Here is a 57,671-nt window from a genome sequence, read left to right on the forward strand (position 1 = left end):
AAAGTGCTAATGGAGATTACCCAATAGAAGCAGTTGCTACTATGGCTAAGATTGCTGAAGAGACTGAAAAGCAATTAACTTACAAAGTTGCAGTTTCTCAAGCTAAATCACATGTACCAGCAATTTCAGGAGTTATTTCAAGAGCAGCTAGTAACGCGGCTAATGAATTAGGTGCAGCAGCTGTAATATCTTCAACTCAAACAGGAGCTACTGCAAAGAGAATATCTCAATGTAGACCAGAATGTCCAATTATAGCTATTACTTCTGATGTAATTGTTGCTAGACAATTAGCATTCTCATGGGGTGTATATCCAATAGTTGCAGATAAAATGGCGTCAACTGATGAAATGTTAGAAAAATCAGTTGAAATTGCAAAGGAATATAAATATGTTCAATCAGGAGATACAGTTATATTAGCAGCTGGAGTACCTGTAGACCAAGTTGGAGCAACTAACCTTTTAAAGGTAAGTGTTGTTAAATAGTATTTAAAACATTAAGTGAATCTTGATTCAGTTTAACTGGATCAATTGAACATATCTAGTGAATGATTTTTTATACATAGAGGCTTTAGTAATTTTTACTAAAGCCTCTTTTTATATATATTAATAGTTAAGTATGAAAGAATAATTTATAACTTTAAATATAATTAGCAGGGTTAGATAAAAAAGTTTACAAAAAATTAACATTTGGTCATATAGTATTTAATATATAATGTATATTATTGCTCATAAAGAGAAATAATAATTTATGATTATGGAATTAAATGGCAACTGATTCTGTATTAGCACCGAAAGGTGCTCTTTTTTTGTTAAAAATGGTTAATCATGATGCAAGTATCAGAACGAGCATATATCTTTAGATTTAATAGTGTATATATTAAAGTCCGATGTGTTATAATTTTGTTGGTATGAGATGATTTAATACAAATTATTAATATCATAAAGTTCATTTGTGTAAAGAGAATTGCAAGTTTATTTTTATAGAAAATAGAAGATTAGTTAGGGTGTGTTTAAGTGTTAGAAAAGAATAAAGAATATATTGTTAAGATTGATTCTCTCGGATATGAAGGAGAGGGGGTTGCCAAAATAGATAGATACCCAATTTTTATACCAGGAGCATTAAAGGATGAAACAGTAAAGATAGAAATAATAAAGAGTAAGAAAAATTATGCTTTCGGAAGGCTTCTAGAAATAATAGAAAAGTCTAATGAGAGAACATCTGCCGAGTGTACTAATTATGAAAAGTGCGGAGGCTGTACATTAATGCATTCAAATTATGATGGACAATTAGAGTTTAAATATAATAGAGTAAAAGACTGCATTGAAAGAATAGGAGGATTAAGTGGAGAAATAGTTAAATATCCTATAGGTATGAAGATTCCATTTAGATACAGAAATAAAGGAATATATTCCATTGGTTTAATAGATAATGAACTTTCAATAGGTTTTTTTAGTGAGAAGACTCATGAGATAATTAATATGAATAGTTGTTTAATTCAAGATGAAGATAGTGATAAGATTATAGAAATAATAAGGAAATGGATGAGAAAATACTCAATTATTCCAGCTAAAAAGGATGGTTCATTATATGAGCAGGGTCTAATTAGAAATGTAATGATTAGAAAAGGTTTTAAAACTAATGAGGTTATGATTGTATTAGTCACTTTAAATAAAGAAATTCCTTATAAAGAAGAATTGATAAATGACTTAAGAAATAACTTTGAAAATTTAAAGAGTATAGTTCAAAATATAAACCCTAAGGATACTAGCTTAGTACTTGGAGATAAAAGTATTACATTATGGGGGCAAGATTATATATCTGATTATATTGGACAATATAAATTTAATATTTCACCGCTATCTTTTTTTCAAGTAAATCCAATTCAAACAGAAATTCTTTATAGTAAAGCGCTAGAATATGCAAATTTAAGTGGCAATGAAATTGTTTTTGATGCTTATTGCGGTACAGGTACAATAACACTATTTTTATCTCAGAAAGCGAAAAAAGTATTTGGTGTGGAAATAGTAGAGCAAGCTATAGAAAATGCAGTGATTAATGCTAAGATCAATGAAATAACTAATTCAGAATTTTATGTAGGGAAATCTGAGGAGGTAATTCCTCAATTAATAAAAGAAGGAATAAAGCCGCAGGTAGTTGTTGTGGATCCACCACGAAAGGGCTGTGATACAAGGCTGTTAGATGCAATAGGAGAAGCAAAGCCAGAAAGAGTTGTATATGTATCTTGTGATCCAGGAACATTGGCGAGAGATTTGAAGTATTTAGAAGGTGTTGGATATAAAACGGTGGAAGTTCAGCCAGTAGATATGTTCCCAATGACAAAACATGTGGAGACAGTAGTATTGTTAGTTAAGCAATTGTAGCCACCCCATAAACCTTGCCGACTATGATAAACCTTGACGAAAACATGATAGGGATAAGGGATGAAAGGAATTGAAGGGAGTAATGATATAAGGGAAAAGTTAGTGATTTTTAAGAGAAAAACCTTAACCCTAACCTCGTGCAGAATGGCGGAATGAAAGGGATTTAAAAGGATTAAGGAATGATAATATTAATGTAAAACTTAATATCTATTGTTCCTTTTTTCTTTTAAATATAATCCTTAACCCTAATAAAGTCGTCAGACTTTCGTGTCTTTCCGATTAAATATTGACCATGAAAGAGGTATTAAATACGACCGTCCTTGACGCTATTATCTCGGCAAGGTTTAAGGAAATGAAAGAAGGAATGCTGGTTTGAAGGGGATTTTTATAATTATTTTATGTGATGTTTTCGGAAAAATTTATTTGAATTCTAATAAAGTATAATGAAAAAATGGAGTCAAATATAAATTGAAAACTAAGTATTGGAAGATAAAATTATGCATTCGTGTATATTAAGTACAAATAATTGTAAATTGTGTTAAAATTTTAATTAATTATTTCAGAGAAATAGACAGAGTTAAAATGAAGAATTTTAAAAAGAGGAGATATTGTGAGAAAAAGATATTTAGTTATATTAGTGATTGTTCTAATACTAAGTTTTGCCGGTTGTAGTAAGTCAAGCACAAATATTAAGACGTATCTTAATAGCGGGGCTAAGATTGATACGTATGCGAAAGACTGTATGCCTGCTATTGATGATTTACCTAAATATCGGGATATATCATACAAATACAATTATGTATCAACAATAATGTTTGAGACAGAAACAATTACTCTTAATATTAGCTATGATGAAGAAACATATGAGAATGAAAAGAAGAAATTAACAGAAAAATATAAATTTTTAAATCAAAAATTTGTTTCTAACTTTGATGAAAGTAAATATTATATTCCTGAATATGAATTTTCAATGAATAGTTATAATTTTAAAGTTGTAGATCAAAATGGAGATTATAAAGCGGAGTATCCAAAATCATTTTGTATTATTGGAACATCTGATGAGAAAAAGAGTGTAGCATATTTATATTTCTATGATTTTGATTTAGATTATATAGAGGAATATGGAGATAACCCTATGGCTAACTTTGTGCAGAAGTATTTTAAATATGATTTTTAGAAATATGGATATTAACGTGAGAGATAATTGGCTATCATATTTTATATGTGCAGTAGTAAGAAAAAGTGTAATGAATAGTTTTAGTAAAATATAAAGGAATTGAGGGTGACTATGAATTATTTTATATCTTTTTTGGTTTTAATAGTAGTTTGTAGGGTATTTATATGGTTAACTGAAAAAACTAATTTTGATCTATAATAGTGCATTTTTACTTGAATAATTTTACAGTTGAATAAAAAACAGATTCTTAGGCTATTTTTAATGACGCAAAAATTTCTTCTATCGGCCTACCGCTCGCGGTAGCTTTGTAAATATATATTACTTTGGATTTTTCTAAATCTTTCTTAGCAGCTTTATATCCAGTATTAAAGTGATGAGAATCATTGCAATATATTTTGCAATAAGTATAGTTTGCTAACATTATTATTAGATACCTACTGATACTTTTCTCACTTCTTACTTGATATCCATCTAATCCTAAGTAAGTTTTGCAATCTCTAAAAAATGGTTCAATTGCCCAGCGGTCGGTATATTTAGTTAGAAAATCTAACGGTGCTAATGATTTCTCTAAGGAAATAAAAGTTTTTAATGCTCCATCTTTTTGAAAAGCATCTTTAGGATAGCTTAAAACTATAGAAACATTCTTTCTATCTTTTAAGTTGCCAACATAATTGTAAATATAGTATTGCTTACTTTTGACGGTGACAAGGTCGAAGTCTTCAATATTTAATAATGTAGCAAACTTATGAAGTTTTATTCCTAGTCTTTCATGGCCTTGTGGAAAAATAACTCTATTAGTTTTTAAAGCACCAATATAACTATAGCCAGCTTTTTCAGAAGCATTAAAAATATCCTTACAGCTATACCAACTATCAGCTAACACATAACCTTTATTTTCAGGCTTTGGAAGTGTTGCAATTAATTTTTGAGTCAATTCTATTTTACTCATAGATTCTTTATCATAGATATCAATTGAGTATGGTATAACTAATCCGTCACACGATAGTAAAGAAACTTACTATTTGATGAACATATACATTCTTACTTTTTAAGTGAGAATTATGAAATGAACACTTTTCAATTGGATTTTAGCCTTTGACGAGGGCTTTGTCTTTTCAGAAATAGTGTCATCAATAATAAAGTATATTGGTTGTCTTGATTCTCTTGATTCTCTTGATTCAGCTCAGATCAGTTCTATAATACACGATTTTAATGCTCTTTCTAAAAGTTTTTCATCATTATAACAAGGATTTATCGTAAATGTTTTTTTATTTTATTCAGTTGTAAAATTATTCAAGCATTTTTGCACTATTATAGATAATAAGAATAATTTTGATAAATGTGCTATAATTGGATTTATGTGGATGAATTATATAAATGAAAGTGAGAGGTACGAAATGAAAAATGTAAAATTAAAAAAAGTAATCACAAGTTTATTACTAGTAGTTTCAGTATTAGCACTAAATCCAATACGATCAAGTGCTGAATGGAAGCAGGATTCTAATGGCTGGCAGAATACAGAAGGTAATTCAAAGTCAGTAGGATGGAAGAGCATTGATGGAAAGCGGTATTATTTTGATAACAATGGATACATGAAAACAGGATGGATACAGTACAATAGTAAGTGGTATTATCTAGATTTACATGGAATAATGCAAACTGGGTGGATACAAGTTGGAGGTGAGTGGTATTACTTTAATATAGATGGAGATATGAAGTCACGTGAGTGGCTTTACAGTAATGGAAACTGGTACTATTTAAATCATACAGGGGACATGAGACATGGATGGCTTTATGTAGAAAGGGATAATAAGTACTATTATTTTAATGAAGATGGGACAATGAGGACAACTTCTATAACACTTGATGGCGATACATATAATTTTAATGAGGATGGTTCAGCCAATTTGAAGTAAAGTATTAATACTATTATATGTAACGTATATATAAAATAATAATTTTAATCCCCCCATATTTAAGGGGATTTTTTATTGAATTGATTGACACCACAGTCCACTATTTTAGACACAAATTCTTCCCTAAATGAAAAAACACATTATTCTAAATGAATGATGTGTTTTTTTATGCCCCAAATTATTAGCTAAGCTTTAAGAAAGGAGTGGGGAGAATTTGGCACGACCAAGTAAAAGCGTTGCCGTTATGAGTAAGAATGTTATAAAAGTAATTTCTAAAAATTCATTTTAAAGTTTAAATTATACAGCCTAAAAAGGTTTTATAGAAACTAGAACTAAAAATATACCAACGCTAATCGATAATATAGCCGAATTTTTCTTATGTAATTTAAAATAATTGAAAGCCATCAATAAATTCTGAGCACCTAAGAAAATAAACATAATAGGACTATAAATCTTATAACTGTCAGTTGTAATGCTAACTATTACAGTTAAGAGAACAATAATTGTAATAATTTTGATTTTACTATTATAATACATAATTTCACTTTTGAAGTTAATTGGAGTTAAGTGAGTATTGTCTCAAGTTATGGTATTTTTTACTTAATAAATATTGAATAATAACATTCAAATTAATCAAAACTACTTTTGTGAATAATTCAATTTAATTAAAATGGAGGTAGTGAAATGTTTAAGCATGAAAAACCCTTACTTAGAGAAGTTAAGGTAGAAAAACCTAACGCTCAATATGCTATATTAATGCAGGAACAACTTGGTGGTGCAAATGGTGAACTTAAAGCTGCACTTCAATATCTTTCACAAAGTTTTAGAGTAAAAGATCCTGCAATCAAAGATTTGTTCCTTGACATTGCGGCTGAAGAATTAAGCCACATGGAAATGGTTGCTCATACAATCAATTTATTAAATGGACATAAGGTAGACTATACACAAGCTGAAGTTGGAGAAATAGAAACCCATGTATTAACAGGGCTTGCGCCAGGTCTCATAAATTCTTCAGGATATTCTTGGACAGCTGATTATGTTACAGTTACGGGTGATATTGCAGCAGATTTATTGTCTAACATAGCTTCAGAACAAAGAGCAAAAGTTGTATATGAATATTTATACCGTCAAATTAATGATAAGTATGTAAAAGAAACTATTGATTTTCTATTAAATAGAGAAGAAGCTCACAATGCACTTTTTAGAGAGGCATTAAACAAGGTGCAGGATAGAGCATCGAATAAAGATTTTGGAGTAACAAAGGATTCTAAACTTTACTTTGATTTATCAACTCCAGGAAGATATTTTGCTAATCCTGAGCCAACACCACCTAGCTTTGAGAATCCACGTCAAAAGAGTAAAGAGACCACAAAGATTTAATAATAAATATAATAATCCTATGCTAAATTAATTATATATTATTTTAGCATAGGATTATTTTTTATAGGCAGTATTTCAAAATGGAAAAAACTATATATTTTTATATTAAGATTAAGTAACTATATTTTAAAAGATAAGATATATCATATTACAACAAAAGTTATAAATTATATAGACAAGTATAATGATTTTATGATAGGCTATAGTTATAAATAGTTGTTAATAATAAGGGTTATAATTTGCAAAATATATTTTAACAAAAACATAATAGAAAGAATTATTGTTAGGAGGATAAGTTATGTATTTTAAAGATAAGCATGGTTTTCCAGATGATTTTTTATGGGGAAGTGCATCAGCTGCATATCAAGTAGAAGGCGCTGCAGAAGAGGAAGGAAAAGGGAGAAGTAACTGGGATGAATTTGTTAGAATTCCTGGAAAAACATTTAAAGGTACTAATGGTGATGTAGCAGTTGACCATTATCACCGCTATAAAGAAGATATTGCTTTAATGGCAGAAATGGGATTAAAGACATACAGATTCTCTATCTCTTGGCCAAGAATCTATCCAAAAGGAAAAGGCGAAGTTAATGAAAAAGGCCTACAATTCTATGATAATGTAATTGATGAATGTTTAAAATATGGAATTGAGCCGATGGTTACAATTTATCATTGGGATTTACCTATTGCGTTGCAAGAGGAATATAGCGGTTGGGAAAGTAGACAAATCATTGATGATTTTGAAAATTATGCTGTAACTTTATTTAAGCGTTATAAAGATAAAGTTAAGTATTGGATAACATTGAATGAACAAAACATATTTACAGCACATGGCTGGATGATGGCAACACATCCACCGGGCAAAAAGAACGATTCAAAAACATTCTATCAAGTAAACCATCATGCTAATTTAGCTCATGCTAAAGCTGTGCTTGCTTTTAGAGAAATAGTACCAAATGGTAAAATAGGAGCAAGTTTTGCATTCGGACCGAGTTATGCAATTGACTGCAATCCAATAAATAATATAGCAAAAGCAGATTATGATGATTTACAAACTTTCTGGTGGATGGATGTTTATGCATTTGGAAGATATCCAAAACCTGCATTTAAGTATTTACAATCTCAAGGAGTTGCACCTACTTTTGAAGAAGGTGATGAAGAACTTATGAAAGCAGCAGCACAAGTAGATTTTATGGGTGTAAATTATTATCAAACTGCAGTTGTTGAATATAATCCTATAGATGGTGTTGGAATGGCTGAAATGAATACAACAGGTAAAAAAGGAACAGCACAGGTTAGTGGTACACCAGGATTATATAAAAATCCGCCAAACCCATACTTAAAAACTACAGACTGGGATTGGACTATAGATCCTATTGGTATAAGAATAGCTTGTAGAACTATTACAAGTAGATATGACTTACCAATAGTTATATCTGAAAATGGTTTAGGAGCATTTGATAAGAAGACTGAAGATAATAAGATTCATGATGATTATCGTATAGCATATTTAAAAGCTCATGCGGAAGAATTAAAGGAAGCTATTAATGAAGGCTGTGAAGTACTTGCATATTGTACGTGGTCAATAACAGACTTATTAAGTTGGTTAAATGGATATCAAAAGCGTTATGGCTTCATTTACGTAGATCGTGAAGAAGAAGAAGGGGCTTCAATGAACCGTTATAAAAAGGATAGCTATTATTGGTATCAAAATGTAATAAAGACAAATGGTGAAGAATTATAAAATAAATTTAAAGGAGTCATTATTTTAATGACTCCTTTAAATTTGAGTTCCAATATCAGAAATGATCTCGATACTTACGCTAAGTACATAGTCAAAGAACGTTAACTTAAACTTATATTAAGAATTTAGAGTTACTTTTTGGAAAACTAAAAATTAGTTTTTGTGCATTATTAAGGTATATAATTATACGAGAGCGAGTTGAATTTCGACAAAATGCAAGAAAACGTTATCAAGGTATAGAGATTAATTTTAGTGATTCTAAGAAATGAGATAAATAAAAACAATTAAATCCATTATTAGTCAAAATGAATAGAATTTATGTTATATAATATGTCAAAATATAGTTTTAGATTTGTCCCGATTATGGTATTATATTTGTATATGCGAGAGATTTTAAAGGATTACGCAGAGGGATAAAAATAGTGTGATTGAAAGTTGAAGTATTAATTAAAAACTTGATTTTAAATTATATTATATGGCTAGATAAATAAAAGGGGGACAAATATGGATATATTTTTAGTTTTAGGTCTTATTGGAGGTTTAGTAATTGTAGTCGCGGCCATGCTAGAAAAAGGAGCAAGTCTTCAAGTACTTATGAGTCTTGAAGCATTAATGGTAATTATTGGTGGTACTGTAATAGCGTTACTGAATTCTTTTCCAAAAGGTGAGTTTGTTAAGCTTCCTAAGATTTTTGGTGTTCTTTTTAGTGGTAAGGGTCAACAAGATCCAGCAGAAATTATAGCACAACTTGTAGAAATGTCTCAAACCACTAGAAGAGATGGATTATTATCTCTTGAAAGCACCATACAAGGTCTAGAAAACAAATTTATGAAAAAAGGATTAGAGATGGTGGTTGATGGTTTAGAGCCAGACCTTATAAAAGAAGTATTGGAAATAGAAATTGAGAGTATGGAAGAGAGACATCGTCTTGGTGCCACAGCTTTTACGACAGCAGGTGGTACAGCTCCGACTCTTGGAGTTCTAGGTGCCGTTATTGGACTAATTGGTGCTCTTGGAAATCTTAATGATATTGAAAAACTTGGAGAAAGTATAAAGTCAGCCTTTGTTGCAACTGTTTATGGTATTTTTACTGGATATTTAATCTGGCATCCATTTGCAAATAGATTAAAAAGAAAATCCCAAGAAGAAATAAAGAACATGAATATTATGCTTGAAGGAATATTAGCTATTCAAGCAGGAAATAATCCTAAGAGTATTGAAAGAAAACTTGTAGGAATGTTAGAACCAAAGCAAAGAGTCAGATTTGAAGAAAATAATAATGATAAGTAATTTGAAGGAGAATAGTGATGAGTAGAAAAAAACAACATCATGAAGAGCATGTTGATGAAGCATGGCTTCTTCCATATTCAGACATGTTAACACTCCTATTAGCATTATTTATAGTTATGTTTGCGATGGGACAAACTGATAAAGCAAAGATGCAGGCTATGGCTAAAGAATTTAACATAATCTTCGCTGGTGGTTCTGGTATGATGGAGAAAGACGGTAATTCTATGATACCTATGGAAGACGCAGGAGAATCTGATTCAATCTCAACTAATGATAGTCAAATAGAAGAAGATAAAATGACTGAAATCAAGAAAAAGTTAGAGCAAGAAATTAAGCAAGAAGGTTATGCAGATAAAATAAAGGTTGATCTTAATGGTGAGGGACTTGATATTGCAATACAAGATGTCGTTCTTTTTAATTCAGGGGAAGCGGACGTATTAAAAGAAGTGTCACCAGTATTATTGAAAATTTCAAAAATGCTTAATGGATTAGATAACCAAATTAGAGTAGCTGGATATACTGATAATGTTCCGATAAGTAATGGAAAATTCCGTTCTAATTGGGATTTAAGTGCGATGCGTGCAATTAATGTGATGAACTTTATGGTTTCTTCGGGGGGAATCAAGCAAGATAATGTTTCAATTCAAGCATATGGTGAATATAAGCCTAAGACATCAAATAGCACAGAAGAAGGAAAAGCGCAAAATAGAAGAGTGGAAATTTATGTGGTTCGTAATTTCCCGGTAGATAAATCTAACCAATAACAAGAATTACAAGTTAATTTACTTAATATTTAAGAGTATGGAAATTTATATTAAAAATACATATTATGCAGTAAAACATTGAAGGTTTTATTAGAAATTATAATAAATGGTAGGTTGTGTACATTACTGTTACTCACAAAATAAATTAGAGTAGCGGTAATGTGTGCAGCCTGCCATTTAATCGTTTTATTCTATACATATGTTTGTGCAATTTGCATTTATATCTACAATAGTAGTGCAATCGGCACTTAAATCAATGCCTCGTGGTACTTAAAAGATATTGATAAAACTTTTAATATAGAGATATAGGGAGATTTATCTGAATGCTAAATTCTGAATGAAGAATTTCATTTGGAGCTTTAAAGGTAATGCATATGGGAGGTAATTGAAATGTCTGAAAATATCATAAATGAATCTATGCTAGATATGTATATTTTTGAAACAACTCAGCTTATAGAACAATTAGAACAGCTAGTAATTAATGGAGAGAAGGAAAATGGATTTACCGATTCCATAAACGAAATATTTAGAATAATGCATACAGTAAAAGGCTCATCAGCAATGATGCTTTTTAATAATATAGCAGAGATTTCACATTCTGTGGAAGATTTGTTCTACTATCTTAGAGAAAATAGGCCCACAGGGGTAGATAATAACATTTTAAGCGATATTGTATTAGATGCAATCGATTTTATTAAAAATGAAGTATCAAAAATTCAAGAGGGAAAGACATCAGATGGTGATGCTGCAAATAGAATTAATGAAATTAAAGAATTTTTAAATGAACTCAAAAAGGAAAATGAAATTTCCACAGTAGTAGAGATGAACAATGCAGAGCCGCAGAAGTTTTTCATAACCAGTGGTAAGGTTAGGGAAGAGAACCATAAAAATAAATATAAAGCAAATATATCGTTTGTTGATGGTTGTGGGATGGAGAATATAAGGTGCTTTGGGATTCTTCACAAGCTATCAGAAATAGCAGAAGTAATTAGTAACACACCTGAGAATATAATTGATGATGATGAAAAATCTAGCGAAGAAATAAGACAAAATGGATTTGAAGTGAAATTTTCCTCAAATTTAGATGTTGATATGATCAAATCAATAATAAATGAAACAGTGTTTCTAAGTAGATTAGATATTTCTGTATTAGATGAAGAAAATGATTGCATTGAAAATAAGAATATCATAGAGAAAGTAGAGATAAATGAAGTATTCAAATCGAATGAAAAAGAAAAAGATACAATAGTTAAAGAAAATAAAGGTGAAAGAACAGCTTCTCATCAGGGACAAGGGTTTATAAGCTTGAGCGTATCTAAAGCAGATAGGCTTATGGATCTTATTGGTGAGTTAGTTATTGCAGAATCAATGGTTACACAAAATCCAGACCTGGCTGGATTAGAATTAGACAATTTTCAAAAATCAGCAAGGCAGCTACGTAAAATAATAACAGAGATGCAAGATACAGTAATGTCTGTAAGAATGGTGCCGCTTTCAGCTACTTTTCAAAAGATGAACAGAATTGTCAGAGATATGAGCAAGAAAATGAATAAGGAAGTTAAATTGACGATTATAGGGGAAGAGACTGAAGTTGATAAAAATATAATTGAGCATATATCAGATCCATTAATGCACCTAGTTAGAAATTCTATTGATCATGGGATAGAGACTTCGCTAGAGAGAGTAGATAAGGGAAAGCAGCCAATAGGGAATCTGATTTTAGAGGCAAAAAATGCAGGAAGTGATGTACTTGTTGTAGTAAAAGATGATGGGAAAGGACTTGACGAGAGAAAAATTTTGGAAAGGGCTAGAGAAAATGGTTTGCTTAATAAGCATGAAAATGAGATGACCAAGAGAGAAATTTTTAATTTGATATTTTCACCAGGCTTTTCAACAAAAGATGCTGTATCAGAATATAGTGGAAGAGGCGTTGGTATGGATGTAGTCATGAAAAACATTGAAAAAATAGGAGGAGCAATTAGTATTGACAGTGTCGAAGATTTTGGATCTACTATGACAATTAAAATACCATTAACTCTAGCTATTATAGATGGAATGAATGTAAGAGTAGGTGACTCGAGATACACGCTTCCCACAAGTTCTATAAAAGAATTTTTTAGACCAAAAGAAAGTGATATCATAAGGGACCCAGATAATAATGAAATAATTATGGTTCGAGGCCATTGTTACCCAATACTTAGACTTAATGAACATTTTGGTGTTCGCACGAGTGTAACTAATCTTTCAGATGGAATTTTAATAATGGTTGAACAAGATGAACGAAAGCTATGTATTTTAATTGATGAATTATTAGGCCAACAACAGGTTGTTGTAAAGGCGCTTCCAAGTTTCATAAGGGATATTAGAAATTCAAAGGACTTAGCAGGATGTACACTTCTAGGAGATGGCAACATAAGTTTGATAATTGATATTACTGGATTAATAGCAAAACTTTAGAGGTCATTATGTAAGATTAAGTATTTTTTTAATAAAAGATAAATGAGGTAGTAAGTATGAACTGGATTAATAATATTAAAATCAGAATGAAGTTAATGGTAGGATTTGCTATAGTCGCTTTTATTGCAGGAATGGTAGGAACTATTGGTATAGTAAATATTAAGGAGATAGATAGGAATTACTCGGATTTATATGAGAATTATGGAATGTCTATGAGTAATATTGCTGAAGTTTCTATTTCATACCAACGACTTAAAATAAATTTAAATAATATTATGTTATATAAAGATAATAATAAAACAAATGAGTATGTAAGTAGAATAAAAGATTATGATACTAAGATTCAAGAAAATATGCTCAAGTTCGAAAATTCGATTCAGACAGAAGCTGCGAGAAATGAATTATCAAATCTTAGAATTATGCTAGAAAAATATGGTACCATAAAAGATAAGATTATGGAATTGGCCCTTTCAGGAAAAGAAAATGAGGCTCTTACGTTGATGAATAGTAATGAGACTCAATCAATATCAGATCAAATAAATAATTCTGTTGATAATCTTTTTGAATTGAAAACGTCAGGAGGTCTTAGTAAATCGCAAGAATATTCGACTAAAGTAAACTATTCAGTTATAACAATGATAACAGTAATAGTAATAGCTATGATTTCAGCCATAATTCTTGGGATAATAATTTCTAGAGTAATAAGTAAATCTATATCAGAACTTATGAATGTAACAAATGAGATAAGTAGAGGAAATTTAGATTTTGAAATTGCTAATGATTCAAAAGACGAAGTTGGAATTCTTTCAAAATCAATGAAAAGAATGCAGCATAGGTTAAGTGAGGTAGTTGAAAATATTAGTTTTGCTGCTGAGCAGGTCACAGTTGGATCAAGACAAATATCAGATTCAACAGTAGCTTTATCTCAAGGAGCCACAGAACAAGCAAGTGCAGTTGAAGAACTGACAGCATCTATTGAACAAATATCTGCACAGGTAAAAATTAATGCAGAAAATGCCAAAGAAGCTAATTCTATAGCAGTAAAAGCGAAAACAAATGCAATAAAGAGAAATGGCGAAATGAAATTAATGCTTACTGCAATGGATGAAATAAATAGTTGTTCAAATAATATCTCAAAAATAATTAAGGTAATTGATGAAATTGCATTTCAAACTAATATACTTGCATTAAATGCTGCTGTCGAGGCAGCAAGAGCAGGTCAATATGGGAAGGGATTTACAGTTGTTGCAGATGAAGTTAGGAATTTAGCTGCAAGATCTGCAAATGCAGCAAAAGAAACTACAAAAATTATAGAAGAATCAATTTTAAAAATTGAAGATGGAACAAATATTGCAAACCAAACTGCTGAAGCCCTTGAAAGTATAGTGAGAGATATAGAAAATGTTTCAGGAAGAATCAATAATATATCAGAGGCATCAGATGAACAAGCTACAGGAATTTCACAGATATCTCAAGGAGTAATACAAATATCTCAAGTTGTTCAAGGTAATTCTGCTACTGCAGAAGAAAGTGCAGCTGCAAGTGAAGAATTAGCAGGACAAGCAGAAGTCTTGAAAGAACAAGTTCAAATGTTTAATTTAAAAAATAAAGCTTATAATGTAAGTTCAAATTATAACATAGAATCAAGTTGTGAAAGTGATGATAACTATTTTGAAAAAAGAGATAAAAAGAAAGATAGAAAATTCTTAAATAATGAGTCTTCTGAAATTAAAGAGGAAGTTAATGTTAAAAGGATAATACTTAGCGATAGTGAGTTTGGAAAATATTGAAGATAAGGTGATATTATGACTACAATTACAGAAAATGAATTTGCTAAGTTATCGAAGTATATTAAAGATAATTATGGTATTAATCTAAAAGAGGAAAAGAAGATGCTTGTTATCGGAAGACTGCACAATGTATTAGCAGAGTTAAAATTTAAAAGTTTTTCAGAGTACTATGATTATATAATTTTAGACAAAAGTGGTAAAGCAGTTAATACATTAATAAATAAAATTACGACTAATCATACGTACTTTATGCGTGAAAAAAATCACTTTATCTACTTAAAAGAAAAAGTACTTCCATACTTGATGAAATCTGTAAAGGATAGAGATTTGAGAATTTGGTCTGCAGGGTGCTCATCAGGAGAAGAAGCATATACTCTTGCTATGATATTAGATGAATTTTTTAAGGAAGAGAAGCTGTGGTGGGATAAGAAGATATTAGCTACGGATATTTCAGAAAAAGTCTTAAGTATTGCTAGAACTGGAATATATAATAAACAGCAAGTATCTCAACTGCCTGAAACTTGGAAGAGAGATTATTTGAGAAATTGTAATGAGGAAAAATATGAGTTTACTGATAAGATAAAAAATGAAATTATATATAGAAAATTTAATTTAATGGATAGTGTATTTCCGTTTAAGAAAAAGTTTCATGTTATTTTTTGTAGAAACGTAATGATTTATTTTGACAACAATACAAAAAATGAATTAGTTAGAAAATTTTATAATAGCATGGAGGATGGAGGATATCTATTTATAGGGCATTCAGAATCATTAAATGGAGGAACTATGGGATTCAATTACGTAATGCCATCTGTATATAGAAAAGGGTAAGTTTAATTAGTTGAGAAGGTGAAATTTATGAGAAAAATTAGAGTGTTAGTGGTTGACGATAGTTTAGTATTTAGAGAAGCAATATCTATGGGAATATCCAGAGATCCTAATATTGAAGTGGTAGGAAAAGCAGTGGATCCTTATGATGCTAGAGACAAACTTCTTGAGTTAAATCCAGATGTAATGACATGCGATGTACAAATGCCTAAGTTAAATGGAGTAGAATTTATTAAGAGACTTCTGCCACAATATAAGATTCCTATAGTTGTTGTAAGTTCTATAAGTGATATTGTATTTGATGCCATGGATGCAGGGGCAGTAGATTTCCTTAGCAAGCCTGATGCTAGAATTCCTAATGCATTTGAAATATTTACGAATGAGTTAATACAAAAGATTAAAGGAGCAGTAAGCGCAAATTTATCAGCTAGTTTAATTCAGCAGCAACGAACAAATGTGAAGAATGTACAAGAAAAGAATAGTATAAACGTTGTTAACAATAAAGTTATAGCAATAGGTGCTTCAACTGGTGGTACAGAAGCAATTCATACATTATTAAAAATGCTGCCTCCAACAATGCCTGGAATAGTAATAGTTCAGCATATTCCCCCGGTGTTTTCCAAAATGTTCGCCGATAGACTTAATCTACAAACACATTTTCATGTGAAGGAAGCGCAGAGTGGAGATATTATTGAACCAGGGAAGGTTTTGATAGCACCAGGTGATAAACATATGAAAGTTAAGAGGGCTATAGATAAATATATAGTAGATACTTCACCTGGAATTAAGGTTAATGGGCATTGCCCATCAGTCGATGTACTTTTTGAATCTGTGGCAAAGGTGGCTGGGAGAAATGCAGTAGGAGTAATACTTACTGGAATGGGGTATGATGGGGCAAAGGGACTTATGTCTATGAAAAGAGCAGGGGCAAGAACTGTTGGTCAGGATCAGCAATCTTCTGTTGTTTATGGAATGCCTAAAGTGGCCTTTGATATAGGAGCCGTTGAAAAACAAATTCATATATCAAAGATTCCGGGAATTTTGATTGATATGTTTAAATAGAAAAAAATGGACTACTATACTAGTCCATTTTTAACAGCGTATACGGCTAACTGAGTGCGGTCCTTTAACTGGAGCTTAGAAATGATTTCAGTAATTATATTTTTGACAGTTCCTTCAGCAATAAACAAAGAAGCTCCAATTTCTTTATTATCTTTTCCATCGACAATCATAGATACAATTTGTATTTCTCTTTCTGTTAAGGAAATATCTATACCATGAATATCAACAGTTTTCTTTTTAGATTTTTTGCTATCCTTACGCAGATTTAATAACATAGGGCTTAAAATATCTTTCGTAATTATTCCTAACCCTAATGAAGCACTCTTAATTGATAGTATCAGTTCTTCGGTACTTATATCTTTTAAAATATATCCATCTGCGCCGTTACTTATTGCATCTGTAACATCAGTTTTGTCATTAGATGCCGTAAGGATTAATACTTTAATTGAAGGAAAATCTGATTTTATTAATTTTGTGGCTTCAGTACCAGTGCATATGGGCATAGACAAATCCATTAATACTACATCAGGATTTTGTTCTTTACATAAGTCATAAGCTTCCTTTCCATTAGTAGCACATGCGATGACTTGTATATCACTATTATTCTCAATTATATTTTTAAAACTCTCTCTCAAAAGCCTTTGATCTTCGGCAATAATAACCCTTGTCATATAAAAACCTCTCTTTACTCAAATGGATTAATATATATTAAATTTTTGCGTAAAAATAGATGAATTTCAAAAAATAGAAAACGTATTTGGTGTGAAAACCAACTCACATAATATGAATTATACCATTTTGTATATATTTCAACAATGGATAAAGCGAAACTAAATTTATATACAAAAGAGTCTTGAGTAAATACAAATCAATTATAAAATAGTGCTATTTGCATCTTGAATTAAATTTGTTGTGCAATTTGCATATTACTGCATGACTTGCGGTACTACAAATGTATTATAGAAACATTTAAAATATAATTATTAAGAGAAGAAAGTAGAAATTAAAACAATATATTTAGGAGGTAAGGGGTAATATGAAAAGAGTATTAGTTGTGGATGATGCAGCATTTATGAGAATGGCTTTAAGATCAATTCTAGAAAAGTGTGGATTTGAAGTTGTTGGTGATGCGGATACTGGAATAAAAGCTGTGCAGCAATATAAGTTATTACAACCAGACATAGTGACCATGGATCTAACTATGCCAGAACTTAATGGAATAGAAGCAATAAAATTGATAAGGGCAATTGATAAGAATGCGAGAATAATAGTCATATCGTCAATGGGGCATGAAATACAAGTTAGGGAAGCAATAGCTGCTGGCGCAGTATCATTTATAGTAAAACCTTTTAAAGAAGAGATTGTTAAACAACAATTATTAACTATTAGTCAAGCCAATAAATAAGTAATATCTTAGTATTGTATAAGCCAATAAAAAATTATTGAGTTTACTAAATATATAGCAAGTGGAGATTATTATAAAAAATGAAGACGAATTCAGTGGCGTTGTGAATGATTAAAATTGTATTCAAGATAAAAGAGAGGAAGCGTTCAAATGAATGAAAATGCAGCTAATGATATTGTTGATATGGAGGAGGATACTCAAAGAGGAAAGTATCTAACTTTTGTGCTTGATAATGAGTCCTATGGTATAGGCATAAATAATGTTACAGAAATCATTGGAATACAACCGATAACCTTAGTCCCAGAATTACCGGATTATATAAGAGGAATTATAAATTTAAGAGGAAAGATAATTCCAGTAATGGATGTCAGGTTGAGGTTTAGAAAGATATTTAGAGAATATAATGATAGAACTTGTATAATTGTAATTGATATAAATGAGCTAGCAATTGGTCTTATTGTGGATAGTGTTTCAGAAGTTCTGATAATACCAGACCAAGACATTATACCACCACCAAATTTAAGTAAAGTTAATAATAAGTACATAAAGGGCATTGGGAAAACTGGGAGTGAAGTTAAGTTAATTTTAGATTGCGATAAATTAATCAGTGATGATGAAACTGACGTTCTAAGTAATATTGAATAAGAAGTGACAGAGAGGAGTATTTAAATGAGATGGTTTTATAATATGAAAATACGCGCAAGGATACTTTCAAGTTTTTTAATTGTAGCTTTTATTGCAGGGGTTATAGGAGTTCAAGGGGTTTTTAATATAAACAAAATTAGCAAATTAGATACCGAGTTATACGAAAAAATGACAGAACCTCTAGGTGAATTAATTAATGTTTCTAATGCATTTAGTACTATAAGAGTATATGTAAGGGATATATTGCTTGAAGATGATCCCCAGAATATACCTGAAATTGCGAATAAAATAAAGGATAAGAGTAACGAATTCGATTCAAGTCTTGATAAAGTATCTAAAACAGTATTAACGACTGAGGGTCAGGAAGTTATTAAGGATATAAAAGCTTCAAAAGTTAAATGCATGGATGTTATAAATGAAGCGGTACAATTGAAACTTCAAAATGAAAGAGAAAAAGCTAAACAGCTCTTAAGTAGCGATGGGAAAATAGTCTTAAATGAGTTAAATTCTAATATTGATAAGTTTACTAAGTTGAAACTTAATATTGCAAAGGAAACATCTGATAATAATAGCAAGATTGCAACAAATACAACAACAATAACGATAATTATTTTAATCATAGGTATAATTATGGCTGTGTTGATTGGATTACTAATTTCTTCATCAATAAGCAAACCAGTCCGAAAAATAATCGGAATAGCTGATAAAGTAGCGGATGGAGATTTTGATATTAATATTGACATTAATAGTAAGGATGAAATTGGATTTTTAGCTACATCATTTAGAAAGATGACTGATAGGTTGAACAGTACGATGTGCACAATAAATGCTGCGGCTGAACAAGTTGCAGCGGGGTCAAAGCAAGTATCCGATTCCAGTATAGCCTTATCTCAAGGCGCAATGGAACAAGCTAGTTCGATAGAGGAATTAACTGCATCTATTGAAGAAATATCGGCTCAAACAAAGATGAATGCAGATAATGCTGCAAATGCAAATGAAATTGCGACAAGCGCTAAAGTAAATGCAGAAGATGGTTATGAACAAATGAAAGAAATGCAAAGAGCAGTGGATGAAATAAATAATGCATCAACAAGTATATATAAGATTATAAAAGTTATTGATGAAATTGCATTCCAAACTAATATTTTGGCATTAAATGCAGCTGTTGAAGCGGCTAGGGCAGGACAACAAGGCAAGGGGTTTGCAGTTGTAGCTGAAGAAGTTAGGAATCTAGCGGCAAGATCTGCAAAAGCGGCTAAAGAAACTGCTGATATGATTGAAGGTTCAATTAAAAAAGCAGAAGCAGGAACAAAAATGGCAAACCGAACTTCGGAGGCTTTAAATAGAATTGTTGAAGATACTATAAAAGTTGCCGATTTTATAAATCAAATAGCAATAGCATCAAATGAGCAAGCTGAAGGAATTGATCAAATTAATCAAGGCGTTATGCAAGTTTCAACTGTAGTGCAAACTAATTCAGCGACAGCAGAAGAAAGCGCAGCAGCGAGTGAAGAATTAGCATCTCAAGCAGAAATGCTAAAAGAACAAGTTATGCAATTTAACTTGAAGGTCAATAATAATTCGTCAAAATATAATTCCATTAACAATATTGATTTAGATGCTATACCTAAATACATATAATATATGTAAATCATTAAGGTATTAAAAGGAAGATCAATCTTTTTCTACGGGGTGAAACTTATGACAAGAGATATAAGAGTTCTCATAATAGAGGATTCAAAAGCTTCTTTAAATTACGAAGTAGCTCAGCTTAAAGCGAGTGGATTTAATGTGGAATATGAACAAGTTGAGAATGCAGAGTCATTAAGAAATGCACTAAGTAGTGGTATGTGGGATATTATTTTATCCGATCATGTCATGCCAAGTTTTAGCTCGATTGAAGCGCTGCAAATACTGAATGAAACAGGATTTGATATTCCTTTCATAATAGTATCAGGAGAGATAGGGGAAGAAGTTGCTGTAGAAGCCATGCGTGCTGGTTGTAGGGATTACATTATGAAAGACAAATTAGCACGGCTTGGCCCTGTGGTGAAACGCGAACTTAATGAATTCAGTGAAAGAATCAACAGGAAAAGAATTGAGGAAGAAATGAAAAATATTCTTATAAAGGCTAAAGAGGAAGCAGAAGCAGCAAATGAGGCAAAAAGCAATTTTTTGGCAAATATGAGTCATGAAATACGCACGCCTCTTAATGGTATCATAGGAATGATTGAGTTGACTTTAATAGGTGAAACATTAAGTGATGAACAAAGAGAAAATTTAATCATTGCAAAGAATAGCGCATATTCTCTAATAAATATTGTTAATGCGATTTTAGATTTTTCTAAATCAGAAGCTGGTAAGATGGAGTTAAAGCAAAATAACTTTAGCCTTAGAGATCTTGTTAATAAAACAATAAAAATCCATAGTTATGATGCAAAAATAAAGGGAATTACTCTAGAGTGTCATGATTTTAATGAAATCCCTGATCTATTATATGGAGATTATGGAAAGCTTCAACAAATACTTAGTAATTTAATAAGCAATGCAATAAAATTTACTCAAGAGGGAAAAGTCACGCTTATAGTTGAAAAGAATTATGAATATGAAGAGGAAATTGGTATAAAGTTTTCTGTGCAAGATACAGGAATTGGTATTAATGAAAATGATACGACTTTACTTTTCAAGAGCTTTAGTCAACTAAATAATTCATATTCTCGTGAATATAGGGGGACAGGATTAGGGCTTGCATTATCAAAGCAATTAGTTGAAATGTTAAATGGAGATATCTGGCTTGAGAGTGAAGAGCGAGTTGGAAGTACTTTTAAATTTACTACAAAATTTAAGTTAGCCAAAGTGGAGGACGTAAATAAATATTATAGGGGTATTAAAAAAGTAAATGATATAGAAGATGTCATTAACAGAAAGAATAGCATGGCTTTTAATAATGAACTGAATAAACTCCTAGAAAATATGAACGATGCAAAAGGTGATATGAGAAAAATTGAGAAGTTAGCAGATTTTATTAATAATTCCTTACTTCTTTCTAAATTTGATGATTTAGTAATGATGGGTTTTAAATTAAAAATAAACGCAAGAAGAAGCAATATAGACAAGGTAAAAGATGCATTTGAACGATTAGAAAGTGATGTAATGAAGTTAATGTAAATTATGATAGTATAAATAAGGGAGGGATTAATTAATGAGGATCCTTATTGCGGAAGATGATTATGTTAATAGAAGATTCTTGTTTAAGTTTTTTTCACAGTATGGTGATTGCGATATGGTGGTTAATGGTGAGGAGGCGGTTCAAGCGTTTATGTTTTCACTTGAAGAAAGTGATCCATACGGGCTTATATGCCTAGATATAATGATGCCGAAGTTAGATGGGTTAAAAGCCCTGAAAGTGATTACTTCTATTGAAAAAGAGAAGGAAATTAGTGATAATGAAATTTCTAAAAAATTTGTTATAACGGCTTTAGATAATGCAAAGGATGTTCAAAATGCCTTTGAAATGGGATGCGAAGTCTATGTAACTAAGCCAATAAACACAGAAAAACTTATTGAAGTAATGAAAAAATTAAAGCTTGATACGGAGTAATAACATAGTGTTTAGATTTATGTGTAATTTTTTCGGTTTCTAGGAATTTTGATGGATGATTCTACGACTAGAAGTTGCACCACAATGCTTGCCTCAACGACACGCGTTGAACAAGCATTGTGGAACAACCCTCTAGTCAAGAATCATTACCATCAGAATTCCAATGAAACACTGCAAACAATATGTTACTTATTTCTAGTAAAGTGATACACTAAAGCTAACAATTATAAACGTGTATCTGCTTTCTATGGGTTATAACATAAATTTAAGTTACAGGTTATTTATCTATAGACTTTTGGCTAAAGTAATTTTGTATTTCTTTCACAGCCAAATAACAAATATTAATTAAATTGTTTAAGTCTGATTTAAGACTGTTATAGTTATTAGATTTTAATGCATCATTAATTTTAGTAGTTTCTTCATAAATATCAATCAGTCTATAGTTACCCGTAACTCCTTTAACGTTATGAATTATTTTAGAGATATTTGTTATATCATTTTTAGCTATAAATATTTTTAATTCTGCAAGGGCGAAATTAATTTCATTAATTAATTCATTGTATAGATTATGTACGTCTTCTAAATTAAGGCCTAAATCTTTAGTAAAACCAAGTATATCATACCTGCAACTATGATTCATAAAGTATATACCTCCATTCATCCTTTCGGTTGGTTATAGCGTGAGTCTAATTTTAAAGCCATCTTTAAAAATAAAGCATAATAATTTTAATTCTTTGATTCAATATTTATTAATATGTTTGATATTTTATCAATAAAGTTTCGAATATCGATTGGTTTAGTAATATAGTCTGTAAAGCCAAGTCGCATGCCTCTTTCTATATCGCTAGGCATAGCATGAGCACTTATGGCAATAACAGGTATTTCACTAGTATCATTACATATTTTAAGGTTTTTGAAGACCTCATAGCCATCTATTCCGGGTAGATTAATGTCCAACAAAATAAGATCAGGTTTATGAGCTATAGCTAAATCCATGCATAGTTCTCCAGAAGTTGCAGAAAGCATTTTTAGTTTACAAATTTGGCTCAGAACACGTTCCACAAGTCGTAAATTCGCAGGATTATCTTCTACATATAGTATCTTATAAACTTTATCTTCAGAAAAAGAATTATTGTTTTCTATTGATAAACCGCTTTCAGAATTGTGCATAAAATCAGATTCCACATAAGGAAACTCAACCCAAAAGTGACTACCTAAATTTTTTTCACTAACGACATGTATTTCGCCATTCATTAATCCAGCAAGTTGTTTTGCTACTGCGAGTCCAATTCCAGTACCTTCAATCGTATTATTCATCTTATTTAAACGCTGAAATGGTTTGAATATTAACTTTAAGTCAGAACTTGATAAGCCGATACCAGTATCAATTACGTGAAATCTACATTTATCATTAACACAATCTTGATAATAAACAACTTGGCCATGTTTTTTATTATATTTAATCGCATTAGAGAGTAAATTAATCAATATTTGTTTTAATCTTGTATGGTCTGCGGAAACAAATTCATTGGAGTTAGCTTCTGGATAAGTAATGATATCTATTCCATGTTGATCAGCAAAAGGTTTTATTATAGCAAGAGTTTCATCCATTACTGCTTTAATTGGTACTGATTCAATTGATATACTTAATTTTCCAGATTCGATTTTAGCTAAATCTAGTATTTCATTTATTAATTCAAGCAAATGTTTTCCTGCCTTTAGTATCTCGTCAACGCTTTGACTTTGAGAACTAGTCAAAGGTGATTCTGGATCTAATTGTAATATTTGGGAAAAACCTAAAATAGCATTAAGTGGTGTTCTAAGTTCGTGGCTCATGCTAGATAAAAATTCAGATTTAGCTCTACTTGCTTTTTCAGCTTCCTCTTTTGCGGAAATAATAGAACGCGCCATCTTTTTTTGATCTGTAATATCACGGGCTGATATTACCACTTTGCTTGAATCATTCAATTTTGGAGATATGCATGCTTGAAACCATCTTAACCCAGAATTAGATTCAATATTAATGTCAAGATAAGCAGTTTCGTTCAACCGAATTACATGCTGAATTTTCTCGAGGGCGGCTTTAGATGTCTTTTTATCCAAAAGGTCATAAATAGAGCTAAAGTCTCCTTGTTCGTATAATTTATATAAATCTTGATATCTTTTAGACAAAAATGCGGTTATGTATCCATTAGAATTTACTTCTAATATTAAATCATTAATGGAATTAACAAGGCATTTTAAGTCTATTTCCTTTTTTTTAAGTTTAGTTTGAGTTTCTAATAAGTTCTTATTTGCTTCATCTAAGTTTTGTCCTAGTTTAAGCAGTTGAACTGATATATCTGTTAATTCATCTATATTTAATATAGGAGCTTTTGAAATATAATCACCGTCATCAATTCTTTGAATTATATTTTTAATTTCTAATAATGAATTAGAAAAAGTATAACTCATCTTTCGGGCTTTTTTAGAAAGAATAATAAAGAATATAATATAAGATAATATTAATGTTGCGATAATAATCATGCCTATTTGATTTAAATCATTATGTAATTTATTAGAATCAGAATAAATATTTTTCTCTGGAACAATTATGAGTAATTTCCAGTTTGTTCCTGAAATCGTATTCCAAGATGCAACCATAGATTCATCTTTATGCATAAAACTTGTGAAACCGGATAAATCATTATTTATTTTATCTCTTAAAATAAATAAATCCTTAGACTTATATAAATTATAATTATCTTTAGACATAGGATTATCATTGTTGTATGATAATTCTTCTAGATCCAAGTGATTTTTATAATTATCAGTTAGTGTAATAATAGTACCGTTTTTTTCAATTAATAAACCATATCCATTCCAGGGAATATCCAAAGTTAAAATCTGATTTTTTATTGTATCCATAGATACATCAATACCGGCAAAACCTTCTAGAAAATCTTTGTTATAAACTGGACATATTGCAGAGGTTATTAAACCCTTACCACTTGGATCATGGTAAACATTTGTCCACTTTACTTTTTTTTCGGGATTATGTTCATTATGAGCCCCATAATAAAAATTAGAGGAACGTACATCTGCTAGATGACCGTATTTTGAAATAATATTCGTGTAAGGATATGTAACATTCAAAGAATCAAATGAGTTAAAATATATAGAAGTAGAAAGTTGTTGAGTATTTTTTATGTCTATCATGAAATTTTTTAAGGTTAAAATTTTAGCAATTTTATCTTTTTTCAGTTTCATTTCTTTTGTAGACGATATGTTACTATAAAAAATTGATACATTGTCATCCTTAGAATTTTCTTTTGTATAATAAGTCCCATCTTCTGAGTAACTTAGGCTATCGTTATCCTCTTGACTTAATGAAGCTGATGAGGATAAAGCATGTTGAAGTTTATTAGTAAAATATGATGTAGAATTTTCAATGCAAGACAGCTCATGGTTAATCAAATCAGTTTTTTGTTTTGCGATTTGTCCGAGTTCATTTTGTGCCTGTTCTTTGAAATAATCTATCGTTTTTTTCTGTGACAAAAAATCTGAAGTCAAATATATAGATATAAAAATTAATTCAACAACTATTAATGGTATAAAGGCAGTGCGAATATAAGATTGCCAAATCCATTTATAAAGTGAAATATTTTCATGATTTTTTATTTTATTCATAGAACCACCTCATGATTTTGCTTTTGTTTCAGAGAAATAATCAGAGTATACTTTTTATCTTTGAAATTATATCATTGTAATTAAAGGGTTTAGTAATGAAATCCAAAGCACCTTTATCTAATGCTTTTTCATGATATTCTTTTTCGTTTTCAGCAGAAAGCATAATTATAGGCGTATTTTTGTAACTATTTGATAAATTTAAGGAATCAATTATTTCAAGACCATCCATAAAAGGCATTCTAAAGTCAAGTAGAATCAAATCAGGTTCATATACAGAGTATAAATCTAATACCTGCCTAGAATCTGTTAAAGTTTTTATATTGCTATAACCAGATATTTTCAACATTTTTTCTAGAAGTAAAATGTTAGCGTTATTATCATCAACAATAAGAATTTTTGACATTAATTTATTTTTATCCATAATAAAAAAACCTCCCCTAAATTTCCGGAAAAATCATCATAATACCCTAATATTTATAAATAATCAAACCCATCTGATATTAATATAACATATTTCGGGTGGATTTTTAACTAAATATTAACTTTTTTTAAAAGGTATTTTGATAAATTATGTATACAAAATTATAATATGACATGCTGTTGTCTAATTATAATTGCTATAGTGAATTAAGTGATTAAAATTTAGATTAGTGAAAAGGGGAATTAAATGTGAAGTATAAAATTGTGCATTTAAAAGAAAATATAGTCTTGATTTCGAAGAATATAAAGGTGGCACCGAAATGAAAGAATCAGAAATAGATATATATATTTCAATAAATTAGATTAAAGAGGGGATAGAATGGAATTTATAGATGCGAAAACTATTATATCAGGATATTGTGAGAGCAGCACTTGGTTTGGAAATAATTATAACATGAATATTTATAAAGGATGTTGTCATGGCTGTATTTATTGTGATAGTCGTAGTGAATGTTACAGAATAGATAATTTTGACATGGTTAGAGCTAAGAAAGATGCTCTTGCTTTGATAAACAAAGAACTTAGATCAAAGAAGAGAACTGGCGTAATAGGAACAGGGGCCATGAGTGATCCCTATAATCCCTTTGAAAAAGAGTATAAGTTGACAAGAGGTGCACTAGAACTTATAAATGCTCATGGCTTTGGGGTTTCTTTAATTACTAAGAGCGATTTAATTACAAGAGATATAGATATTTTAAAAAAGATATCAAGTCACTCACCAGTTCTTGTAAAGATAACGATAACTACATCTAGTGACGAGCTTTCCAAAAAAATAGAATCTAACGTTTCAGCTTCTTCTAAAAGATTATCTGCAATAAAACAGCTTTCCGAAAATGGAATTTTTACGGGAATTTTACTTATGCCGGTTTTACCGTTTTTGGAGGATAATGAAGAAAACATAGAAGGTATTGTTAAGTTAGCCCATGAAAATGGCGCTAAATTTATATACCCAGCTTTTGGAGTTACTTTAAGACAAAACCAGAGAGATTGGTACTATAAAAAATTAGATGAAAGATTTCCGGGAATTAAACAGAAATATATTGAAGAATTCGGAAATAATTATGAGTGTAGGTCACCAAAGGCAAATGCGTTATGGAAAGTATTTAAAATGGAATGTGATAGATTTGGAATATTGTACAGGATGAATGATATTATTGAGGCATATAGAAAAGGTTATGGTAATAATCAACTTTCATTATTTTAGAAATATAAATAAACAACTTATAGCTTAGACTTATGTCATGACTTACCGAAATAAGCAACATATTGTGTTTCGGTTTCTAGGAATTTTGATGGATTATTCTACGACTAGAAGTTGTACCATCAAAATTCCAATGAAACACAGCAAACAATATGTTGCTTATTTATAGTAAAGTGATACACTCAAAGTTAACAATTATGGATAGCTAATTTAATTATAAGTCTAATTTCCTTTTTAGTTATCTATAAGTTTAAATTCTATGTGTATGTAGTTATAATAAAGTTAGGTGATAGAAATGCAAATAAATAGATTATTTGAGATAGTATACATTTTATTGGATAAAAAAATAGTAACGGCAAAAGAACTTTCAAAGCACTTTGAAGTGTCAGTTAGAACAATTTATAGAGATATTGATATTTTATCAGGTGCAGGAATACCAATATACACAAATAAGGGTAAGGGTGGGGGTATTAGTCTTATTGAAGATTTTGTTCTTAATAAATCAGTGTTATCTGAGAACGAGCAAAAAGAAATATTAATGAGCCTTCAAAGCCTAAGTGCTATGAAATATCTAGAAGTGGAACCTATTTTGAAGAAACTAAGTGCGGTTTTCAATAAGGAAAGCACTAACTGGATTGATGTAGATTTTTCGCAGTGGGGTAGCAATGATACTGAAAAGGAAAAGTTTAAAATTATAAAAGCAGCTATCCTTAATAGTGAGGTTTTAGGCTTTGATTACTTTAGTTCTTATGGAGAAAAGACTTCTCGCATTGCAGAACCACTAAAGTTAGTATTTAAGGGGCAAGGGTGGTATTTATATGCTTATTGTCGTCTTAAGGATGAATTCAGAATATTCAAGCTTAGAAGAATACATACCTTAGTTTTATTAAATGAAAACTTTAAAAGAGAAGTTCCAGCTAATATTTGGGAAGGGGCTGGTAAGTCTTATAACACTGAAATGGTAACTTTAGTGTTAAGAATAGATGAGAAAATGGCATACAGAATTTTTGATGAATTTGAACAAGAAAACATTATTAGAAATAAAGATGGAAGCTATACGACAACTATTACATTTCCATCAGGAGAATGGATTTTTGGATATATAATGTCATATGGGGAGTATGCCGAAGTAATAGAACCTAAGAATATCAGAAAAGAAATAAAAAGAAAATTTGAAGAGTCTATAAAGAAATACTCTTAATATTTATAAAAAGAATAATTCACGTAACAGTAAGTATAGGCATTGTATGTGCTATAATTAAAGATGATACAATTGGTGTTGAAAAAATTATAAGCGAGGCCGATAAGCTTCTATATTATGCAAAGAATCATGGGAGAAATAAAGTATTCTCCTGTGAATTATAAATTTAATTTTTGGAAGGAGATATGAAAAATGCCGTTTATAGGATCAAAAATTAGCATGAAGATATCAGAAGAAAAGGAAGAAATTATAAAAAGAAAATTAGGTGAAGCAATACAATTAATCCCTGGAAAGAGTGAAACATTTTTGATGGTTGGGTTTGAAGATGAATATTCATTATATTTCGCTGGAGAAAAGCTTGAAAAGGGTGCATTCATAGAAGTAAAAATATTTGGAAAAGCAAGTAAAGAGTCATATGCTGACTTAACTGCTGCAATCTGTAACATTTATGAAGAAGAATTAGAAATTCCTCAAAATAAAATATATGTTAAATATGAAGAAGTTCAAGACTGGGGTTGGAACGGAAAAAATTTTTAGTATAAATAAGTAGTATTTATACTAAATAAAAGGGGGAGTTTAATTTGATTATAGGAATTGCTCAAGTAGATATGGCGTGGGAAGATATCATTAGTAATATGACTAAATTTGAAAAACTAATAAAAGAGGCCGCTGAAAATGGTGTAGAGTTAATTTTATTTCCTGAAATGGCTTTGACAGGTTTTACCATGAATATCAACAAGCTCTCATTATCGGAAAGTGATATAGTAAGTTGGATTAGAAAGTTATCTTTGGATAATAACATAAGTATTGGATTTGGATATGCAATAAAGGTAGATGAAAAAGGCAAGAATAAATATACTATTATTTCAAATGAAGGAAATACTTTAGCTAGCTATACTAAAATACATCCATTTTCCCATGGTGGTGAAGATAAAAAATATTATAGTGGCAATAATATAAGCAGTTGTGTAATAAATGAATTTAAAATAACTCCTTTTATTTGTTATGATTTAAGATTTCCAGAAATATTTCAAATAGCATCTAAGGAATCTCATATAATAACCGTAGCAGCAAGTTGGCCCAAAGAAAGAGAAGAACATTGGCTGGCATTATTAAGAGCAAGGGCTATAGAAAATCAATGTTATATTATTGGAATAAATAGAGTGGGGATTGGCGGAGGCTTAGAGTATAATGGAGCATCAATTTTTGTAAACCCTAATGGGGAGATATTAAATGAACTTAGCTCAGAAGAGATGTTAATCATAAGAGATGTTAATATAAATGATATTATAAAGTCCAGACAGGAATTTGATATAAGGAAAGATAGAAGAGAAGCGATATACCAAATTATGAACAAATAAGCTCGAGGGTCTTAATAGTTGTAAAAAATAATGAAATTAGAAAAGCAGTGTAGGATTATGATATAATGTGATAAAAAAATCTTTTATAAATATCATAAAAAGGTAGGTATTTTAATAGATAATTATTATGATTGAGTAATGAAATGGTAGGTAAAATGATGCTAGATGATTTTGAACAAGAAGTTGATGAGAAAAAAATAATATTAAAAAAGAATATAAAGAGCGTAGGAAGTAATTGTGCAAAAATAATCTTGATATTAGCAATATCGACATATGGAATAGCTTTTACAATTACATTTTTTATGAAGATGTTAGATGTGATTTTAAGCTCCATTGCAAACGGTGGAGTAAATAGCAGTTTTATTCCGAAATTTTCGCTAGATACATATAATTTCTTTGCGGGATATCTTCCATGCATATTAGGAGATATTATAGCAATTATTATAGCAGTGAGCACTACAGGAATAAGAATAAAACAACATATATTTACAAAGATAAAAGCATCTAAAAAGTTCATTTTTCTAGGAACTATATCTTGTATAGGAACAGGAATGGTTTCAAGTATATTGTACCTAATATATGCAACAATCCTTAAAGGTGCTGGAATAACTATTCCTCAGCCAGATTTTAGTTTTCCAAAGCAGAATATTTATCTTGTTTTATTTTTGATGTACGTTTGTTTAATAGGACCTATTTTAGAAGAAATTATATTTAGAGGATTTATTCTTAACAGTCTAAAGAGATATGGAAATTTGACGGCAATTATCGTATCTTCAATTCTATTTTCTATGTTTCATCTAAATTTAGTTCAATTTGTTAATCCAATATTAATGGGAATTGTCTTAGCATTTATTGCTATAAAATCGGAATCTATAATTCCGTCCATAATAGCGCATGTATTTAATAATACAATAACTTTTATAATGTCAGGGATAACAATTATGAATTCTCCGCTAGTAGAAGGTGCAATTGAAGGAATCTATCTTTTTGTTGGAGTAATTGCACTTATATTATTTATTTACAATTTTAGAGAAGACTTTATGGAAGTTATAAGAGAAGATACTGCAATACTTAGTACACAAGAGAAAGTAAGAGTTTCTTTTAGTGGAGGTTGGGCTGTAGCATATATTATTTTTTATGTTGCATTCATTGTTATTACTATGATAAGTAAGAATTTAATAAAATAATATTTGTGTAAAGATTTGTAAGAAGGGGAGATAAGTTTAATATATTGACTTATATCCTCCTTTATTTATACACAACTTATGATAATTGGTTATTATATAAATATTCGAAGATTTTATTTGTGAAATATTATATGTAACTAATTACATTAGAGGAATTATAGATTAATGTTAAATTATTTTAGATATATTGACATGATAAAATTGGATGCCTATAATTTAAGCATCGATTTAGAGGGGGATTAATATGGCGAATAAAGTATTATTATCAATAATAGAGAATTTAAATGAAGAACTTATTGGAGTGTTTCATAAATTACATGAAAATCCTGAATTACCTAATGAAGAATTTCAGACTACAAAACTAATAAAAGATTTATTGAAAAGAGTGGACATAGAAGTTCTTGATTTACCATTGGAAACAGGTATTGTGGCACAAATTAAAGGAAATCCAAAGGGTCCAGTTGTTGCTATTAGGTGTGACATAGATGCATTGCCAATTCAAGAGGAGACAGACTTATGCTATAAATCTAAAATAGACGGGATGATGCATGCTTGTGGTCATGATTTCCACATGGCCACAATTTTGGGAGCTGCTTATTTAGTAAAAAGACATCAGTCCTCATTAATTGGAACAGTGAAATTTATATTCCAGCCAGGTGAAGAAAGTGCAGATGGAGCTAAGAAAATTATATCCACAGGGGTTTTAGATGATGTAGATGCAATTTTCGGTATACACAACGTTTCAGATGCAGACGTAGGTGTTATGGGGATAAAAACTGGAGCAATGACTGCTGCTGTTGATAGATTCGAAATCAAAATCACAGGAGTCGGAAGCCATGCAGCTAAGCCTGAGAAAAGTATAGATCCTATAATAATCGCAAGTAATATAGTTACATCATTACAAACAATCATAAGCCGTAATGTGGGACCTACAGAAAAAGCGCTTTTGAGTATAACTCATATTCAAGGCGGAAATACGTGGAATGTTATCCCTGAATCAGCTTATCTTGAAGGAACAGTTAGGACATTAGATGAAAATATACGTGAATTAATATCTAAAAGAATGAATGAAATGGTAACAGGAATAGCACAATCCTTTGGTGGTAGTGCAGAGCTTATATGGCACTTTGGCTCACCGGCAACTAATAATAGTGAAGAGTGGGTAGATTTTAGTACTAAACTTGGAAAGAGATTGGGATACAATGTTAAGCAGGCATCTATGGGATTAGAAGGCGAAGATTTTGCATATTATCAAAAGAATATACCAGGAGCGTTTATTACGGTTGGAACAGGAAAATCTTATGCACATCATCATCCGCAATATAAGGTAGATGAAAATGCGATCTTGAATTGCTCGAAATATTTCGATCAGTTGGCTGAAGGTGCATTGAAAGAAATTATAGATAAAAATTATAAACATAAATAGGAGTTTAGGAAACTAATATTTTGTTTTAGTACTATCAGAAAAGGGATGTAAAAATTATAGCTTAAGAAGAAAGTTTTATATTTTAGAATTATTTCAAGGAAAGGAGTAATATGAATATAAGAATGATAGCACCAATTACTATAGCGTTAGGATTATACATAATTCTTTGCTATTATATAGGAGCAAAAGGTAAAAAAGCGCTTGTGCATATGAATGTGAAATTCAGACAAAAAAAGTATTTCATAGGGTACTGGGTAATATATTGGACCATGGGATTGTCATTTTTTATAAGTAATATATTGAGAGGGGCTATCACCACCGAAAATTGGATTACATCAACAATTACACTAGTTGGATTTATTTATATTGGAATTTTTTTATATTCAATATTGATATTTTTTATTATAGATATTTTGAGATTTATTTTAAGAAGAATCAACTTTAATCAACTAGTAAAAGAACGGTTGAAGAAAATATATTTTGGTGGAGTATCTGTATTCTTATCAATATTTATATTAGTTGCATTTGGATTTTTAAACGCTCAGCGTAAAGTCATAACAAACTATGAAGTTAATGTAAATAAAGATGCAAAAGGAATTACTTCATTAAACGTAGTTATGGTTTCAGATGTTCATATGGGAGTTGCATTAAAAGAAAATGGTGTTACTAAAATGGTGAATTCAATAAATGAATTAAATCCAGACATAGTTTTATTTTGTGGAGATATATTTGATGAGAATACGCCTAGAAGTTTAAAGGAATATTCTAGAGAAGAGTTTAAGAATATAAAGTCAAAGTATGGAGTGTATGATATTACAGGAAATCACGAATATGGTGCGGGCGACTTATCAGAGACTATTTCATATTTTCAAGATGCGAATATTAAATTTTTACAAGATGAAGCAATTAAGGTAGAAAATAGTTTTTATATCGTTGGAAGAAATGATCCAGCGCAGATAAGATCTACGGGAGAAAAGGTAAAGCCATTAGATGAAATTTTGAAAGACGTTGATAAATCACTTCCGATAATAGTTTTGAATCATAGACCAGAAGACTTAGAAGAAGCTGAGATTGAAGGCGTGGATTTACAACTTTCAGGGCATACACATAGAGGACAAGTTTTTCCGGGTAATCTCATAACAGAACAAATATATGAGAAAGATTATGGATATTTAAATAAAGGTAATTTCAACTTAATTGTAAGTTCAGGATATGGAACATGGGGGCCACCAATAAGAGTTGGAACTGAAAGTGAAATAGTAAATATAAAAGTTAAGTTTAATTGATAGAATTTAGAAAGCAGTTGTAATTGTTAGAAGAAGAGAAATAACAAACTGATTAATTGTAAAAAAGAGGAGAGCAGGTAAATTTTAAAAATATATTCCCTAATAATCAGATAACATTATACAAAATTTATTCGTTACACATATGATAATGACATTAATTATAGAGGCAAGGAGGGGAAATGAGGATAATGGAGTACAGATTGTTTAAATTGCTAGCTGATTATATACCACAACCTATATGGGTAAAAGATATTGACTTAAGATTTATATATATTAATAAAGAGTATAAATCCATACATAAAGATATACATAAAGAATTTATTGGATATAATGATGAAGAAATATTCGATGGAGTAGAGCATGAAGAATGTCATAAATATTGCAAAATTGTTTTAAACACGTTAGAACCTTTAACAGAAGAAGGATATCTTGGTGGTATACGTAGAAAAATTACTATTGTTCCATTGATTGATAATGGAAATGTAATTGCTCTAGCTGGTATATATGCAAATCTTGATATTATAAGAGAAAAGGATAAGATTATTGAAGAACAGGAAAACTTATTAAAAGTAGTAATGGATACTTTACCAGGAATGGTTTTTTATAAGGATAAATACGGAAGATATGTTTACGTAAATAAAGAGTTTAATAGATTCTATAATAGAGATGGACTAGGTGAATTAATAGGAAAAACAAATAGCGATATACATCCTTCAGAAGAATTAGTACAAAAGTACACAAGGGAAGATAATCACGTTATACAAAACAAAGAAAGTATACGTGCGCAGACAGTAATTAGGACAAATGAAGGAAGTGAGCTGCATACAGAAGCTATAAAGGTTCCTGTAATTGACAAGAATAATGAGGTTGTTGGAATAGTTGGATTAATTCTTGATACTACTGAAAAAAAAGAAGCAGAAGAAAAATTAAAGAGGTTAAGTTTCACAGATTCTTTAACGGGTTTGTATAATAGAGCCTATTTTGAAGAGAAAGCGCAAGAATTTTTGTCAGAGAAATATCTTCCAGTAGGAGTTATAATGGGAGATGCAAATGGATTAAAATTAGTAAATGATACTTTGGGGCATAGTCAAGGAGATGAATTATTAAAGCTTATAGCAAATGTTCTTAGAGATGTATGTGATGAAGAACAATTGATATTTAGAACCGGTGGCGATGAATTTGTAATTTTAGCACCAAATGCTACTGAATATGAATGTGAATCTATTATAAAGAGAATATTTAAGCAATGTAAAACTTATAAGCATGATTTAATAGATGTTAGCATAGCTTTAGGGGCATCTGTAACTAATAGCTTAAAGAAAAGTGTATATGATGCGCTAAAGGAAGCTGATGATAAGGTATATCGCCAAAAGTTATTGCAAAAGAATAGTCTTAGCAGTTCGATAATGTACTCCCTACAGGTGGGACTCCAAACTAAGAGTATAGAAACAGAAGAACATACTGAGAGAGTACTATGCAATTCTTTAATAATTGGACAAAGATTATCCCTCCCGATGTCTGTGATGGATGAATTGACCATAGTGGCTAAGCTTCATGATATAGGTAAAATAGCAATAAGTGAAGAGATATTACTTAAGTCTGGAAAGCTAAAAGAAGAGGAATTTGAAATAGTTAAAACTCATGCTGAGAAGGGATATAGGATAATAAAAGCGTCTAATCAATTAGATAATGTAGCAAAAGGGGTTTTGGCCCATCATGAAAGATGGGATGGAACTGGCTATCCGCTTAAACTAAGGGGAGAGGGAATACCACTGATAGCTAGAATTGTTAGTATAGCAGATTCCTACGATTCTATGAGAAATAATAGTGTGTACAAGAAAACATTGAGTAAAGAAGATGCAATCAACGAATTAAAAAAGTGCGCTGGAAAACAATTTGATCCGCATATAGTCAAAGTATTTATAGATTATCTTGAAGAATCCGAAACATAAAAATACTTGTATTGTGACGACTTTAAAGTTACTACTAAGCAACCGAAAGGGAATATATGTGTTTGCTTCGGTTCTTAAAAGATTTTATTGGGTAGTTCTAAGACTATAAGTTGCACCCAAAGAGCTTGCTTCAAAGACTACGCTTTTGAGCAAGTACATTTTGAACAACTTATAATCTAAGAACTACGACCAGTAAAATCTTCTTATGAACACTGTGCAAAAACATATATTCCCTTTCTTTGTGTAGTAGTAGAATTAAAATAAGAATTAATGCAAGTATTTTTTATTTCTTGAGCTAGCAACATCTTAAATTAAGTATATTTTCGAGCTTTAATACAGTATACATGTAATCTTTAATTCGGTTATTCATTGCTTCGCCTTAAGTTTTCTACAATATTTTTATATGAAGAAAATCTTTATTTAAAGTATCCTTGACAAAATGAATTCGTGGTATATAATTATATCATAAAGACACCCCCTGGGAGGGGGAGGAGGAAAAGCATGAGTGAAGAAAGAAAAAAAGCATTACAATCATTAAAAACAGCAAAAGGTCAGATAGAAGGTATAATAAAAATGATTGAAGATGATAGATATTGTATAGATATTGCAAATCAGTTATTAGCCGTACAATCTTTAATAAAGAAAGCTGATTTAATTATTTTGCAAGGGCACTTACGTCATTGTGTAAAAGAGGCTTGTCTTAATAATAATCCGGATGAAAAAATTGAAGAGTTAAACAAAGTCTTAGAGAAATTACTTTCTAAATAATAATTTTGAAAAGTTTAGCGGAAATAATATTCAGATTACATATTTTAGAAGAAACGTAAAGAGGTGAAGGCGAAAGTATGAAGAAAAAGGCAATTAGAATAGAAGGAATGACATGTTCTGCATGCTCAAATAGAGTTGAAAGATTTGTAAAAAAATTAGATGGAATAAATAGTGCTAATGTTAATTTTGCTACAGAGACTTTAAATGTAGAGTTTGATGAAAGTAAATTAAGTAATGAAACTATAGAAGCTACTGTTGTAAAAGCAGGATATGGGGTAAGGAAGAATATAAAGACTTACACTTTTAAGGTTGAAGGAATGACATGTTCTGCATGTTCGAGCAGGGTTGAGAGAGTTACTAAAAAGCTAAATGGAGTTCAAAGTTCAATTGTTAACTTAGCTACTGAAAAACTTACTATTAGTATAGATGAGGATCAAATTGGTTATGCCGAAATAAAAGCTGCTGTAGATAAAGCAGGATATAAGCTAGTAAAAGAGGAGGAAATTGTTGAAGAGATAAGAGTAGATGAAAGCCAATTACTATTAACAAGATTTATTGTATCTTTAGTTTTTTCGGTACCGCTTTTAGTAGTAACTATGGGACATATGTTAGGCATGCCACTTCCACATATAATTGATTCAATGATGAATCCTTTGAATTTCGCGACGTTTCAATTAATTTTAACAGCTCCTGTAATGATAGTTGGGTATAAATTTTACTATATCGGAATAAAAAATCTACTTAAATTAAGTCCAAATATGGATTCATTAATTGCTATAGGAACTTCAGCTGCATTTATATATGGGATATTTGGTATTTATAAGATACAAATGGGCGAAACTAATTACGCAATGCACTTATATTTTGAATCTGCAGCAGTTATATTAACATTAATAACACTTGGAAAGTACTTGGAGGCAATTTCGAAGGGAAGAACTTCTCAGGCAATCAAAGCATTAATGGGATTAGCACCGAAGACAGCAACAATCATTAGAAATGATATCGAAATGACTATGCCTATAGAAGAAGTAATAGTTGGAGATATAATACTAGTTAAACCAGGAGAAAAGCTTCCTGTAGACGGAGAGATTATTGAAGGAAATACATCAGTTGATGAATCGATGCTTACAGGAGAAAGTATTCCAGTTGAGAAGAGAATAGGAAGCAGTGTAATAGGAGCAAGTATTAATAAAACTGGTTTTATTAAATATAAAGCAACTAAAGTTGGAAAAGACACTGCACTTGCTCAAATAGTTAAACTAGTAGAAGAGGCTCAAGGATCAAAAGCTCCAATAGCAAAACTTGCTGATGTTATATCAGCATACTTTGTACCAACAGTAATTGGTTTAGCATTAATTTCTTCTATAGCTTGGATGCTTGCAGGAGAAACAACTATATTTTCTTTAACAATATTTATTGCAGTACTTGTAATTGCCTGCCCTTGTGCATTAGGCCTTGCAACACCAACAGCAATAATGGTTGGAACAGGTAAGGGTGCTGAGAATGGTGTATTAATTAAAGGTGGAGAAGCTTTAGAGACAACTCATAGAATACAAACCATTGTATTTGATAAGACAGGCACAATAACAGAAGGAAAACCTGTAGTTACAGATATAATAACAAATGGGATGTCAGAAGATGAAATCTTGACTTTAGCTGCAAGTAGTGAAAAAGGATCAGAACATCCACTGGGAGAAGCAATAGTTAAGGGCGCACAAGACAAAGGGCTAGAGCTTAAGGAAATTGAAGAATTTAATGCAATTCCTGGACACGGAATAGAAGTTAAAATAGAAGGAAAGCATATTTTACTTGGAAATAAAAAGTTAATGTTAGATAAAGACATAAACCTTGACGTTCTAGCTCAATATAGTGATAAGTTGGCCAGTGAAGGAAAAACCCCTATGTATATAGCCATTGATGGAATTTTAAGGGGAATAGTTGCTGTTGCAGATACAGTTAAACCAAGTAGTAAAAAAGCAATAGAGGCTCTCCATAATATGGGGATAAAGGTAGCTATGATTACTGGGGATAATAAGAAAACAGCTGATGCTATTGCAGCTCAAGTTGGAATTGATATAATTTTAGCAGAAGTATTGCCAGAAGATAAGGCTAATGAAGTTAAAAAACTTCAAGTAAAAAACGAAAAAGTTGCAATGGTTGGAGATGGGATAAACGATGCACCAGCATTAGCACAAGCAGATGTGGGAATAGCAATTGGATCAGGAACTGATGTTGCAATCGAATCTGCGGATATAGTTCTTATGAAAAGCGATTTAATGGATGTTATAACTGCAATTAAATTAAGTAAGGCAACTATTAAAAATATAAAACAAAACTTATTCTGGGCATTTGGATATAATGTACTGGGAATTCCAGTCGCTATGGGAATACTCCATATCTTCGGAGGACCATTATTGAACCCTATGATAGCAGCTGCAGCAATGAGTTTGAGTTCAGTATCAGTACTTACAAATGCACTAAGGCTTAGAAAATTTAACGCAGCTAATAATTAACAATGAAAATAAGGAAAATTGTTTGAACTATAAAAGGCAATAGAAAAACTCAGAGATTCTAAATTTGAATTGTTAATAGTTATTTTTATTAATAAACAGGAGGTAGAAGTATGAAAAAGAAAATATTAATAGAGGGAATGAGTTGTCAACATTGTGTAGGGCATGTAAAGGAAGCACTAGAAAATTTAGATAAGGTAACTTCAGTGGAAGTTAGTTTAGAAAATAACTGGGCAATAGTTGAAACTGAAAATAGTAATGAAGAATTAAAAGAAGCAATCGAAGAAGAAGGCTACGACGTAACTAACATCGAAGAATAATTAAGGTATTGCGAATAACCCGAAGTATAAAAATACTTGCAGTATGAGGAAAACTTAAGTTTACTGCCAAACAATCGAACGGGAATATATGTGTTTACTCCGGTTCCTAGAAGATTTTGCTGGGTTATTGTAAGATTATAAGTTGCACCAAATGTGCTTGCTTCAAAGACTACGCTTTTGAACAAGCACATTTGGAACAACTTATAATCTAGAATAACAGCCAGCAAAATCTTCTTATGAACACTCCGTAAAAACATTTATTCCCGTTCTTTGTTTAGTAGTAAGTTTAAAATACAGCATACTTAAGCAAGTATTTTTATATTTTGACCGTTAGCAAGAGCGGTATCTTTTTTGAAAGGTATTTGCCATAGCATATATATCCTTTACAATACAAAAAAATATATAACATTTAGGTAAGCATATGTGAAATACTTAAAGTAACAGCAAAACAAAGAAAGAGAATACATATATGTATTCTCTTTCGGTTGTTCATCGCTTCACTTTATCTTAGTAAATGTTCTATTTTGTTAAAGGCGTAATCTAGTGTGCTTTCAAGGTTTGCGTTGTTTTTACCTGCACCTTGAGCTTGGAATGGACTTCCGCCACCTTTACCGTCAATTAGAGATATAGCATCTTTTAAAAGATCGTTCATTTTCACTTCTTTAATATCTTTAGAACAAGCAAATAATAGATTTACTTTATCATCAGATTTCACTGCCATTAGAGCTATTGTGTTTTCAGTTTCAATAAGCTTAGCAGTAAGGTTATTTACATACTTCAGGTTTTCGCCATCAAATATCTGTTTAATTACTTTAATATCATTTATTTTAGCAGCATTTTCGAGGATTTCTTTAACTTGATATTTAGCTAATAAAATATTAAGACTTTTATTTGCTTCGTTAGCTTCATAAAGACTTTGATTTAAGTTCTTTATTCCGTTAACAGCTTCATTTTCATTGCAGCTTAAATATCTGCATATTGAGTTTTGAAATTCATCTTTCTTAAAAGAATCGGAAATAGCACGTTCGCCAGCTAAAAATTCTATTCTTGTTCCTTCTTTGTGCTTTACGAATTTTTTAATTTTAATAAGTCTCAAATCCAAAGTTGATGAAGGATGAAGCCCACAACAAGCATTTACATCGAAATCACCAATTTTAACAACTCTAATGTCTTCATCAGTGTTTGGAAGAGCACGTCTAAGAGTTAATTTTTTTAATTCAGCTTTTGTTGGAACAAAAGATTGAACGGTTAGTGCCTCACCAATGGTTTTATTAGCAAGTCTTTCAGCTTCTCTTACTTGATCCTCAGTTAACACTCCATAGATATCAACTGTACTTATGTCAGAACCTAAGTGTATTGCAAAAGTATTAGCATTAAAAAGGTTGAAGAAAGCGCCAGATAAAACGTGTTGACCTAAATGTTGATGCATTCCATCACGTCTTCTATCCCAATCAATTGAGCATTTTACTTTATGTATCTTAATAGGTTTCTTTTCAACAACGTGATAAACAATTTCATCTTTTTCATAGATATCAATAATTTGTTGATCATCTAAAGTTCCAAGGTCGCAATTTTGTCCACCACCGCCTGGGAAAAAAGCAGTTTTGTCTAATATAACGTGAGATCTACCATCTATTTCTTTTATATCAACAATTTCAGCTGTGAATTCCTTAAGGTATTGATTATCGTAATAAATTTTTTCCATATGTGAATTAGCCTCCTAAAATATATTTGTATCTAAGGCTCAGTGAATATATAGCATTAATTGAAGTTCGCAGTATCTGAGTCTAAGAATAATTCAATACTAGTATTATAACAGATAGAACCTCGATGTGGATAAAAGATTATTATTCGACAAATACTAACATTGATTATTTTGTAGAATGAGGTGATTATACAATGAATTCAATATTTTATATTATATTCAACTTAATATTTTATTCTTTCATAGGTTGGATAATAGAAGAAGTATACTGTTATACAACTACAAAGGAATTTCAAAAAGATGGGTTTTTAATAGGTCCATTTAAACCTATGTATGGAATAGGTTTTACTCTTTTAATTCTATGTAAAGAAATATTAATAATTGATGGAATTCCATTAATACTGCTATGTTTTTTAATTCCAACAACAGTTGAATACATAAGTGGTTATGTACTTAAGTATACTTTCAATAAAGTTTATTGGGATTATTCGAATTTTAGATACAATATACATGGATTTGTTACTCTTAAATTCTCAACTTATTGGATGATTCTAAGCTTGGTAGGTCTACATTATTTACAACCTATCGTATATAGTCTATACATACAAGAACAGGATTTTTTTAATATATTAGTAATTGCAGGGGTTATTATTTTAATAATAGATTGCTATTTTACTATAAAAAGATTAGCGTATGAAAAATTTAAAGTAGTTTAGCATAATTGCCTTAGTGGTATAGCACATAAGGTAATGTGAGATTATAAATAATAATATTTAGAGAATATTTATATGTGCAAAAAATGCATATATTGAAATATATGCATTTTTATATTGAATGTATAATAATTTAAAGAAAACTATACACTATCTTATTTTAAATTATATAAAGCCGCTAACTTATCAAAAGCTTGTAATGATTTTTCGATCTTTTCGTATGAAGTACAGTAAGCCAATCGTACATGCCCTGGGCATCCAAAAGTGGAGCCAGGTACAAGTAATAAATTAAATTGCTTTGCATCTTCACAGAATTTTTTATCATCTTCAATAGGTGATTTAGGGAAAAGATAAAAAGCTCCTTGGGGTTTGAAACATGTGAAACCTAAGCTTACTAAATGGTTGTATAAAAGATCGCGGTTTTTCTTATATATATTAACATCAACTTCAGAACCTATAGTTTTTGCAATAACTCTTTGAAATAAAGAAGGTGCATTTACAAAGCCTAAAACACGATTTGAAATATTTAGTGCTGCCATCATTTCATCAAAATCATTCATTAATGAATTTGTAACTACATATCCAATACGTTCCCCAGGTAAAGATAATGATTTACTGTATGAGTAAGCTATAAAGCTATTATTATAGTATTTTAATATGCAAGGTACTTCAACATCATCATAAACTATTTCTCTATAAGGTTCATCAGATATTAAGTAAATACTTGTATTTAATTCTTTTTCCTTTACATTAAGTACATGAGTCAAGCCTCTAAGTACTTCCTTTGAGTAAATAGCTCCTGTAGGATTATTTGGAGTATTTATTAATATAGCCTTTGTCTTTGATGTGATAGCATTAGCTAAAGCCTCCAAATCAGGCTCAAAGTTTTCAGTATTAGTAGGAACAGTTGTAAGTATTCCGTGAAAAGTTTCAACATAATTTTTATATTCCCCAAAGTATGGTGAGAAGGTAATAATCTCATCACCAGGATTTAAAATTGACTCAAAAATTATATTTAATCCACCAGCAGCCCCGCAAGTCATAACAAGATTTTTTCCAGTAAGAGATAAATCATATTTTTTGTTTAAGAAAGTGCTTATGGTATCTCTGACATCTTCATAACCAGAGTTATGCATATAGCCATGAACAAAGTTTGGTGATTCTTCATTTAGAATATCGATTATAACTTCTTTAATATTTTCAGGAGGTTCAACATTCGGATTACCTATGCTGAAATCAAAAACATTTTCTTCTCCATGAATTTTTGATAATCTCTTACCTTCTTCAAACATGGCTCTTATGGTAGTACTATTTGAGATAAGAGATTTAAGTCTATTTGATATCATATTTAAGCCCCCAATACATAATTTTAATAGTATAATTTTATCATATTTTAAAAAGTAATGGGCAATTCTTGTAAAAAAATTATGATTAATTGAAAATCAAGTTATAATACCTATTTGAGATTTGATTTTTTATTTTGATGAATTATTGTAAGAAATAACAAACTTTTGCTGTAACAAGAGTATGATGACTAAATGGCGTATTTAACTGCATTTCATCAAAAGATTGTAAACTAGAATTTTCATTATTATGGTTGAAAAAGAAAAATATACATGATATTCTATTAAAGAATATATATAAATATATACTTTTTTGAATTTTATTGTAAATAAAAAGGGCTTTTTATGAATTATGCCATATGAGTATATTTATATTTCTATAAACAACATTTCTTAAAATCTTTTCTAGCTAAAATCCAGAGATTAAATAATTATAAATTAATAGTGAGATTATTGATTCATGATAAATCAACTGAATTGAAGTCTACTATGATGACCAATGATAAAATAGAAAAAAGCTTTAAATAAATTGAATTAAAGAAAAAGGAGAGCATAAATTATGAATAAAAATAATAAGATAAGTTTTTTACATTCTACTGCAACAAGAATTTTTTCGGTTTATATTGTAATGATATTAATGGGGATTGGTATTGGGATAGGATTAAAAACAAGCTTAATGCTAACGATTATATCTGTAGCTGTAGTCGTTGTAATAGGCGGAACATTAATTTTTACAACAATAGGATTCATAATAGCACCACTGCATAAAATAAGGCATTTGGCTGAGAGAATGAGTAAATTAGATATATCAACCAATATTACTATTTCTAGAAAAGACGAATTTGCATATATTGGACTAGCTTTAAATAAGGCTCAAGATAATTTAAGAGAAATGATTCAGTTATGTGCAGATAATGCGACTAACGTGTCTGCATTAAGTGAAGAGGCATCTGCTACAGTTCAAGAAATATCAGCAAGCCTTGAGCATATTAATTTAGAATTTGAAAGGATTGATTCTAGCACTCAGGAAAATAGTAGCAATGTTGAAGAAATATATGCATCAATTCAACAGGTGACTGCCAATATGGAAGTGTTAGCATCAAAGGCTGAAACGGGGAATGAAAATTCAAATAATATAAAAGAAAGAGCTAAGAATATAGAAGAAAATAGTCAGAAGGCAATTGAAAATACAAGGATCGTATACCACAATAAAGAAGAATACATAAAGAAAGCAATTGAAGAATCAAAAGTAGTTGAAGAAATAAAGGTGATGGCAGATTCAATAGCAAGTATTTCAGAACAGACAAATCTTCTAGCATTAAATGCAGCAATTGAGGCGGCAAGAGCAGGAGAATCAGGAAAAGGGTTCGCGGTAGTCGCAGAGGAAGTAAGAAAGCTTGCAGAAGAATCATCTTCATCAGTAGTTACAATTCAGAATACAATAGAAAGAGTAGAAAAGGCATTTAGAAATCTTTCTGAGAATAGCAAGGAAATGCTAACATTTATTAAAACGAATGTTAAAGATGATTTGGAAGGGTATGGAGGTGTTGCAGTCCAATATACTGAAGATGGGGAGTTTATAAGCCAAATGTCAAAGCAAATTGCCGAAATGTCTGAACATGTAAATGCATCAATCGAACAAGTAAGTGCGGCTATATCAAACACAGCTAAGAATTCAGAAACAGTTTCAAGCAGCACTCACAGCATACAACAAGGCATAGATGATACGTCTATAGCTATGAAACAAGTAGTAGAAACAATATCAAGAGAAGCTATAAAGGCTGAAGAATTAAGTAGCATCATTTCAAAATTCAAATTATAGTATAGAGATCCAATACATAACTTGCCGAAATAAGTAACATATTGTGTTGCATCGAAAAAAGAACTGAATGTATTTCTTCAATAAAAGTTGTTCCGTTTGTGCTAGTCCTTAGCTTGCCTAAGGAACAAGCATAGATGGTGCAAATTTTATTGGTAGAAATCCTCAGTTCTTTTTTCTAGCAACCGAGTAACAGAGTAACTTCTCTTTCGGCTGGTATACGTATATTTTAGAACAAGATTTAGTTTATATTTAAATCTCCGCTTAAGGTGTTTATATTGATAAGTGAGCTTTCATCACCAGCTGAAAGGCTGCTACTATGTGAATTTAGATCTCCAGAAACTGTTTCGTAATTAACTTTATAACCTGAATTCTTTGGGAGTAACAAATTTACGGAGCCTGATTGAGTACTTAGTGATACATTATTTAGAGAATCCACGAACCTTAAATCAATATCTCCAGAGGAAGTAGAACCATTTAAAATTCCAAGTGTACCTTCGCCGTGTATATCTCCGGAAGATGAAGTTAATTTTGTTTCTGCTAAAGCTGTCATACCATTAAAATTAATACTTCCACTAGAGTTATTTAGGCTTAAATAATTTAAGTTGGAATTTACAGTATTTATTTCACCACTAGCTGTAGTAAGGTTTAAAGTATCGATCGATAAGTTAGAAACATCTATATCTCCACTGCTTGTAATAATTTTTAAAGTTGATTTATCCTTAAGTTTGTTAGGAATACTTACTGAAATACTAGCATTGCTTGGGGTATCGTATCTCGTGCCTAAGGTTATTTTATTTTCGCTTTCTGTTTGAGATAAATCACTAGATATAGTGTTATAGCTTTTTATTTGAACTTTTAAGCTGTCACCATCATAACTTATTACCTTGATATCTTGAGAATTTAAGTTGAAATTAATCTCGTTAATATTATCATTGATTGTGTAATCTTTTGAAACATAAGAAGCATTAAAATCAAAGTTAAAGCCTGATAAATTTATATCATATTTAAAAGAATTAGGATTTACATGAAGTTCATCAGCATAATCAGAAAGTTTATATCCACTTTGGACCAAAACAATGCATCCTGAGGTATAAAAAGTAATGGATAAAATAAATAATACAAGTATAAATATCTTCATATTAGTAGAAATAAACTTTTTTTTCATTAAAGTGCACCTCCTTTTCCTTTGATTACATTATAGATTTTAATAAATATTTGTATAAAAAATTTACCAAGATAATAAAATAAAAGTGCTAGAAGCATTGATAGACAAATTGAGCCTAACGAGAAGAGAACTATAACAGGATATGGAAAATTAGCAACAAAAGCGGGTACATTAGGCAACCCAATAAAGCTTGTAAAGGTTCCACCTACTAATACACCAATGCTGGCGATAAAAATACTTATAGCTGCTCCCAAAATTCCAATAACAAAACCAATGGCTCCAGTTATAACTGGGAAGAAAATTATTAAAGTTAGAAATGCAATACAAAACTTTAATAGTGCATTTACATTGGATTGTGGTGATCTATTATTAAAAACATTATTAGTAAAATTATTTGATGAGCTATTGGAATTATTTTTGCTATTATAATCATAGTTTGAGTTATTGCAATTATTATAACTCAAATCATTGTCAACACTAAAATTCTTATCTGCCTTATATGAAGCAGCAGATTGAGAATTGAATTCTTTATTATCAGATGATATAGTAGAACTATGAAGTCTATAAAAATCGTCATCTAAATTAGCATTTTCATGAGAATCATTTATATTTAAGTCTTTTAGTTCAACATTATTTTTCAAATCATTTTCATTATTATTAGCGTTATTATTGAAATTATCGCTTGTAATATTATTATTAACAGTTATAGAATTATAAGAAGTTTCAGTGGTTGCTTGATTAGTGTAATCATTAATAGAGCATTCTAAATTAGAATATATATTTAAATTATCATTTCTATATTTATTGACAATAGAATTAGGGTCACCTAATTCATGTACTATTTCTTCTTCAGTTTTTCTAGCAGCTAGTCCAAGCGTAAAATTATGATCATAATAGGATATAATTTCCTGTAATTTTATTTCAGGAATTTCTTTTAGTCCATCCATTAGTATGTTAAAAAATTCATTTTGCGTCATTAAATAAACCTCCTTTATTAAAATCTTTTTCTTGATTAAAAGTATATGATAGGAATGAATAGACTACAATACAGTACACCATTGTTTAATGTTTTATTAAGGTATTATATTAGAAGTTAACAAACTATTAAGGAATTATTAAGGTTTAATAAAAAGATTTACACAAAAGTTTAAAATTAGTTTCAATAATACTAAAATCTGTGAATAAGATTGTGGACAAACTGTATAAATATTAGAGAAAAATATGTGGTAAAGCCTGTAAAATAAAGGGTTTGTTTATAGTGTTGATAAGCCTATGTTATCTGTGGATAAGTCGAGTGGAAAAAAATAAGACAAATGGTAAGTTATTTAAATAATTATTGAATTCCAATAGTATCATAAAGTAAATAATTATGTTATTTAAACTCATTTAATAGCAAAATTACACAAAATTTCTATTGAGAATGTTGAAAAATAGGCTTATTTAGCTATATCGAGAGGATTTTGCAGAAAAGTTTTACTAGCATTTTTGCCTTAAAAGAATTTATAATATATTGTTATAAACAATATACACAATTCTGTGGATAAAAAGTGTGGATAATGTGGACAAACAGTAAATATAAATTTAACTTTAAGGAAAATGATAAAATAGTATAATAATAGTATAGAATTAAAAGAATATAGTCTATAGTAGAGAGACTTTAGGATACTATTCTTACTAGGATACACTAATACATTTTTATAGGATGCTTAAATGCAAGATAAGTTATCTGCCATGGCCTATAAAACGTTATTAAAAATAGGATTACTTTAAGGTTAATGAATATGGTGAATACATATAAGATTATGTTTTGCTGATAAAGAGATTTTATGAGAGAGATATGAGTTACTGTAAAAATATTAAATTTAAATTATATAAGAGTGTATGATTTAAAATTATTATAAGTTGAATTGTAATTATTAAGTTTAATGATTATGGGGAGGGGATAGGATCTATGACAAGTAAAGAAGCTAAGTTTGTTCCGCAAATAAAAGGTACACTTAGAAATCATGTGATTGAAGTTCCAACGGTTATAAGAAATTGTGGTGGAATTAAGATTTTTGGAAAGAGAATAAAATCATTGTTATTTAGTACTGATGTTGCATTAATAAGGAATAGTAACGCTGATGCTATTATTGCGGTTTATCCATTTACACCACAGCCAGTGATTACACAAGCACTTGTGATGGCAGCAGATGTTCCTGTATTTTGTGGTGTAGGGGGAGGAATAACTCAAGGGAAGAGAGTAGTGAATTTAGCAATGGATGCAGAATTTAAGGGGGCCATGGGGGTAGTTGTAAATGCTCCAACAAGTAATGAAGTAGTAAGAAAAATTAGGGCCACCATAGATATACCGGTAATAGTAACTGTTATTTCGGAAGATGAAGATATTTCTAAGAGAATTGAAGCCGGTGCGACTATTTTGAATGTTTCTGGTGGCAAAAAAACAGCTGAAATAGTTCGAAACATCAGAAAAATTTTTCCAGAGTTTCCGATAATAGCGACTGGAGGACCAACTGATGAATCAATTATTGAAACTATTCAGGCTGGGGCTAATGCTATAACATTTACTCCACCATCTTCAGCAAGCATTATGTGCAATCTTATGGATAATTATAGAAAAGAATAGAAAATATAATCCTACACTTGATGTATGAATAATAAAAAAAATGTTGATTTAAGTAAAATTTATGGTATCATATTTGTAACAGTTTAATAATATGATATTATAGTCATTAGAAGTCTAAAGAACCTATGGGTAGATAAGAAGTCTACTATTTAGATAGAATATAAATATAATATGACCTGGGGTAGAGGTGCTTTAATAAAGAGTAGGTATAAGTAGTTGGCAAACGATGATTTATGCTGAAAGGTATTACGGCCGAAGGAATAACTTATTATGCGGTAATTTATTTCTGGGGATTCATAAAATATGTGAATAACTGTCACGAAAGTGTTGAGCTACAAGGTGCATTTTAATTAACAATTTAAAATAATAATTTTGATTGTTCTATATTTGGAAAAATATTTAATAATTTAATTTTATAAATTGATAATTAATGAAATTAATATGCATACAAATTTAGCGTAATCTACCACTCGTCACAGACATATTCTGTGGCGTTTGTTTTTTGGGCAAAAATCATAATAAAACCAAAGAAGTAGGTAATTTCTTTTCGTGGAAAACATAAAAACTATCGTATAGATTTTTTTTATAATATTATTAAAGGGAGCTTAATGGCTTTCGATAACTGTTGCTTTTTAATCGCAGGATGAATAGAGGATACATGCCTTTATTATCACGGCTAGATTATTTAAAGATAAATAACTTGATAATAAGTATAATTAATTTGGGGGTTAGGCAAATGAAATTGTTTGGAACAATGAAAGAACAGGACAATCAATTAGTAATTGGGGGAGTTAGTTCTAAAGATTTAGTAAAAGAATATGGAAGTCCTTTATATGTATTCGATGAAGATTTGATAAGAGAATATTGTAGAGATTATAGAAATCATTTTAAATGCGAAGAAAACAATAATAGAGTAGCGTTTGCCGGAAAGGCATTTTTGACACTGCAAATGTGCAAGTTGCTAAAAGAAGAAAAAATGCATTTAGATGTTGTTTCAGGAGGAGAGTTATACACAGCTCATAAAGCAGGATTTCCACTTGAAAAAGTAATGTTTCACGGAAATAATAAGACATTAGATGAAATTCAGTTAGGTGTTAAATTAGGTGTAGGTAATTTTGTAGTAGATAATTGCTATGAAATGGAAATGCTAAATAATATAGCTAAGGAATATAATAAAGTACAGGATATTTATTTAAGAATAACTCCAGGAATTGAGGCTCATACTCATGAGTATATAAAAACTGGACAAATAGATTCCAAATTTGGATTTGCACCAGTAGGTACAGTTATAGAAGATGCTATTAAGAAGGCTATAAGTCTGGAAAGTATAAATCTTGCAGGAATACATTGTCATATAGGTTCCCAAATCTTTGATTTAGAACCATATGCAGATGCTGTGGAAATAATGCTAGAGCTTGTAAGAAACACCAAAGACAACCTTGGTTACTTAATAAAAGAAGTAGATTTTGGAGGCGGTTTTGGTGTATACTATACTAAGGATGATGAACCTAAGACTACTGAGGAATATTGCAAAACGATAATTAATAAAGTTGATGAAGTTTGTGCTAGAACTGGTCAAGAAAGACCAATTCTTACAATAGAACCTGGAAGAAGTATCGTAGCTAATGCAGGACTTACATTATATACTGTGGGATCAATCAAAGAGATTCCAGGTATTAGAACGTATGTATCAGTAGATGGAGGAATGACAGATAATATACGACCAGCCCTATATAATGCAGAGTATGAATGTATTCTTGCTAATAAGGTTTCTGAGGTTTCAGAAGAAACTGTGACCATATCAGGGAAGTGCTGTGAATCAGGAGATATATTATTAGAAAATGTTAAACTTCCACAAGTTGAAAGCGGCGATATTTTAGCAATAATGACTACGGGTGCCTATGGATATTCAATGTCAAGCAATTACAATAAGATACCGAAGCCATCAGTAGTAATGGTTAAGGATAATGAAGCAAGGCTAATTTGCAAGAGAGAATCCTATGAAGATCTATTAAAAAATGATATAGAGTAAATAAGTCTTTTACAAACTTATTTTTAAAAGGTTCCACATTGAATTATTATTCAATGTTGGTTTAAGGCATACTTTTAATGAATGCGCTTTTATTGATATTCTTTCCCAAGATTATAAATAGATAGAAGAGATATGCACTAATTTTTTGGATTAGTGCATATTTTTATTACAAAGTTATTTAAGAAAACTGAGTCTTGACACTAAAGTGTTTTTTTAATAAGGCAAAGTAAGACAAAGTAAAAATAAATATTAATGATAGTAAATCGTATAAAAGTTAACAACTTATAAATATTTTATTGAGAAAATTATGGTATACTAAAATGGTGTTGAAAAATAAAGCATAAAAATTACTAATAACACAGATAAGGTGAAATATTAATCATAGGAAAGTATATAATTATTATTAATTATATGATATGGAGGCAATACTGTGGCAGAAAATAATGAAGATGAAGATTTGAAGCGCAAAAAACTTAGAAAAAAGTCAATAATAAAGGAATGGATAATCGATATAGCTGTTATTGCTTGTATAGGATTTTTAGTTTATCGTTTTGTAGGTTATGGTGTTTGGATTACAAGTGGATCCATGATACCAACATTGGAAGTTAAAGATAGGCTTATTGTAACTAGGGTTTATAGTCCAGAGAGTTTAAAAGAAGGAGATATAGTATTATTTAAAAATGATGAATTTAAAGGAGATATATTAATAAAAAGATTAATAGGACTTCCAGGTGATAAGATAGAAATCAAAGAAGGTGTTGTTTTTAGAAATGGCGAAAGGCTTCAAGAAGACTATGTAATAAATAATAATATATCTAATGGAGTTTTTGAGGTGCCAAAGAACAAGTACTTTTTTCTAGGTGATAATAGAGCACACTCTGATGATTCAAGATATTGGAATAATCCGTATGTAGATGAATCATATATAGTAGGAAAGGCTAGAATAAAATATTATCCAATAAAAGACTTTGAGATCTATAAATAATATATTAGTTATAAAATTTAAAATAAAATCGTAAATAATATTAACCTAATATGTAATTTTAGATAAAGCAATCTTGATAAAAGGGAGAGTATTGATGAAAGAAAATGATAATGCAATGGATTCAAATGATACTAGTAATAGTTATGATGATGTTGCTAGTACAACAGATGTTGATAAGTCCGAAGATAACAATAAGAATGATAGTCCATTGGAAAAAGGGTTCCTGGTATTTTTTACAGCAAAAGGCGGTTTCTTTAGAGAATGGGTAATTCCAATAATAGCAGCCATAGGAATAGCATTATTAATAAATAAGTTTTTAGTTTATAATGTTTATATACCTAGTGAATCAATGGTACCGACTCTAAATGTTGGTGATAAGTTAATGGTAACTAGAGTTTACGATACGAGTAAAATCCAAAGAGGAGATATCATTGTATTTTATTCGGAAGAGCTCGATGAGATACTTATAAAAAGAGCAATAGGACTTCCAGGAGATCATATTGTAATACATAATGGTATAGTTAATATAAATGGGGAGGATATTAAAGAAGATTATGTAAAAAATAATGAAAAGCTCAATAAGGTACTCGAATTTGACGTACCTGAAAATAAATTTTTCTTTTTAGGTGATAATAGGAGTCGTTCAAATGATGCTAGAAGATGGATTAATCCATATATAGATGCATCTAACATCCAAGGGAAAGCTAGAATTAAATTTTATCCATTTAAAGATTTTGGAAGGTTAACTTAATAGATATTTCTAGGAGTCTTAATATAATTTATTTAGGTGCTTAATTAAGGAAACTCGGTTCACATTCCCTAAGCTTGGAATTAATTTATAAAGTGAAAAGAGGATGTTAAATGGATGAAAAGTATATAATAGATAGAGTAGAGGGTAATTATGCAATAGTCGAAAAAGAAAATGGAGATATGCATAAAATATCTCTAAGCAGCATTAAAGGCGGCTTTAAAGAAGGAGATATTTTAATTAATAAAAATGAATATTTTGAAGTAGATGAAAATTTCACATTAACTCGAAAAAAGCAGATAGATGAAAGTATGAAAGATATGTGGGAAGAGTGATCTAATCTATGAATATTATTAATAACAAAGAATATTAAATGAAAATTAAGGGAAGGTGATTAGATGCAGAATAATAATAACGGAAATAACAAAAAGAATAATAAAAATAAGAATTCTATTACTGTAGCAATTACTTATTTTCTAATAGCTTTTGCATTTTTAATGGCATTCAATTATGCCAGGGATACAGCTACGACAAAGGAAATCAATTATAATGAGTTCATAAAATTATTAGATGAAAAACAAATTTCAAAAGTCACCATAACTAGTGATAATTTATTAATAACGCCAAGTGAAAATAACACTGAATATAAAGGAAAGACTTTATACACAGCAAATGTAAATGATGAGACGTTAATAACAAAGTTAAATGCGGCTGGAGTAGATTTTACAGGAAAAAATCCTAAAGAAACTCCTATCATGAATTTTGTGCTTACTTGGATACTGCCTATGGTACTTATTTTCTTCATGTGGAGATTCCTATTTTCTAAAATGGGAGGCGGCGGAGGCGGTGTCATGGGCATCGGTAAGAATAACGCCAAAGTTTATATGGAAAGTGAGATAAAAGTAACATTTGATGACGTTGCAGGTCAAGAAGAAGCTAAGGAATCTTTAAAAGAAGTAATAGATTTCTTAAATGGCCCTGGTAAATACACAGAGATTGGTGCTAAATTACCTAAAGGTGTTTTACTTGTAGGACCTCCAGGAACAGGAAAAACGTTAATCGCGAAGGCTGTAGCAGGAGAAGCTAAAGTGCCATTCTTCTCACTCTCAGGTTCAAGCTTTGTTGAAATGTTTGTTGGAGTTGGAGCTTCAAGGGTAAGAGAATTATTTAAAGATGCAGTTGCAAAGTCGCCATGTATTATATTTATAGATGAAATTGATGCAATTGGTAAAAGCAGAGATAATCAAATGCAAAGTAATGATGAAAGAGAACAAACTTTAAATCAATTACTTTCTGAAATGGATGGATTTGATTCATCTAAAGGTATAGTTATACTTGGAGCTACAAATAGACCAGAGATACTTGATAAAGCATTACTTAGACCAGGTAGATTTGACAGAAGAGTTATAGTTGATAGACCAGACTTTAAGGGAAGAGAAGCTATACTTCATGTCCATGCTAAAAACGTAATGTTAGGTCCTGATGTAGACTTATCTGAGATAGCTAAAAGCACTCCAGGTGCTGTTGGAGCTGACCTTGCAAATATTATTAATGAAGGTGCTTTAAGAGCCGTAAGAAGAAGAAGAAAAACTGTTCTTCAAGAAGATTTAAGAGAAGCTGTTGAGGTAATAATTGCTGGAAAAGAAAAGAAAGATAGAATCTTATCACCAAAGGAAAGAGAAGTTGTTGCTTTCCATGAAGTAGGTCATGCACTTGTGGCTGCTTTACTTAAAGGTGCAGATCCAGTACATAAAATAACAATAGTTCCTAGAACTATGGGAGCATTAGGTTATACTATGCAGCTGCCAGAGGAAGAAAAATACTTAACCTCTAGAGAGGATATGATAAATCAAATAACTGTAATGTTAGGTGGTAGATCAGCTGAAGAAGAAGTATTTGATTTAGTTTCCACAGGAGCTTCAAATGATATAGAGAGAGCTACTGGGCAAGCTAGAAGTATGGTTTCAGTCTACGGTATGAGTGAAAGATTTGACATGATGGCTTTAGAATCAATACAAAATAGATATTTAGATGGTAGAGCTGTTAGAAACTGTAGTGAAGAAACATCAACTCTTTTAGATGAGGAAACATTAAGAATCATAAAAACTGCTCATCAGAATGCAAGAAAAATCTTGAGAGAAAATAGAGACTTATTAGATAAGATTTCAGAAGTTCTTTTAGAAAAAGAAACAATCTTTGGAGAAGAATTCCTTGACATGATATATGAAAAATATCCAGAGATGAAAGAAGAAAGAGAAAAAGAAAAGTCAGAGAATGAAAAGAAAGTAAAAGAACTAGCGGAAAGAAGAGCTAAGAAAAATTCTTTAGATGTTGTTATAGATGATAAAGCTGGTACAAAGTCAGAAATTTCAGTTGATGTAGTAAATAAAAAAGATGAGACCGCATCTGAGAATAAAATTGCATCTGGTGGGCAAACTGAAGATATGAGTAAAATAGATGAGGATTCTAATAAAAAGAATGAGAATCAGGTTAAAGCTGAGGATAAAAGTGAAACTAAATACCAAAGCAATATGGCTGATACCGAATCTAATAATAATCTATAAACAAAGATTTATAAATAATAATATTCCATAAAATTGTATATTATTATAAGTTAAGATATATTATTAAAGAAATGCACAATGGGGATATAGGCTAAAGAAAGTTTTAGCTATACATTGTGCATTTTATAATTCTTAGGATATAATTAGTTAATACTTTGTCAAGGGAAGGGAGAACGCGTCTTGTACCTTTTTACTCAATCAATATTCCTTAAGATGGTGAATAGATGAAAAAGCTCTTATAAATAAATGAATTTATAAGAGGATTATAATAGACTATCTAGGAAAAATCATTAAGGTGAATAAGTTATATAAAAACAATAAATGAGTCTCTTGATTTGATGTTTTATTACTGGCAAGAGGACTCATGTTAACTATATTTGGAGGTCGTAATTATGGGTAATCAAATAGATTTTTTAAGAGAAGAAGAAAAACTAAAAGAAATCTTAGAAATATTAAATAATGAAATTTTAAAGTACTTAGAGAAAAGAAAGAATGTTACAAACTATATTCTTGATGCAAGAAAAAAGTATGTAGAAGAGTATAAAGATGATGAAGATCAAATCATCGACTACTTTGATCATGAAAATTACGTTAAAGAAGAAGCTTATAGAACGATTGATAAGAGACTTATGGAATTTACAAAGCTTAAAGAAATACCTTACTTTGGAAAGGTTACATTTAAAGAAGATGATAATATTCCAGAGGATATATATATAGGTAGATATGGACTAACTGTAGAGGACAGTTTTGAGCCTCTAATTGTAGATTGGAGAGCACCAATTGCATCACTTTTTTATAAAGGAACTCTTGGAAAAGCAAGCTTTAATCCACCATCAGGTGAAATAGAGGTTGATATATTATCAAGAAAGCAGCTTATCATAAAAAGAAGTCAGTTAAAAGGCATATTTGACTCAGCAATAGATGTTAAAGATGAAATACTGCAAATGGTTTTAACTGAAAATTCATCAGATAAGCTAAAAGACATAGTCATGACCATACAAAAAGAACAGGATGAGATAATAAGAGAAGATAGAAATAAAATAATTGTTGTAAATGGAGTTGCGGGATCAGGAAAAACTACGATTGCGCTTCATAGAATTTCTTATCTACTTTATAACTTCAGAAAACAATTTGGAGACAAAGTATTAATTTTTGGACCTAACGATATTTTTATGGATTATATAGCTCAAGTGCTTCCTTCACTTGGCGAAAGCAATATAAAACAAACTACTTTTGAAAATTTTGCAATCAAGCAAATAGGGTTAAGATACGAAAAATTTAAAAGTTTGGGAAGTTATATTGAAGATGCCATGAATGAAAATGAAGACGCTTTGGCAGAATATAAGTATAAGAGTTCTAGGGAATTTGTTGAACTATTAAATTCCAATATAGAAAAGTTAGATAGGGAATACTTTAAAATACAAGCAATTAAATTTAATAATGAGGAAATTGTTTCAGTCAAAGAGGTAGAAGAATTATTTAATAAATATTATAAAGATATGCCTCTATTTAGAAGAAGTGAAAAGATTAAGAGAGTATTGACCTCTAAAATTAAGGATAAAAGAGATGAAGAATTATATAAAATAAATGCTGAGTTTAAAGAAAAAATAAATAGTTTATCAGCAGAAGATTTAGAAATAGAAAAAACTCATTTAGAATATTTAAGAAAAATGGAAATAAGAAAAATTATAAGAGCTGTTATGAACTCTCGTGATGAATTAGATTCTTGGGTTAAAGTTAAACCAATTATAGATATTTATAAAAAGATTATTAATCCAAATGCGTTTTCAGAAAATGCTGAAAAAGTTAATGAGATTACTGAAGGAATTAATAAAAATTATGAAGATGATTTAGGATACATGGATTTAGCAGGAATTCTTTATTTGATGGTTAAATTAACAGGATTAAAATCAAAAGAAGAGATAAAGCATATTGTAATTGATGAAGCACAAGACTATAGCTTTATGCAATTTGAAATAATCAAAGAAATAACTGGATGCAATAGCTATACAATAGTTGGAGACTCAAATCAAAGATTAATTGAAACTAACGAAGAACCAGCAATGCTTCACTTAGATCAAGTATTCAAAGATTCTAACGTTGAAATTAAGAAGTATGAATTAAACAAGAGTTATAGATCAACTCAAGAGATAATGCAGTATTCAAATAA

46 protein-coding genes, 1 pseudogene and 1 riboswitch (2 of these 48 cut by a window edge) are annotated in these 57,671 nt (G+C 30.2%); of the genes and pseudogenes, 38 read left to right on the forward strand and 9 right to left on the reverse strand.

Translation table 11 applies throughout. The features are described from left to right. From pyk to CLCHR_RS01950, 3 genes are all read left to right on the forward strand, one after another. On the forward strand, nucleotides 1-482 hold the end of the coding sequence (gene pyk / locus CLCHR_RS01940; RefSeq protein ID WP_079437986.1) for a pyruvate kinase. It extends 940 nt beyond the left edge of the window; 482 of the gene's 1,422 nt are visible here — the last part of the coding sequence; its start codon lies off the left edge, out of view; its stop codon occupies nucleotides 480-482. Between the two features lie 531 nt (nucleotides 483-1,013). Then, entirely contained in the window at nucleotides 1,014-2,381 is a 1,368-nt protein-coding gene (rlmD, locus tag CLCHR_RS01945) for a 23S rRNA (uracil(1939)-C(5))-methyltransferase RlmD (RefSeq protein ID WP_079437987.1), read from the forward strand. A gap of 610 nt (nucleotides 2,382-2,991) precedes the next feature. Then, nucleotides 2,992-3,558, forward strand: coding sequence for a hypothetical protein (locus tag CLCHR_RS01950; RefSeq protein ID WP_079437988.1), 567 nt, complete (start codon nucleotides 2,992-2,994; stop codon nucleotides 3,556-3,558). A gap of 247 nt (nucleotides 3,559-3,805) precedes the next feature. On the opposite strand, the pseudogene CLCHR_RS01955 reads toward CLCHR_RS01950, so the two are convergent. Continuing rightward, nucleotides 3,806-4,795, reverse strand: a pseudogene (locus CLCHR_RS01955) (transposase); the annotation flags it as partial. A 160-nt stretch (nucleotides 4,796-4,955) separates the two neighbouring features. On the opposite strand from CLCHR_RS01955, the gene CLCHR_RS01960 reads away from it, so the two are divergent. The 9 genes from CLCHR_RS01960 to CLCHR_RS02000 all read left to right on the forward strand — a co-directional run bounded on the left by CLCHR_RS01960 (nucleotide 4,956) and on the right by CLCHR_RS02000 (nucleotide 16,786). Beyond that, nucleotides 4,956-5,474 (forward strand): hypothetical protein, encoded by a 519-nt coding sequence (locus tag CLCHR_RS01960; RefSeq protein ID WP_169896730.1) that lies wholly within the window; start codon nucleotides 4,956-4,958, stop codon nucleotides 5,472-5,474. A gap of 684 nt (nucleotides 5,475-6,158) precedes the next feature. Next, nucleotides 6,159-6,854 (forward strand): manganese catalase family protein, encoded by a 696-nt coding sequence (locus tag CLCHR_RS01965; RefSeq protein WP_079437992.1) that lies wholly within the window; start codon nucleotides 6,159-6,161, stop codon nucleotides 6,852-6,854. Nucleotides 6,855-7,152: 298 nt separating this feature from the next. Continuing rightward, entirely contained in the window at nucleotides 7,153-8,595 is a 1,443-nt protein-coding gene (locus tag CLCHR_RS01970; RefSeq protein ID WP_079437993.1) for a glycoside hydrolase family 1 protein, read from the forward strand. A gap of 504 nt (nucleotides 8,596-9,099) precedes the next feature. Next, entirely contained in the window at nucleotides 9,100-9,885 is a 786-nt protein-coding gene (gene motA / locus CLCHR_RS01975; RefSeq protein ID WP_079437994.1) for a flagellar motor stator protein MotA, read from the forward strand. 17 nt (nucleotides 9,886-9,902) lie between these two features. Next, nucleotides 9,903-10,649: a flagellar motor protein MotB gene (locus tag CLCHR_RS01980; protein ID WP_079437995.1), complete on the forward strand. Its 747-nt coding sequence runs from the start codon at nucleotides 9,903-9,905 to the stop codon at nucleotides 10,647-10,649. 390 nt (nucleotides 10,650-11,039) lie between these two features. Continuing rightward, complete coding sequence (locus CLCHR_RS01985; RefSeq protein ID WP_079437996.1) at nucleotides 11,040-13,106, forward strand: chemotaxis protein CheA; 2,067 nt, start codon at nucleotides 11,040-11,042, stop codon at nucleotides 13,104-13,106. A gap of 56 nt (nucleotides 13,107-13,162) precedes the next feature. Further along, the gene (locus CLCHR_RS01990; RefSeq protein ID WP_079437997.1) at nucleotides 13,163-14,896 is read left to right on the forward strand and encodes a methyl-accepting chemotaxis protein; all 1,734 of its coding nucleotides are present in this window, start codon (nucleotides 13,163-13,165) and stop codon (nucleotides 14,894-14,896) included. 15 nt (nucleotides 14,897-14,911) lie between these two features. After that, nucleotides 14,912-15,727: a CheR family methyltransferase gene (locus CLCHR_RS01995; RefSeq protein WP_079438000.1), complete on the forward strand. Its 816-nt coding sequence runs from the start codon at nucleotides 14,912-14,914 to the stop codon at nucleotides 15,725-15,727. Nucleotides 15,728-15,754: 27 nt separating this feature from the next. After that, the gene (locus tag CLCHR_RS02000; RefSeq protein WP_079438002.1) at nucleotides 15,755-16,786 is read left to right on the forward strand and encodes a protein-glutamate methylesterase/protein-glutamine glutaminase; all 1,032 of its coding nucleotides are present in this window, start codon (nucleotides 15,755-15,757) and stop codon (nucleotides 16,784-16,786) included. A gap of 14 nt (nucleotides 16,787-16,800) precedes the next feature. Here CLCHR_RS02000 and CLCHR_RS02005 read toward each other — a convergent pair whose 3' ends face one another. Further along, the gene (locus CLCHR_RS02005; protein ID WP_079438003.1) at nucleotides 16,801-17,457 is read right to left on the reverse strand and encodes a response regulator; all 657 of its coding nucleotides are present in this window, start codon (nucleotides 17,455-17,457) and stop codon (nucleotides 16,801-16,803) included. A 365-nt stretch (nucleotides 17,458-17,822) separates the two neighbouring features. Here CLCHR_RS02005 and CLCHR_RS02010 point away from each other — a divergent pair, with 365 nt between their 5' ends. The 5 genes from CLCHR_RS02010 (at nucleotide 17,823) to CLCHR_RS02030 (ending at nucleotide 22,437) form a co-directional block, all read left to right on the forward strand. After that, complete coding sequence (locus CLCHR_RS02010) at nucleotides 17,823-18,191, forward strand: response regulator (protein ID WP_079438005.1); 369 nt, start codon at nucleotides 17,823-17,825, stop codon at nucleotides 18,189-18,191. 150 nt (nucleotides 18,192-18,341) lie between these two features. Continuing rightward, nucleotides 18,342-18,836 (forward strand): chemotaxis protein CheW, encoded by a 495-nt coding sequence (locus CLCHR_RS02015; RefSeq protein WP_079438007.1) that lies wholly within the window; start codon nucleotides 18,342-18,344, stop codon nucleotides 18,834-18,836. Nucleotides 18,837-18,860: 24 nt separating this feature from the next. Continuing rightward, nucleotides 18,861-20,477: a methyl-accepting chemotaxis protein gene (locus tag CLCHR_RS02020; protein WP_079438008.1), complete on the forward strand. Its 1,617-nt coding sequence runs from the start codon at nucleotides 18,861-18,863 to the stop codon at nucleotides 20,475-20,477. Nucleotides 20,478-20,537: 60 nt separating this feature from the next. Continuing rightward, nucleotides 20,538-22,004, forward strand: a complete 1,467-nt coding sequence (locus tag CLCHR_RS02025) for an ATP-binding response regulator (protein WP_079438009.1) — start codon at nucleotides 20,538-20,540, stop codon at nucleotides 22,002-22,004. Nucleotides 22,005-22,038: 34 nt separating this feature from the next. Next, nucleotides 22,039-22,437 (forward strand): response regulator, encoded by a 399-nt coding sequence (locus CLCHR_RS02030; RefSeq protein WP_079438010.1) that lies wholly within the window; start codon nucleotides 22,039-22,041, stop codon nucleotides 22,435-22,437. 277 nt (nucleotides 22,438-22,714) lie between these two features. Here the strand turns inward: CLCHR_RS02030 and CLCHR_RS02035 are convergent, their stop codons facing one another. The 3 genes from CLCHR_RS02035 to CLCHR_RS02045 form a co-directional block, all read right to left on the reverse strand. Continuing rightward, on the reverse strand, nucleotides 22,715-23,077 hold the full coding sequence (locus CLCHR_RS02035; RefSeq protein WP_079438012.1) for an Hpt domain-containing protein: 363 nt from the start codon (nucleotides 23,075-23,077) through the stop codon (nucleotides 22,715-22,717). A gap of 86 nt (nucleotides 23,078-23,163) precedes the next feature. Beyond that, nucleotides 23,164-25,974 carry an ATP-binding protein gene (locus tag CLCHR_RS02040; protein ID WP_242965976.1) on the reverse strand — a complete coding sequence of 937 codons (2,811 nt, stop codon included), beginning with the start codon at nucleotides 25,972-25,974 and terminating at the stop codon, nucleotides 23,164-23,166. Nucleotides 25,975-26,146: 172 nt separating this feature from the next. Continuing rightward, the gene (locus tag CLCHR_RS02045) at nucleotides 26,147-26,527 is read right to left on the reverse strand and encodes a response regulator (RefSeq protein ID WP_079438014.1); all 381 of its coding nucleotides are present in this window, start codon (nucleotides 26,525-26,527) and stop codon (nucleotides 26,147-26,149) included. 378 nt (nucleotides 26,528-26,905) lie between these two features. Between CLCHR_RS02045 and CLCHR_RS02050 the strand changes: the two genes are divergently transcribed. The 12 genes from CLCHR_RS02050 (at nucleotide 26,906) to CLCHR_RS02105 (ending at nucleotide 39,798) form a co-directional block, all read left to right on the forward strand. Further along, nucleotides 26,906-27,790 carry an SPL family radical SAM protein gene (locus tag CLCHR_RS02050; protein WP_079438015.1) on the forward strand — a complete coding sequence of 295 codons (885 nt, stop codon included), beginning with the start codon at nucleotides 26,906-26,908 and terminating at the stop codon, nucleotides 27,788-27,790. Nucleotides 27,791-28,082: 292 nt separating this feature from the next. After that, nucleotides 28,083-28,988 (forward strand): helix-turn-helix transcriptional regulator, encoded by a 906-nt coding sequence (locus tag CLCHR_RS02055; RefSeq protein WP_079438016.1) that lies wholly within the window; start codon nucleotides 28,083-28,085, stop codon nucleotides 28,986-28,988. 17 nt (nucleotides 28,989-29,005) lie between these two features. After that, nucleotides 29,006-29,152 (forward strand): GGDEF domain-containing protein, encoded by a 147-nt coding sequence (locus tag CLCHR_RS25630; RefSeq protein WP_423236625.1) that lies wholly within the window; start codon nucleotides 29,006-29,008, stop codon nucleotides 29,150-29,152. A gap of 28 nt (nucleotides 29,153-29,180) precedes the next feature. Beyond that, on the forward strand, nucleotides 29,181-29,525 hold the full coding sequence (locus CLCHR_RS02065) for a phenylpyruvate tautomerase MIF-related protein (protein ID WP_079438017.1): 345 nt from the start codon (nucleotides 29,181-29,183) through the stop codon (nucleotides 29,523-29,525). A 44-nt stretch (nucleotides 29,526-29,569) separates the two neighbouring features. Then, a complete protein-coding gene (locus CLCHR_RS02070; RefSeq protein WP_079438018.1) occupies nucleotides 29,570-30,349 on the forward strand; it encodes a nitrilase-related carbon-nitrogen hydrolase in 780 nt (259 codons plus the stop codon). Between the two features lie 131 nt (nucleotides 30,350-30,480). Beyond that, entirely contained in the window at nucleotides 30,481-31,536 is a 1,056-nt protein-coding gene (locus CLCHR_RS02075) for a CPBP family intramembrane glutamic endopeptidase (RefSeq protein WP_242965977.1), read from the forward strand. Nucleotides 31,537-31,780: 244 nt separating this feature from the next. Next, complete coding sequence (locus CLCHR_RS02080; RefSeq protein WP_079438019.1) at nucleotides 31,781-32,962, forward strand: amidohydrolase; 1,182 nt, start codon at nucleotides 31,781-31,783, stop codon at nucleotides 32,960-32,962. A gap of 110 nt (nucleotides 32,963-33,072) precedes the next feature. After that, nucleotides 33,073-34,248, forward strand: coding sequence for a metallophosphoesterase (locus tag CLCHR_RS02085; protein WP_242965978.1), 1,176 nt, complete (start codon nucleotides 33,073-33,075; stop codon nucleotides 34,246-34,248). Nucleotides 34,249-34,436: 188 nt separating this feature from the next. Beyond that, nucleotides 34,437-36,200, forward strand: a complete 1,764-nt coding sequence (locus CLCHR_RS02090; protein WP_079438020.1) for a sensor domain-containing diguanylate cyclase/phosphohydrolase — start codon at nucleotides 34,437-34,439, stop codon at nucleotides 36,198-36,200. Between the two features lie 501 nt (nucleotides 36,201-36,701). Beyond that, nucleotides 36,702-36,968: a metal-sensing transcriptional repressor gene (locus CLCHR_RS02095; protein ID WP_079438021.1), complete on the forward strand. Its 267-nt coding sequence runs from the start codon at nucleotides 36,702-36,704 to the stop codon at nucleotides 36,966-36,968. 77 nt (nucleotides 36,969-37,045) lie between these two features. Further along, nucleotides 37,046-39,481: a heavy metal translocating P-type ATPase gene (locus tag CLCHR_RS02100; protein ID WP_079438022.1), complete on the forward strand. Its 2,436-nt coding sequence runs from the start codon at nucleotides 37,046-37,048 to the stop codon at nucleotides 39,479-39,481. Between the two features lie 110 nt (nucleotides 39,482-39,591). Next, nucleotides 39,592-39,798, forward strand: coding sequence for a heavy-metal-associated domain-containing protein (locus CLCHR_RS02105; RefSeq protein ID WP_079438024.1), 207 nt, complete (start codon nucleotides 39,592-39,594; stop codon nucleotides 39,796-39,798). 502 nt (nucleotides 39,799-40,300) lie between these two features. On the opposite strand, the gene CLCHR_RS02110 is transcribed toward CLCHR_RS02105, so the two are convergent. Next, nucleotides 40,301-41,503: an alanyl-tRNA editing protein gene (locus tag CLCHR_RS02110; protein WP_079438026.1), complete on the reverse strand. Its 1,203-nt coding sequence runs from the start codon at nucleotides 41,501-41,503 to the stop codon at nucleotides 40,301-40,303. A gap of 194 nt (nucleotides 41,504-41,697) precedes the next feature. Between CLCHR_RS02110 and CLCHR_RS02115 the strand changes: the two genes are divergently transcribed. Beyond that, nucleotides 41,698-42,219 (forward strand): putative ABC transporter permease, encoded by a 522-nt coding sequence (locus CLCHR_RS02115; protein ID WP_079438027.1) that lies wholly within the window; start codon nucleotides 41,698-41,700, stop codon nucleotides 42,217-42,219. 152 nt (nucleotides 42,220-42,371) lie between these two features. Here the strand turns inward: CLCHR_RS02115 and CLCHR_RS02120 are convergent, their stop codons facing one another. Beyond that, complete coding sequence (locus CLCHR_RS02120; protein WP_079438028.1) at nucleotides 42,372-43,562, reverse strand: pyridoxal phosphate-dependent aminotransferase; 1,191 nt, start codon at nucleotides 43,560-43,562, stop codon at nucleotides 42,372-42,374. Nucleotides 43,563-44,118: 556 nt separating this feature from the next. Here CLCHR_RS02120 and CLCHR_RS02125 point away from each other — a divergent pair. Further along, a complete protein-coding gene (locus tag CLCHR_RS02125) occupies nucleotides 44,119-45,381 on the forward strand; it encodes a methyl-accepting chemotaxis protein (RefSeq protein ID WP_079438029.1) in 1,263 nt (420 codons plus the stop codon). Between the two features lie 238 nt (nucleotides 45,382-45,619). Here the strand turns inward: CLCHR_RS02125 and CLCHR_RS02130 are convergent, their stop codons facing one another. Then, the gene (locus tag CLCHR_RS02130; RefSeq protein WP_079438030.1) at nucleotides 45,620-46,546 is read right to left on the reverse strand and encodes a DUF4097 family beta strand repeat-containing protein; all 927 of its coding nucleotides are present in this window, start codon (nucleotides 46,544-46,546) and stop codon (nucleotides 45,620-45,622) included. Next, nucleotides 46,546-47,523 carry a DUF1700 domain-containing protein gene (locus CLCHR_RS02135; protein ID WP_079438031.1) on the reverse strand — a complete coding sequence of 326 codons (978 nt, stop codon included), beginning with the start codon at nucleotides 47,521-47,523 and terminating at the stop codon, nucleotides 46,546-46,548. Before CLCHR_RS02135 ends, CLCHR_RS02130 begins: the two co-directional genes overlap by 1 nt. A 974-nt stretch (nucleotides 47,524-48,497) precedes the next feature. On the opposite strand from CLCHR_RS02135, the gene CLCHR_RS02140 reads away from it, so the two are divergent. The 7 genes from CLCHR_RS02140 to helD form a co-directional block, all read left to right on the forward strand. Next, complete coding sequence (locus CLCHR_RS02140; protein ID WP_079438033.1) at nucleotides 48,498-49,172, forward strand: beta/alpha barrel domain-containing protein; 675 nt, start codon at nucleotides 48,498-48,500, stop codon at nucleotides 49,170-49,172. A gap of 174 nt (nucleotides 49,173-49,346) precedes the next feature. Beyond that, nucleotides 49,347-49,515: riboswitch (Lysine riboswitch) on the forward strand. Nucleotides 49,516-49,908: 393 nt separating this feature from the next. Next, nucleotides 49,909-51,204, forward strand: a complete 1,296-nt coding sequence (gene lysA, locus CLCHR_RS02145; RefSeq protein ID WP_079438034.1) for a diaminopimelate decarboxylase — start codon at nucleotides 49,909-49,911, stop codon at nucleotides 51,202-51,204. A gap of 430 nt (nucleotides 51,205-51,634) precedes the next feature. Beyond that, nucleotides 51,635-52,189 (forward strand): signal peptidase I, encoded by a 555-nt coding sequence (gene lepB, locus CLCHR_RS02150; protein ID WP_079438036.1) that lies wholly within the window; start codon nucleotides 51,635-51,637, stop codon nucleotides 52,187-52,189. A gap of 94 nt (nucleotides 52,190-52,283) precedes the next feature. Next, complete coding sequence (gene lepB, locus CLCHR_RS02155) at nucleotides 52,284-52,940, forward strand: signal peptidase I (protein ID WP_079438039.1); 657 nt, start codon at nucleotides 52,284-52,286, stop codon at nucleotides 52,938-52,940. 110 nt (nucleotides 52,941-53,050) lie between these two features. Next, a complete protein-coding gene (locus tag CLCHR_RS02160) occupies nucleotides 53,051-53,272 on the forward strand; it encodes a DUF3006 domain-containing protein (protein ID WP_079438040.1) in 222 nt (73 codons plus the stop codon). A 63-nt stretch (nucleotides 53,273-53,335) separates the two neighbouring features. Beyond that, on the forward strand, nucleotides 53,336-55,501 hold the full coding sequence (gene ftsH, locus CLCHR_RS02165; protein ID WP_079438041.1) for an ATP-dependent zinc metalloprotease FtsH: 2,166 nt from the start codon (nucleotides 53,336-53,338) through the stop codon (nucleotides 55,499-55,501). A gap of 392 nt (nucleotides 55,502-55,893) precedes the next feature. Next, nucleotides 55,894-57,671: the 5' portion of an RNA polymerase recycling motor HelD gene (gene helD, locus CLCHR_RS02170; RefSeq protein WP_079438042.1), read on the forward strand. Its footprint extends 394 nt past the window's final position; only the first 1,778 of its 2,172 coding nucleotides appear in the window; its start codon is at nucleotides 55,894-55,896; its stop codon lies off the right edge, out of view.

Origin of the sequence: Clostridium chromiireducens (genome assembly GCF_002029255.1) — a bacterium.
In the GTDB taxonomy this organism is placed as follows: Bacteria; Bacillota; Clostridia; order Clostridiales; family Clostridiaceae; genus Clostridium; species Clostridium chromiireducens.

Coding starts and splice junctions, on each gene's coding strand:
- CLCHR_RS01960 (WP_169896730.1), top strand. CDS start 4,956: ATGAAAAATGTAAAATTAAAAAAAGTAATCACAAGTTTATTACTAGTA.
- CLCHR_RS01965 (WP_079437992.1), top strand. CDS start 6,159: ATGTTTAAGCATGAAAAACCCTTACTTAGAGAAGTTAAGGTAGAAAAA.
- CLCHR_RS01970 (WP_079437993.1), top strand. CDS start 7,153: ATGTATTTTAAAGATAAGCATGGTTTTCCAGATGATTTTTTATGGGGA.
- motA (WP_079437994.1), top strand. CDS start 9,100: ATGGATATATTTTTAGTTTTAGGTCTTATTGGAGGTTTAGTAATTGTA.
- CLCHR_RS01980 (WP_079437995.1), top strand. CDS start 9,903: ATGAGTAGAAAAAAACAACATCATGAAGAGCATGTTGATGAAGCATGG.
- CLCHR_RS01985 (WP_079437996.1), top strand. CDS start 11,040: ATGTCTGAAAATATCATAAATGAATCTATGCTAGATATGTATATTTTT.
- CLCHR_RS01990 (WP_079437997.1), top strand. CDS start 13,163: ATGAACTGGATTAATAATATTAAAATCAGAATGAAGTTAATGGTAGGA.
- CLCHR_RS01995 (WP_079438000.1), top strand. CDS start 14,912: ATGACTACAATTACAGAAAATGAATTTGCTAAGTTATCGAAGTATATT.
- CLCHR_RS02000 (WP_079438002.1), top strand. CDS start 15,755: ATGAGAAAAATTAGAGTGTTAGTGGTTGACGATAGTTTAGTATTTAGA.
- CLCHR_RS02005 (WP_079438003.1), bottom strand. CDS start 17,457: ATGACAAGGGTTATTATTGCCGAAGATCAAAGGCTTTTGAGAGAGAGT.
- CLCHR_RS02010 (WP_079438005.1), top strand. CDS start 17,823: ATGAAAAGAGTATTAGTTGTGGATGATGCAGCATTTATGAGAATGGCT.
- CLCHR_RS02015 (WP_079438007.1), top strand. CDS start 18,342: ATGAATGAAAATGCAGCTAATGATATTGTTGATATGGAGGAGGATACT.
- CLCHR_RS02020 (WP_079438008.1), top strand. CDS start 18,861: ATGAGATGGTTTTATAATATGAAAATACGCGCAAGGATACTTTCAAGT.
- CLCHR_RS02025 (WP_079438009.1), top strand. CDS start 20,538: ATGACAAGAGATATAAGAGTTCTCATAATAGAGGATTCAAAAGCTTCT.
- CLCHR_RS02030 (WP_079438010.1), top strand. CDS start 22,039: ATGAGGATCCTTATTGCGGAAGATGATTATGTTAATAGAAGATTCTTG.
- CLCHR_RS02035 (WP_079438012.1), bottom strand. CDS start 23,077: ATGAATCATAGTTGCAGGTATGATATACTTGGTTTTACTAAAGATTTA.
- CLCHR_RS02045 (WP_079438014.1), bottom strand. CDS start 26,527: ATGGATAAAAATAAATTAATGTCAAAAATTCTTATTGTTGATGATAAT.
- CLCHR_RS02050 (WP_079438015.1), top strand. CDS start 26,906: ATGGAATTTATAGATGCGAAAACTATTATATCAGGATATTGTGAGAGC.
- CLCHR_RS02055 (WP_079438016.1), top strand. CDS start 28,083: ATGCAAATAAATAGATTATTTGAGATAGTATACATTTTATTGGATAAA.
- CLCHR_RS02065 (WP_079438017.1), top strand. CDS start 29,181: ATGCCGTTTATAGGATCAAAAATTAGCATGAAGATATCAGAAGAAAAG.
- CLCHR_RS02080 (WP_079438019.1), top strand. CDS start 31,781: ATGGCGAATAAAGTATTATTATCAATAATAGAGAATTTAAATGAAGAA.
- CLCHR_RS02085 (WP_242965978.1), top strand. CDS start 33,073: ATGAATATAAGAATGATAGCACCAATTACTATAGCGTTAGGATTATAC.
- CLCHR_RS02090 (WP_079438020.1), top strand. CDS start 34,437: ATGGAGTACAGATTGTTTAAATTGCTAGCTGATTATATACCACAACCT.
- CLCHR_RS02095 (WP_079438021.1), top strand. CDS start 36,702: ATGAGTGAAGAAAGAAAAAAAGCATTACAATCATTAAAAACAGCAAAA.
- CLCHR_RS02100 (WP_079438022.1), top strand. CDS start 37,046: ATGAAGAAAAAGGCAATTAGAATAGAAGGAATGACATGTTCTGCATGC.
- CLCHR_RS02105 (WP_079438024.1), top strand. CDS start 39,592: ATGAAAAAGAAAATATTAATAGAGGGAATGAGTTGTCAACATTGTGTA.
- CLCHR_RS02110 (WP_079438026.1), bottom strand. CDS start 41,503: ATGGAAAAAATTTATTACGATAATCAATACCTTAAGGAATTCACAGCT.
- CLCHR_RS02115 (WP_079438027.1), top strand. CDS start 41,698: ATGAATTCAATATTTTATATTATATTCAACTTAATATTTTATTCTTTC.
- CLCHR_RS02120 (WP_079438028.1), bottom strand. CDS start 43,562: ATGATATCAAATAGACTTAAATCTCTTATCTCAAATAGTACTACCATA.
- CLCHR_RS02125 (WP_079438029.1), top strand. CDS start 44,119: ATGAATAAAAATAATAAGATAAGTTTTTTACATTCTACTGCAACAAGA.
- CLCHR_RS02130 (WP_079438030.1), bottom strand. CDS start 46,546: ATGAAAAAAAAGTTTATTTCTACTAATATGAAGATATTTATACTTGTA.
- CLCHR_RS02135 (WP_079438031.1), bottom strand. CDS start 47,523: ATGACGCAAAATGAATTTTTTAACATACTAATGGATGGACTAAAAGAA.
- CLCHR_RS02140 (WP_079438033.1), top strand. CDS start 48,498: ATGACAAGTAAAGAAGCTAAGTTTGTTCCGCAAATAAAAGGTACACTT.
- lysA (WP_079438034.1), top strand. CDS start 49,909: ATGAAATTGTTTGGAACAATGAAAGAACAGGACAATCAATTAGTAATT.
- lepB (WP_079438039.1), top strand. CDS start 52,284: ATGAAAGAAAATGATAATGCAATGGATTCAAATGATACTAGTAATAGT.
- CLCHR_RS02160 (WP_079438040.1), top strand. CDS start 53,051: ATGGATGAAAAGTATATAATAGATAGAGTAGAGGGTAATTATGCAATA.
- ftsH (WP_079438041.1), top strand. CDS start 53,336: ATGCAGAATAATAATAACGGAAATAACAAAAAGAATAATAAAAATAAG.